We start from the raw sequence: 45,657 nt of genomic DNA on the forward strand, positions 1-45,657 counted from the left end.
CCGAGAACGGTCTTCAGCCGGAGAAAAATCTGTTCAGTCTCCCTGCGCAGACTTCTCTTGTCTCCTCTCTCATAAAACACCGCGTAAATCTGGCTGGAACAGGTCAGGCTGTTGGCAGAAAGTATCCCACACTGCGCCGGCATCCTGGTGACAAGTTCCCTTGTGTAGTCTCTCAGTCTCCTTTCCTCTTCCCACCAGCTCTTGCTGCCGCACACTATGACACAGATGTCGAGAACCGCAAGATAAAATGCCAGGTCTTTGCCGCCGGAAGTCAGTTGGGAATATAAAGGATACTTCTGTCTGATAAAAGGACCTGTTTTGGGTTCATGAACCAGCAGGTTCACCTCCCGGTCCAGTTCAAAACCATACTCTGCACCTTTGGCTCCCGTATCTTTATGGATCGTTTTCATTTCACTCCCTCCTTCCCGCTCTTACAGTCACTTTATTCTATATCTATTATACCATGGAATGCAGCAGAAAAAGTTCCAAAATCAAATTTTGAATAAATCATTGTTTTTATAAAATTCTGGTGTATAATGTAAGTAACCAATATTGGATGGGAGGTTTTTATATGACACCAAAAGAAAATTTCAGAAAATTTTTTCAGCACGAACGCGGTGAATGGTTTCCCAGTTTTTTTACAGACGCTAACCTGTCTGTCTTTATAACGGGAATGGATGAGCGTGCGCCCCATAACCAGTCCGGAAAAGATTTCTTCGGATGTACCTGGGTGTATGATCCTGTGGGAAATGCAGCCGTGCCTGACACCAGTGTTTTGCCGGTTCTGGATGATATCTGTGACTGGAGGGAAAAAGTAGTCTTCCCTGATTTGGACGCCGTAGACTGGGAGGCAAGCGCAAAGGCAGACAAGGTGGACCAGTATGACCCGGACAAATTCAATTATTCCATGCTTCTGGAAGGCCCCTTTGAACGTCTGCACACACTCATGGGCTTTGAAAACGCCCTCTGCGCCATGCTGACAGACCCGGAGGAGGTAAGCGCCTTTTTCGACCGGCTTACAGAGATGAAATGCAGAGAACTGGACATTCTGAAAAAGTACTACCTCACAGAAGCCGTATGCTTCCATGATGACTGGGGCACGCAGAAAAACATGTTCTTCTCCCCGGACATCTGGCGCAGCCTGATCAAACCGCAGATTAAAAAAATCGCAGCCCACTGTCACTCTCTCGGCATGTTCTTCGATATGCATTCCTGCGGCAAAATGGATCAGATCATAGCGGAGTTCCCGGAGATTGGCATAGATTCCTTCCAGGGACAGGGCATCAACGACATTGTGGGGGCAATGAAAAAGACAGGCAGAAGCCTGTCCTATAACATCACACCAAAGTATCAGGACCTGGAAGCCCAGGCGGCAGCAGGAAACCTGACAGAGGAGGAAGTCAGAAGCCATATCCGGGAAGAAGTTTTATCCTGTGCAAAGAACGGAATCTATACAACTGCCTTCGTCCCGGTAAAGACCTGGTGGTTCCCCATCGCCATGCAGGAGGCGAAAGCCTGCGAAAAGGAAATTTTCACTATGTAGTGGGAAGTTCCAGGCTCACGCACAGGGCATGATTGACTTTCTTCAGTATTTCCGCATCCAGATGGCATACCTTGTCTTTTAATCTTCGTTTATCAATTGTGCGAAGCTGCTCTAACAGGATCACGGAATCCTTCACGATCGCGTAGGAGGATGCGTCAATCTCTATATGGGTGGGCAGCTTCGCCTTGTTCATCTTCGATGTTATGGCCGCACAGATCACTGTGGGGCTGTGTTTATTTCCGATGTCATTCTGAATGATCAGCACCGGACGGATTCCGCCCTGCTCACTTCCGACCACCGGCCTTAAATCCGCGTAAAAAATATCACCTCGTTTGATAACCACACATTTCACACTCCGATTTTTTTCTGTTCAGATATAATTCTTCCCAATTCTCTCGTGTGTATTCCATGGTTTTTCTTGTTTTTTACTTTTCTGAAGCCAAAAGTCCTCCAAACAGCTGAAAAAACGGTGCGCAGGCACGTCCACACGGCCGGCTACTGCCCGGAAACGTACAGACGCGGCACACGTTTGTTGATGCAGCAGGCAAACTCATAATTGAAACGGCCGGATATCTCCCCCAGCTCCTCCATTGTGATGCACTCCTGCCCGTCTCTTCCGATCAAGGTCACTTCATCTAACTCTTCCGCTTCCGGAATATCTGTCACATCTGCCATGAACTGATCCATACAGACGCGTCCGATAATAGGCGCGCGCCTGCTTCGTATCAGCACGCTGCCCCTGCCCGACAGCCCTCTGCAGTACCCGTCCGCATACCCCACGGGAATCGTGGCCACCCTGGTCGGGCGTGTTGTGACAAAGGTACCGCCGTAACTGATCTCCACGCCGGGTTCCACTGTCTTTATGTATACAACTCTGCTTTTGAGAGCCATAACCGGTTTTAAAGGCACCGGCTCCTTTTCCACCTGGTCGGATGGATACAGGCCGTACAGAATAATGCCTGCCCTCACTGCATCCATGTTCGCCTCGGGAATACGGATGATACCTGCGCTGTTGGAACAGTGCTTCAGAGGCACATGCAGCCCCTTCTCCTCCAGTGCATGGACAAATTTCAGGTATCTCTCAAGCTGCACATACGCCGGTTCCCTGTCCGTCTCATCGGCTCTGGCAAAATGTGTGAACAGACCTTCTACTTCAAGGCCGGGCATCTCTGCAATCTTCAGAATCTCCGGTACATCATGCTGTAAGTCGCGATAGCCGATACGGGTCATGCCTGTATCCAGCTTAATATGTATCTTTACTGTTTTGTTCAGCCGCTTTGCCGTGTCCGATAAATCCTCAGCCATCTTACCGGTAAAAACGGTTGGACGGAAATCGTTCTTGATAATCGTCTCGTAATCTTCCAGGAAGGTATATCCAAGGATCAGAACAGGCTTTTTGATGCCGCCCTCCCGAAGAGCAAGTCCCTCTTCCACACAGGCCACTGCAAATCCCCAAATATAGGGCAGTGATTCTATGTGTTCGGCAATGGGAAGCGCTCCGTGTCCATAGCCGTCCGCTTTGAGTACGGCTATGATCTTCGTGTCCTCATGGATATTCTTCTTCATATTTTCCAGATTATAGGAAACCGCATCCAAATCTATGGAAACGTAAATCCTGTTTGGTGTCTTCATAAAACTGCTCCTCTTTTCTTCAAGATCTCCGCTGTCTGTGTAATGATATCCCCGGCAATCATGCTGTACTCACCTTTTTGGGCGGCGGCCATATCCCCTGCCATACCGTGGAAATAAACGCCGAGAGCTGCCGCCTCCCTGGCTGAAAGTCCCTGGGACAAAAATCCCATGAGGATGCCAAAGAGCACGTCCCCGCTTCCCGCTGTTGCCATACCGCTGTTGCCGGAGGTGTTGATAAATATCTCCTCGCCGCCGTCGGAAATGACGGTACGTGAATCTTTACACACGACTGTCAGGTGATATTTCCCGGCAAAACGTTTTGTCAGGTAAAGAGGCGCTTCCTTCCACTCCTCCACAGATACCCCGGAGATTCTGGAAAACTCACCCAGATGCGGTGTCACAAGGACCGGTGCCGGATACTGGGACAGCACTTCCATTCTGCCGGCCAGCAGATTCAGGCCGTCCGCGTCGATCAGCAGAGGTTTTCTGCCCTCCGCCAGTATGGTATACAAAATATCTTCCGCCTGCTGTCCTGTGCCGAGTCCCGGTCCTACCCCGATCACATCAGCCCATGCAAGCCCTTCCCGGATCTGTTCTTTTCGGATCTCTTCATCGTCATAAAAGCTGTACATGGCCTCCGGCAGCATTGTGGTCAGTGCCTGACGGTTCTCTTCCCTGGTATGTACCTTTATCATGCCTGCGCCGGCCCTAAGAGCCGCACAGGCGGAGAGATATGCCGCGCCGCTTATATCCCGGCTGCCGGCTGCCAGGAATATTTTCCCGAAAGTTCCTTTGTTCCCGTCCGGCTTTCTCGCCGGAATCCGGCACAGATCCTTCTCCTCACAGCTCTGTATGGACAGTTCAAAATCATTCTGAGGCAGCCTGTAGATTCCGATATCAGCCGTCCTTACCTTGCCCGCGCAGGATGCGCCCGGGTAGAATAAAAGACCTGCCTTCTCATAAGCAAAGGTGACTGTCACATCAGCCTTCACTGCGCAGCCCAGCACTTTCCCCGTATCAGCACTGATACCTGATGGAATGTCCACTGCCATGACCTTTGCCCCTGACCGGTTCAGAGCTTCGATGGTGTCCCTGTATTTTCCGCCCACTTCCCTGGACAGACCTACACCAAAGACAGCATCTACTATAGTAGTATATTCAGCAGGTACTGCATTCTTGACAAAGGATATATGATAATTTTCTGCAATTTTCACTTGCTTTCTCATTTCTTCTGTATAATGGTCCTTTTTTCCAAGTATACAGATATCTGCCGAGACACCTGTCATATGGAGCATACGGGCCACCGCTACGCCGTCCGCACCGTTATTTCCGGTACCGCAGAGCACCAGAACTCTTTTCAGAGGAAAATTTTCCTCCCGAAGTGCCTGACAGACACTCAGAGCTGCCCGCTCCATAAGTACCAGGGAGGGAACCCCGATCTCGTGGATCGTGTATTCATCCAATAGCTTCATCTGTCCGCCGGTTACGATTTGTTTCATATCATACACTCCTCTCTTATTCCGGTATGAATCAGGGAAGTCTGTCAAACCTTCCTGCAGAGCAAAAGGCCGCCGCAAAAATTCCGCAGCAGCCTTTTCTTACTTTTTATGTTCGGTCACATAACAATTCAGGTTATAAGACAATCGCATGAGGCTCTCAGAAAGGTGTACATTTTCCACGATGACATCCTCCGGGACCTCCAGATCCAGATGTGCGAAATTCCAGATGGCTTTGATTCCGTTTTCCACCAGCAGGTTGGCTGTCTCCTCCGCGTTATTCTTAGGCAGAGTCAGCGCTGCTATCTGAACATCATTATCCTTCAGATACTGGGGAAGTTCATCCATCATAAGAATTTCGTTCCCACGGATAGAGATACCTTTCAGAACCGGATTCACATCAAATATACCCACCACTTTAAATCCGCGCTTTTCAAACTGTACATAATTGGCCAGTGCCTGTCCCAGATTGCCGGCTCCGATGATGATCATGTTGTGGGTCCTGTCGAGCCCCAGGATCTTGGCGATCTCTGTATACAGGTACTGCACATTATAGCCGTATCCCTGCTGCCCGAATCCTCCGAAATTGTTCAGGTCCTGGCGAATCTGGGATGCGGTCACGCGCATCTTGCTGCTCAGCTCGTTTGAGGAAATACGTTCCACACCATCTTCCAAAAGTTCTCCTAAATATCTGTAATATCGGGGAAGTCTTCTGATGACTGCTTTTGATATGCATTTTTCGTCCACGACTTTACCCTCCTTATGTCTAAGTTTTCTGTTTCATATAGGAATATTATATATAATTGTTAAAATAAAGTCAAATACAATTCCAGTTATTGTTGTTTTTATCTGTTGTCAAATTCTGAATTTCCGATATAATAGGAAGGGTGAACCAAAAGATAAAGGAGATTCGTATAAAATGATACTGGCATGTCAAAACATTGAAAAATCGTTCGGAGGCATGAATCTGATCCATGATGCCTCCTTCCATATAGAAGAACGCGAAAAAGCCGCCCTGGTGGGCATCAACGGAGCAGGAAAATCCACACTGCTGCGCATCATCATGCAGGAGATTCCCGCGGACAGCGGAGAGGTAATCTTATCAAGGGGCAGGACCATCGGCTATCTGGCCCAGCATCAGGAGTTGGACAGCGCGCTCACCATCTATGACTCTCTGCTCCAGGTCAAACAGCATATTCTGGATATGGAGCTTCATATGCGCAGAACCGAAAAACAGATGAAGCACGCCCAAGGGGAGGAGCTGGACCGCCTGATGGAGACGTATTCCCGGCTGACCCATGAGTTTGAGATGGAGAACGGCTATGCGTATAAAAGTGAGCTTGTGGGCGTACTGAAGGGACTCGGCTTTCCGGAGAGTGACTTTGAAAAAGAAATCTCCACCCTGTCAGGAGGCCAGAAAACCCGTGTGGCCCTTGGCCGTCTGCTGCTGTCAAAACCGGATATCATCCTTCTGGATGAGCCTACCAACCATCTGGATATGGACTCCATCTCCTGGCTGGAGACGTACCTTTTGAATTATCCGGGAGCTGTCCTTATCGTATCCCACGACCGGTATTTTCTGGACAGGATCGTGACCAAGGTGATTGATATTGACAACGGAAAGGTAAGCTCCTTCAGCGGAAACTATTCCGCCTACAGTGAGAAAAAGGCCCAGCTTCGCAGAGATGCCTACCAGGCCTACCTCAATCAGCAGCAGGAGATCAAACACCAGGAGGAAGTCATTGCCAAATTAAAGCAGTTCAACCGGGAAAAGTCCATTAAGCGGGCTGAGAGCCGGGAAAAGATGCTGGATAAGATTGAAGTCATAGAAAAACCGACTGAGGTAAACGCGTCCATGCGTATTTACCTGAAGCCCCGCATAGAGAGCGGCATGGATGTGCTGACCGTGGAACATCTCTCTAAATCCTTTCCCTCCCTCCCGCTGTTTTCTGATCTGAACTTTTCCATCAAACGCGGGGAGCGTGTGGCCATCATCGGGAATAACGGAACCGGAAAAACGACGATACTCAAAATACTGAACGAGCTGGTCCCGGCCGACGCCGGCGTCTTCCATCTGGGAAGTAAAGTACACATCGGCTACTATGACCAGGAGCACCACGTGCTGCATATGGAAAAAACCATCTTCGAGGAGATTTCGGATGATTTTCCCAAGCTCACCAACACGGAGATCCGCAATCTGCTGGCTGCCTTTCTCTTTACCGGGGATGATGTCTTTAAAAAGATCGCATCCTTAAGCGGCGGGGAACGGGGCCGCGTATCCCTGGCAAAGCTCATGCTCTCAGAAGCCAATTTCCTGATCCTGGATGAGCCTACCAACCATCTTGACATTATGTCAAAGGAGATCCTGGAGGAGGCCCTGCGCAATTATACGGGTACGGTGCTGTATGTATCCCATGACCGTTACTTTATCAACCGTACCGCCACCAGGATCCTGGAGCTGACCAACCAGAGTATGGTAAACTATATCGGCAACTATGATTATTACATGGAGAAGAGGGAGGAGCTCACCCGCATCTATGCGCCGGGCCTTGAGGAGGAACAGGCTGCGGAATCCGTATCCGCCACGAAACTGGACTGGAAACAGCGCAAAGAAGAACAGGCACGCCAGAGAAAGCGTGAAAATGATCTGAAGAAGACAGAGGCAGAGATTGAACGCCTGGAAACCAGGGACAAAGAGATCGACAGTGAGATGGAAAAGCCTGAAGTTGCCGTCAATGTGGCTGAATGCGTCCGGCTTGCCAATGAAAAAGCTGAGATTGCAGAAAAGCTGGAAGAACTGTATGAAAAATGGGAAGAGCTGGCATAATGCCTGCTCCTCCCGTTTTTTATATCCGGCTGCTATCCTTCGGCCGTCTGCGATTCCATCTCTTACAAAGGCAGATCCCGTTTGCTGAACCGTATGATCCCTATTCCCATAAGCAGGATTCCTGCCAGATACAAAATGCCGCACATGATCCACGCCTTCCCGTCACCTGCAGCCAGCCCGTCAATATCAAAGAGGGTTATGGGGGTGGCGTATTTTACTTTCTCGAATTTATCCCCCACCTGTGATATCATCTGCACGAGAATGGAATATACCACCACGGTTGTGCTGACCGCGGAGGAAGTCTTTGTCTCATTGCTGCAGCAGGATGCACAGAAACATGTCCCGCCGAAAAATACAAGGATACCCAATAATCCCACATTGATCCGAAGGAAAGCACCTGTCTCCATCTCTCCCGGAAAAAGCGCCTCACTGAAAGCAAGAATCAGGCAGGTCACATATACCACCATGACAACCAGGCAGGTCAGCATGAAGACACACTGAGTCAGCATGATCTTCCATCGTTTCTGTGGTACCGCCAGCAGGTAGGCCATGGAACCGTTATCTACATATCTGGATACCAGTCTGTTGGATAGGATAATGATAAATACCCCGGGGAAGGCCACATACAGCATTCCGTATAAATATCCGGATACAAATTCCAGCAGCGTCTGGCCCACGTCAGCCATGCCGAATGCCGCAAACAGATCCGGCATACTGTCAGCCATCATTTTCAGGCTGTCTCCCATCTCGGGGTTAAACATCATGGTGATCATACTTCCGTATACACTGAGCACTACAAGAAAAATGACGAGCAGCAGCCAGTTGGATTTGATCTCTTTTTTAAACAGTGTAGCATTCATGATTTTGCTGCCCCCTCTCCGTAGAAATGCATGAAGAACTCTTCCAGGCTCTGTGTGCGCACGTCGAAATCCGTGACCGTATAGGCGCCTGCTTTTTTGATAAAGGCATCCAGGTTTTTTCCAACCTTGGCCGTTACCGTTTTACTGCCGGGCTGATAGACTGCCTCCGGGAATGCGGCAGCGAATGCCTCTGCCATATCCGCCTCCCGGAAGGTGATATCAATCACCTTCTGCCGCCCCTCTTTCAGTTTCTCCATCTCCTCCACTGCAACCAGCCGTCCGTCTCGGATAATGGCAGCGCGGTCACAGGTGCGCTCAATTTCCTCAAACATATGAGAAGACATCAAAATGGTCTTTCCCTTTTTCTTCTCGGAAAGGATCAGCTCCACAAAACGGTTCTGCATCAGAGGGTCTAGTCCGCTGGTGGGTTCATCCAGGATCAGGATGCTGGCCAGCGGGTTCATAAAGGCACAGACGATTCCTATCTTCTGCTTCATGCCCTTTGACATTTTCTTCAGTTTGCCGGACGCGTTCAAGTCAAACATCTTCATCAGTTCCTGTGCCCGGCCCATATCTCTCATATTTTTCATTTTAGCCACAAAGCGGATAAACTCCATCCCTGTCATCGAATCAATAAAAGCGATCTCTCCCGGCAGATACCCAAGAGATGTCTGGATCTTATCCGACTCTTTGAAGCAGTCCATATCCAGAATGGACAGTCTGCCCTTATCCGGTTTGATGAATCCCATCAACTGCCGGATCGTGGTTGTCTTACCGGCACCGTTTGGCCCTAAAAACCCCAGTACCTCTCCCTGTTTTACAGAAAAACTAACATCAAAAACGCCGCGGTTCTGCCCATAGTCTTTCGTAATATGACTGATTTCAATCACGTTCATTTTTTTGCCTCCTTCCAACCATTTCGGTTAGATACTCTTCTTTGTATGCGATCCGCTTCAGCATTTCTGACCATTTTCTGAATTGACGCATCAATTCATCCGCATCCACCGTATCGGTATAAAACATTCTCTGGTGCAGATATCCGTCAGTGAGCCAGAGAAGCATGTTCAGTATTTCTTTGGGATCTATGTCCTCCCTGAATTTAGTCATATCTACATTCTTGAAATAATCCACGAACATGGTATCCATCTGGTTTTTCATAAAAGAGTTCATATCTTCCGATACGTCCTCCCTGGATGTAAAAAATGCCCGGACACTGAACTCCATAAGAAAGGGAAAACTGGAGAGGATACGGGCTTTTTTGTCTGCTGCATAGGCCAGCAGCTCAAAATAATCCGTTATTTCAAAAAAGTGCCGGTCTAAAAGGCGCGGTCCTACCTTCTCCATGACATACTCAAATATGTACATATACAGCTCTTTCTTATTTTTAAAATAGTAAAACAGCAGCCCTTTTGAGATGCCTGCCTTTGCAGCGATCAGGTCTGTGGATGCCCGTTTGTATTCATTGGTGCCAAACACTTCCAGTGCTGCATTGACAACCGCGTTCTTCTTCTCTTCTGAGAGACTGCTAAGTCTGTCCTCCATCCTGTGCCTCCTTTAATGCTTTACCGATTCGGTTAATACCCATTATAAGAAATTGACTAAATTTTTCAACCCCTGCCCGAGACTTTTTTTCACAAATAATAAGTCCATGTAAGCAGGGACTTGTTTCTCTCTCTTACATGGACTTTTAAATCAGCAGACGCTTATTTTTTACGCGTATAAAACATCCAGATTCTTCCTTACAGCCAGTATAAACTCACGGCTGTTCAATACAGAAGGATTCTTAATTGACGTGATGAGTGCAAGGTCTTTTGTCATCTCTCCCTTTTCGATAGTAGTGAGCGTGGCCTGTTCCAGCCGGTCGGCAAACAGGCAGAGGTCTGTATTTCCATCCAGCTCCCCGCGTTTTCTCAAAGCTCCGGACCAGGCAAAGATGGTAGCCACGGAGTTGGTGGAAGTCTCTTCCCCTTTTAAATGTTTGTAATAGTGGCGCTGTACGGTTCCGTGTGCAGCTTCATACTCAAAATATCCGTGAGGGGATACCAGCACGGATGTCATCATAGCCAGAGAGCCGAAAGCGGAGGATACCATATCACTCATAACATCCCCGTCATAGTTCTTGCAGGCCCAGATAAAGCCGCCTTCGGCTTTCATCACACGTGCCACCGCGTCGTCGATCAGTGTATAGAAATATGTAATACCGGCCTTTTCAAAGGCATCCTTATATTCTTTCTCATAGATGTCCTGGAAAATATCCTTGAAGGTATGGTCATACTTTTTGGAAATGGTGTCCTTGGTGGAGAACCACAGATCCTGTTTTGTGGAGAGCGCGTATTCAAAGCAGCTTCTGGCAAAGCTCTCAATGGAATCATTTAAGTTGTGCATTCCCTGTGCCACCCCGGCACCTGTGAAGTTATGCACCAGTTCTCTTGTCTCTGTTCCGTCAGCCGCGGTATATACAAGCTCCACCCTGCCCGGTCCGGGAATGACCATCTCTGTGTTTTTATAGACATCCCCGTAGGCATGTCTTGCCAGAGTGATGGGTTTCTTCCAGTTCTTTACACAGGGCTCGATTCCTTTTACCACAATAGGCGCCCTGAAAACCGTACCGTCCAGCATGGAACGAATGGTGCCGTTGGGACTTTTATACATTTCCTTTAAGTGATACTCGTCCATTCTGGCCGCGTTCGGGGTGATGGTGGCACATTTTACCGCTACTTTGTATTTCTTTGTGGCATTGGCCGCATCCACTGTCACCTGGTCGCCGGTCTCATTTCTGTACTCCAGTCCCAGATCATAATACTCTGTGTTCAGTTCCACATATGGCGCAAGCAGATCCTCTTTGATCATTTTCCAGAGGATCCTTGTCATCTCATCCCCATCCATTTCCACCAGAGGTGTTGTCATTTTAATTTTTTCCATTGTTGTCGTTCTCCTTTCCGTATTCTTCCCGCAGAATTTCTTCCAGATTAAAATGTTTCAGATTCTCAACTGTATTAAATATGTGTCTTGCAGCTACCTGTTCCGCCAGATCCGCGTTTTTGCTCTTTATGGCTTCCAGAATCTCTGTGTGCTCACTGCCTGATTTATTCAGACGCATGCGGTTCATAATGGATACCTGCCGCACACGCTGTACATATTGATGAAAATCAGACAGTGTGTGGGAAAGCATCCGGCTGCCGGACGCCTCATAGAGCAGCTTATGGAACTTGCCGTCCATTTCGCAGACCTGCTCATAGTGTTCTTTCTTTGCATGATAGTCTGACAGGACAATGGCCTCCTCCATGGCTTCCAGCTGTTCCGGTGTTATATTCTCCACGGCCATCCGGGCACAGAGCCCTTCCAGCCGGGAGCGGATCAAATAAATATCAGTCACGTCCCTTGCGGATATCCCGTTGACAAAGGCTCCTTTGTTTGGCACCAGGCGTACCAGGCCCTCCAGTTCCAGCTGCCGGATGGCTTCCCGGACCGGAGTTCTGCTGACTCCCAGCTCTTTCCCTATGGTACATTCCACCAATTCGTCTCCCTGCTGGTAACGGCCTTTCAGAATATCTGAACGGATCTTGTCAAACACCTGGCCCCTCAGGGACTTTTCTCTACCTGCCATTTTGCTTCCTTCCTCACATGTCATTGCCTTATAAGGTTATATTTAATCTTGCGCAGCTCTCCTCGATCACGGATATCAGCTCCTCATCCGTCAGGACAGTCACGCGTCCCTCCTCGTACTGGGCATCCACCCATGCCTTTACCATCTGCACCAGTTCGCTGTTCTTCTGCACCTGTTTCTCACCGGACAGGCGGTAATGATTGTTGATCCAGTGAGCAATGCCGGCAAGGCCCGAGGTGTTGGAAACAGCCACCTGCGGCGGACGGCCCAGGAATTTATCCGTATCAAAGATATTGTAGATCTCTTCATTCTTCAGAAGACCGTCTGCATGGATACCGGCTCTCGTCACATTGAATGCACTTCCCACAAACGGTGTTGTGGAGGGCACCTTGTATCCGATCTCTTTTTCGTAGTACTCCGCAAGCTCTGTGATGACCCTTGTATCCATGCCGTCCAGGGAGCCTTTGATCTGCGCGTACTCGAATACCATAGCTTCAAGGGGTGTATTGCCGGTTCTCTCACCAATGCCGAACAGGGAGCAGTTTACACCGCTTGCGCCGTAAAGCCACGCCGTCGTGGAATTGCTCACAGCCTTGTAGAAATCGTTGTGGCCATGGAATTCAATCAGCTCGGAAGGGATTCCGGCATGTGTCAGAATACCGTAAATAATGCCCGGAATGGAGCGTGGGATCACAGCACCCGGATAGTTCACGCCATATCCCATGGTGTCACAGCAGCGCACCTTAATGGGAATGGAGTACTCCTCCATCAGTTTATTCAGTTCCAGACAGAAGGGGATCACATAGCCGTAGATATCCGCTCTTGTTATATCCTCCAGATGGCATCTGGGGCTGATTCCCGTCTCCAGGCATTCACGGATCACACTCAGGTAATGCTCCATGGCCTGCTTTCTGGTCATTTTCATTTTATAGAAAATATGGTAGTCGGAACAGCTCACCAGGATACCGGTCTCCTTCAGACCAATGTCCTTTACCAGTTCAAAATCCTTCTTGCTGGCACGGATCCAGCTCGTAACTTCCGGGAATTTATATCCCCGCTCCAGACATTTATATACGGCGTCTCTGTCCTTTTTACTGTAAAGGAAAAATTCGCTCTGGCGTATCCTGCCGTTTGGTCCGCCCAGTTTGTGTAAATAATCAAAGATAGTTACAATCTGCTCTGTGCTGTAAGGAGCTCTTGACTGCTGCCCGTCGCGGAACGTGGTGTCAGTGATCCAGATGTCATCCGGCATATGGTGGGGCACGATCCTGTCGTTAAACGCAATCTTGGGTACCTCTGTGTAGGGGAAAAGATTGTGAAATACATTCGGTGTCTGCACATCCACCAGGGGATACATATGCTCTTCCAGTTCCAGTAAATTTGTATGGTAATTCATTCTGACAGCTCTGTTTATCATATTCGTCACTCCTCATCTTAACTTCCGGTATGACCCGGCATCACATTTTCAATATGCTATCACTTTATCTTAATGAATTTCTTGTATTATTGTATACAATGATACATTGTTTGTCAACTATAATTTTCAAATCTTTTCATCATATAAAAAATGCTCTAACTGAAAAAGCCCCCAACCCTGCAGGTTGTGGGGATAGCCCAGATCTTTAGCTGTCTCCATCAGTCTTTTCTTGACTTCCAGATTGGACAGTGCGGGATTTTTTTCAAGAAGCAGCGCAATGCCGCCTGAGACCATAGGGGTTGACATGGATGTGCCGCTTTTCACTGCATAAGGCATGCTGCCGCTTCGGTTGGCACAGGAGACAATGGCGTTGCCGGGTGCCACAATATCCGGCTTGATAATGCAGTCGCAGGTGGGGCCTCTCCCTGAAATACCCTGATGGCGTACCAGCATATCGGCAGAACCAACGGTGATGACTTTCCGGCTGCTGCCGGGAGCTGTGATGCTGCCCTGCCCCGGTCCCATGTTGCCGGCGGCGGCTACAACAATAAATCCGTCATCCCAGGCGGATTCCACCGCATAGATCAGATCCCGGTGCGATTCCTTCTGGGTAGTGCCCACGGAGATATTGATGATCCTGATGTTGTATTTGATCCGGTTGGCCTTGATCCAGTCCAGTGCTTCGATTACCTGCTCCTTGTTGCCATTGCCGCTTTCATCCAGCACCTTCACTGCAATGATATCGCAGCCCGGCGCTACGCCTTTGTATTTTCCGTTCAGGGCAGCTCCGCTGCCGGCCAGGATTCCGGCCACATGCGTGCCGTGTCCATTGTCATCATAAGGAAGGGTTCTTCCGTGTACCATATCAAGAAAAGCACGGATTCGGCAGTCAAAATCTATATGAGGATAAATTCCGGTGTCCAGGATGGCGACACCTATATTTTTTCCGGTAAGCCATTTCTGCATCATTTCCCAAAGCTCCGTATATGAGTTCTTCTTTATGGTATTCAGAAAACAGCTTTACTGCCAATATTTCAGAGGGCTTCCTCATAGACTTATTAAAAACAGACAGTATGGAAATTTTATATGCCTACAATCAAAGAAATGATCTTGTCTGAGGATTATGCCGACTATATCCTCCCCATATATCCGCAGTTTCTGGAAGACTACCGGGAATTTGGGGCCCAGCTTTTCAACAACTATTATGGAATGATACACGGGCGCCTCCCTTCCTCTGATATCAGGGATTATTTTGCCAATGGTCTCTTCTATAATACCATTCCCAATCTCTACTCCCTTCTGGACACGGTCAGTCTGGAGGTTTCGGGAATCACTGCAGTCCAGAACCAGCCGGCGCTGAATCTGAAGGGGCGCGGTATCCTGATCGGCTTCATTGATACGGGGATTGATTACACACATCCCGCATTCAGACGGTCAGACGGGGGCAGCCGCATCTACGGGCTGTGGGACCAGACGATTCAGAGCGGCACGCCGCCCTTTGACATGCAGTACGGGACAGGATACACCCATGAGGACCTGGAGAATGCACTGGCGTCAGAAAATCCCCTGGAGCTTATCCCCTCACAGGATACCATCGGTCACGGGACTTTTCTGGCAGGCGCCGCCGCGGGAAGCAGCCTGCCGGACAATGACTTCATAGGAGCTGCCCCTTCCAGTATGCTGGCAGTCGTAAAACTGAAAGAAGCGAAAAATTACTTAAAAGAGCTTTTCTACCACACAAGCAGCAATCCTGTTTATCAGGAATCCGATATCATGATGGGAATCCGCTATCTTCTGCTCCTCTCCAATGAGCTGCAGGCTCCCCTGGTCATCTGTATTGGCCTTGGCTCCAACCAGGGGGCGCATTCAGGACAATCTGCCCTTGCATCGTCCCTGACTGTATCTGCCAATTACTGGGGAGTCTATTCCGTAGCCGCAGCCGGAAATGAAGCGGGCAAGGCCCATCATTTCTTTGCAGAAGCACCTGCGCCAAACACCAGCACAGCAGTAGAGATCCTGGTGCCGGAAAATACAAGGGGATTTACCGCGGAATTATGGGGCGCGCCCCCTGAAATCTATTCGGTTGGTTTTGAATCCCCTTTGGGCGAGGTCATACAGCGGCTGCCCACCCGGATCAATTATTCGGATACCATACAGTTTGTATTGGAAGATACAGAGATTTTTATTGCCTCGGAACTGATTCAGACCATATCCGGTGACCAGCTCATTTTCTTCCGCTTTTCCAATCCCACACCGGGCGCATGGAAGATCAATGTGTATTCCAGCAGCAACAATGCGGGGAACTTCCATATCTGGCTTCCGGTCGACGGGTTTATGGCGCCTGATGTAACTTTTCTGAGACCGGACCCCAACACCACCATCACTGCGCCCTCGGCGGCGGAGGTGTCCCTGACCACTTCTACTTTCAACGCATACAATAACAGCCTGTTCGTCAACTCCAGCAGGGGATTTACACGTACAGGTCTCATAAAGCCGGATATCGCAGCACCGGGAGTCAATGTGTTCGGCCCGGCGCCCGGAGGACGTTTCACAACCATGACCGGCTCCTCTGTGGCGGCGGCCATCACTGCCGGAGCCTGTGCTCTTGTGATCGAGTGGGGGGCAAAAAGAAATCCGCCCAAGATATTTAACAATGCAGAGCTGAAAGCCCTGTTTATCCGCGGCGCCAGAAGGACCCAGGTACAGCTTTACCCCAACCGTGAATGGGGATATGGGGCGTTGGATGTGTACCGGATCTTCTCTGTTTTCACGAATATTTAAAAATCTTTTCCGCAAACCTGCACCAATTCCTCCCCGGCACATATCATGTAAGTGTAATCAAAATTCTTTGGAGGATACAAAATGAGTGATTTAGCTGCTACAAACTGTGGTTGCGGATGCGATGATAACTGTGGAGGAGGATGTGGAGTTTCCCGTGGATTCGGCGGCGACTGCAGCTGTATCATCTGGATTCTTCTTCTGCTTTGCTGCTGTGGAAACGGAAACAGCGGCGGCGGATGTGGAAATGATTGCGGATGCGGCGGCTTCGGCGGCGACTGCAGCTGTATTATCATTATCCTGCTGCTCCTGTGCGGATGCGGCGGACACGGTTTCTGCTAATCAATAACAAAGCAAAAACAGATGAGAGGCTTTGGTAAAAGTTTGACTTTTCTCTGTTCCGCGGATATTGTCCTGTGACTGCAGGGCAGTCCCGGAACAGCAGTCTCATCAAAAAGAGCCGGGGTGATGAGCCCCGGCTTTTTACTTTGTCATGTTTCTTTTGCCCTGTTCTTTTCAAAATCAAGTCTTCTCTTTTCATCTGCTTCCATGGCTCTCTTTGCCGCCAGTTGTTTTTTCCTGATGCAGTCCATATCTATTTCATAAATGGTGTTGTCTTCCTCCACCAGTCTGATTTCATGCTGTTCCATGTGTATACACCCCTTTCCCTATTATACTATGGCAGAACTGTTTTTTCGTCATATCCTGTATAGAGGAAACATAAGGTTTAGAAAGCGGAAGTTTTGGAAGGAGCTAGAATGGAAGAACATAATATTCTGGACGAAATGATAGCGGAGGATCAGGTGGAAATTCTGAAAGCGGCCATGCCTTATCTTCCGGCCCAGGGCCAAAGGCTCATATCAGTATATGCCAAATTTCTGGAGTTATCCAATACCATACGTCTCTTCTCACAGCCGCAGGCGGATATGCAGATGCATGCCCAGGAGCAGTTTACGGCAGACCCTCTTGAAATGCTCACAGCCTGCAGCAAGGTATGCCGCGGACCTGCGAAGGAAAGAATTGACTCGCTCATCAATACCATGGCCATGGTGCAGCTTTTTGAGCTGTCCCAGGATGTGCCGAAACAGTAAAAACGGAGGTAAATATGAATAATCAGAATTACAGGCAGAATCTCAGAAATCCTGCCGGAAAGCCGTCGGCAGACGAGTCGCCGCAGACACAGGCGGAAAGCCGGAAACAAGAACAGCCATCAAACTCCCGTCAGAACGGCCCGGGCCAGGGAGGATACCGTCCGGGCGGCCTCAGATTCCCCATCGGAAATCAGCAGCCCTATCACGCAGGACCACAGCCAGGCTCCCAGCAGGGTGGGCAGCCCTCACAAAATGGTCCTCAGCAGAGTGGGCAGGCCTCGCAAAATGGCCCTCAGCAGGCCGGCCAGACCCCACAAAATGCATTTCAGCAGGGTAACCAGACCTTCCAAAATGATTCCCGGCAGAACAACCAGTCGTTCCAGAATGGCTCCCGCCAGAACACCCCGCCCTTCCGGAACGGTTCCCAGCAAGGTTCCCGACCTTTCCAGAATGGTTCTCAGCAGGGCAATCCGGCATTTCAGAACGGTTCCCAGCAGGGCAATCCCACTTTCCAGAACGGTTCCCAGCAGGGCAATCCCACTTTCCAGAATACATCTCAGCAGGGTAATCCAGACTTCCAGAACGGTTCCCAGCAGGGCAATCCCGCTTTCCAGAACGGTCCTCAGCAGAACAATCCTGCTTTCCAGAACGGCTCTCAGCCCTTCCAGGGAAATGCACAGGGCGGAGCGCAGGGGGGCGGGCCAGGGGTTAATTCCCAGGCATATCAGTCTGACCCCCGCGGTAATACCCAGCAGTACCAGTCCGGGCCGCAGCAGACTTACGGACAGTACCAGCAGAATACGCAGCAGCAGGGAAATCCTCAGCAACAGGGGAATTTTCAGCAGCAGGGGAATTTTCAGGACAACTGGATGAACAACCCCAATCTGAAAGGCATGGACCCTGAGAAGCTGAAAATGCTCAATAACATAGCAAATCAGGGAAGCCAGAAGGGAATGAACGAACTGCTGCCCTTTCTCATGTCAGCAGTCTCTCAGAACAAAAGTCAATCCGGGGGACTTGATTTTTCGCGTCAGGAGATGGACACCATAATCGAGGTATTGAAAATGGGAAAACCGCCGGAAGAGGTAGCCCGCATCAACCGTATGATGCAGATCATCAAAATGATGCATTAGATGCATTAGACTATAACAGCCGCCCGGTATCAGGTACCGGGCGGCTGTCTGTATGGAGATCATTTACTGCTTTCATCATTACGGCGCTCAAAATTTTCCAGAATACATTCTCTTAGAAGGATCAGGGCATAAGTTGCTGCCTGTTCCCTGATTTTGCTGCGGTCTCCCCCGAAGTGGAATTCCTGCACCACTGTCTTTCCTTTTAAGCAGCACCCGATAAACACGGTTCCCACCGGCGCCTCCTCGGTACCGCCGTCCGGTCCTGCGAATCCGGTGATGGAGACTGCTGCATCGGAACCGGTCACAAAGCATCCGCCTTTTGCCATTTCCTTTGCACACTTCTCGCTGACGGCACCGTATTCTTTTAAGGTACTTTTCTTAACCATAACGTATTTTCTCTTGGCACGGTTGGTATATGTGACGAATCCCTGTTTTAACACATCGGAAGCACCCGGAACATCTACGATCCTGGCAGACAGCGCACCGCCTGTACAGGACTCCACCGTGGTCAGGGAGATATCCTGGTTTCTGAGCAGATCCACAACTGCGCTTTCCAGGGATTTATCCTCATCCGTGGTATAGATATTGGCACCAAAACGCACCTTCAGCTCACGGACGACAGGCTTGATCAGCTTCCTGGCAGCCTTTTCATTTTCAGCCTTTGCCGTCACACGCAGGTGCACTTCCCCTGTCTTGGCATATGTGGCAATGGTGGGATTAGATTGTTTTTCGATGAGATCTTCAATATCTGTCTCCACCTGGCTCTCACCTAAGCCGCACACCTTTACCATCTCAGAGGCAATGACCTCCGGCTGTTTTTTCCTGAGATAGGGGTATATTTTTTCTTCAAACATGGGAATCAGCTCGTTTGGCGGGCCGGGCAGCAGAATCAGCACTGTTCCCTTTTCCTCCATTATGATTCCCGGGGCAGTTCCGTTTTCATTGTCCACAGCAGCGGCACCTTCCGGCAGAAGCGCCTGTTTCCAGTTATTCTCTGTGATCCTGGTACCCGGATGGCTCTTTACATAGTTATCCATATAAGCCTGGATACGCTCTCTGGAATGCTTATCCTCTTTCAGCTTTTTTCCCATAACCTTAGCAGCCACTTCTTTTGTCAGGTCATCCTTCGTGGGGCCAAGGCCTCCGCAGAGGATCACCACGTCAGACCGGTCCGTCGCTGTCCGGATAGTCTCCTCCAGACGTTTGTCATTGTCCCCCACAATACTCTGATGATACATGGAAAGCCCAAGAGCGGCGCATTTTCTCGCCAGGTAGGCCCCATTCGTATTCACAATATTGCCCAGAAGCAACTCTGTTCCCACACATATCAATTCCGCTGTCATAAGTTTCTCTCCTTCCCAGGCAGCATAGCCATATTTTCTTCCTTTAATCCTGCATGCTTAAAACACTTTTATTCTTCAAGATGTAATCCACAAGAGAGATCAGGGTAAGTGCAACGGCAATCACCACGAAAATCTGGATCAGGATCTGGAATGCCTGATTCTGAATATCCATGATCATAAGAATGATCATGATCATCTGTGATACGGTCTTGAATTTGCCCCAGTAGCTGGCAGCGATCACGATGCCGTTGTCCGCAGCTACCAGACGGAAACCGCTGATGATAAATTCACGGGCTATGATCACAATGGTGATCCAGGCCGGCAGCTCACCCATACCGGTAAAGCAGATCAGCGCGGAGCAGACCAGAAGCTTGTCCGCCAGCGGGTCCATGAATTTGCCGAAGTTGGTCACCAGATTATCTCTCCTGGCCAGATAGCCGTCCAGGGTATCTGTCAGGCTGGCAGCGATAAAGATGGCCAGCGCGATCCACTTTCCGGCACTTCCCGCAATATCATACATTAAAAAAGCCACAAAGAACGGAATCATAACGACTCTTGCGATCGTCAGTTTATTCGGTGTATTCATCTTTTAACTCTCCTATCAAATCATATTCCAGAGCGCCGGTCACATGCACCTTGCACAAATCTCCTGAGATAAGCTCCGTATCCGTATTGACGAAAATATATCCGTCCACACCCGGTGCATCTCCGTATGTGCGGCCCACATAGGCATTTTCATCTGCCACTTTCCCTTCGATCATAACCTCAACTTCAGAGTGGATCTTCTCCTGTCCCTTGTCCAAGGAGATCTCCTGCTGAAGCTCCATAAGCTCTGCCTGACGGTCCTTCTTGACTTCCTCATCGATCTGGTCCGGCATAATGGCCGCAGGGGTATCCTCCTCAGGCGAATAGGTAAAGACGCCAAGCCTGTCAAACTCCATCTCATCAATAAAGTCCATCAGCTCCTCATGCTCCTCTTGTGTCTCCCCCGGAAATCCGGTGATCAGAGTTGTCCGAAGCACAATATCGGGAATCTCTCTTCTGAGAGCTGTGATGATGTCCACAAGTTCCTGCCTGGTGGTACGTCTGCCCATGCGCTTCAGGATTCTGTCATTGCAGTGCTGTATGGGCAGGTCCAGATAATGACAGATCTTCGGTTCCTCCTTCATCACCCGGATCAGCTCCGGATAAATCTCCTCGGGATAACAGTAGAGCACGCGGATCCATGCAATGCCGGGGATGCGGCACAGCTTCTTTAAAAGCTTATGCAGGGTTTTCTCCCCGTACAGGTCACAGCCGTATATAGTGGTCTCCTGCGCTACTATGATCAGTTCCTTCACGCCCTGCTCTGCCATGTATTCTGCCTGCTTTATGAGCTTTTCCATGGGAACACTGCGGTATCTGCCTCTGAGCTTCGGGATAATACAGTAGGTGCAGTGCTTGTCACATCCCTCTGCGATCTTCAGGTATTCATAATAGCCGCCGGTGGTGATCATCCTCTTTGTCTCCACATCCGGCAGATAGGAGGTATCCTTGAACTCCAGATACCGCTCCCCTTCAAATGCCTTGTCAAGGGCCTCTATGATATCGTCAAAGCTGGTTGTCCCCAGGACAGCATCTACTTCCGGGATCTCCTCTATAATTTCCTCCTTGTACCGCTGCGCCAGACAACCGGTCACCAGCAGGACCTTGAGGGAACCTGTCTCCTTATACTTTGCCATTTCCAGAATATTGGAAATGCTCTCCTCCTTGGCATCATGGATGAAGGCACAGGTGTTGACAACAGCCACATCAGCCTCTGTCTCATCGTTTACGATGGTATACCCATGCTCCACAAGCATGCCCAGCATCTCCTCAGAATCCGCCAGGTTCTTGTCACATCCAAGAGATATAAATAAAACTTTCCTCATGCATACTCCTTGTCAGTAATGGTAGAAAGGACTGCCCGCATCTGGCGGCAGTCCCTGTAAATTTAGTTCTCTGTTGTCTCCTCTTCCTCCTGGAAATCATCCGGCAGGATTTTTACCTTGCCCTGATAAATCTCTTCCACTGCTGTGGACAGAGGTTTTTTGCCTGATGAGTGAACCATGGCCTCACGGCCTGCAATAAGCTGTCTGGCTCTCTTGCTGGTAGCCAGTACAACAGAGTAACGGCTGGTGACTAACGGTTCGTCCTCGATATTGCCCTCCTCGTTGATTGCGTCCATTAATTCTGTGTAAGACGGATGTATCATATCTCATTCTCCTTTCGCAAATACTGCTACTTCACTGGTTATTTTTTCTATAAAAGGCGCACTGTTTTTCACAGTGTTGTGCTGGCTTTGAATAATGCTGTGCATCCTGTCAACGCATTCTTCCAGATCGTCATTGATGAGCACATAATCATAAAGCGGCATTCCCTTGGCTTCCTCGGATGCCCTGCGAAGCCTGGATTCTATGACCTCAGGTGTTTCGGTCCCCCTGTCTGTCAGCCGCCGCTTCAGCTCCATGGCAGAAGGCGGTGTGACAAACATCAGCAGGGTATCCGGCATCTTTTCTTTCACCTTGAGTGCTCCCTGTATCTCAATTTCCAGGATCACATCCCTGCCTGCGGCAAGCTGCTTTTCCACGTATGCCTTTGGTGTACCGTAATAGTTTTCCACATACTGGGCATATTCAATCAATGCATCCTGGGAAATCAGCTCCTCAAACTCTTCTTTTGAATGGAAGAAATATTCTCTTCCATGCTCCTCGCCCTCCCGCGGTGCCCTGGTGGTCGCGGAAATAGAAAGGGAGTACGTATCATACTTCTCCAGAAGCCGTTTCATAAGCGTCCCTTTACCCGCGCCGGAAAATCCGGAGACCACGGTTAAAATTCCTCTGTTATCCATCCTGTTCCCCTTTTAGATCATTTTCGTAAAACGTGCCGAAACGTTTTGCAATGGTTTCCGGCTGCAGGGCTGAGAGGATCAGCATCTCACTGTTGGTGATGATCACTGCCTTTGTCTTGCGGCCCTGCGTGGCGTCAATGGATTTGCCGGACTCTTTTGCTGACTGCACCATGCGCTTGATGGGCGCCGCGTCCGGGCTTACAACTGCCACCACTTTGTCTGTGTTCACTACATTGCCGAAACCGATATTGATTAATTTAGACATATTCCTCCTGCCTTTATTCAATATTCTGAATCTGTTCCCGGATCTTCTCTATCTCTGTTTTTAAGTCAATGGCAAGATTGGAAGTCTCCAGGTCATTGGCCTTGGATAAAATGGTATTTGCCTCACGGTTCATCTCCTGGGCAATAAAGTCAAGCTTCCTGCCGATGCCGTCCTCCTGCTCCAGTACATCCTTCATATGGGAGATATGGCTCTTTAAGCGAACGGTTTCCTCGTCCGTGCAGATCTTATCCGCAAAGAGGATCACTTCCGCCGCAATGCGGCTCTCCTCTATCTGGGTATCCTGCAGAAGTTCTGCCACCTTATTCTCCAGCTTTTCTCTGTATTCACGGAGAATCTCAGGAGAACGCGCCTCCACCTGCTCTACCTTGCTGTACATGCCGTCCAGCTTTTCCAGAATGTCATTCTTCAGATGTCCGCCCTCTTTGATCCTGGTATCCACAAACCGGCGGGCAGCCTCCCGCAGAACTTCCTCCAGGGAACTCCACAGTTCTTTTTCATCCACCGTCTGTTCTTCCATGGTGAACACCTCCGGGCAGCTTAGAAGCCTGGACGTTCTTATGTCATTTTCCAGATGAAATTCTTCACTCATCTGCTGTAAGTATTCTAAATATTGTCCTGCAATTTCCCTGTTGTATTTTACGGAAACACGGGACTGGGTGTAGTCCTCATAGGCGATGAAGAGGTCCACCTTGCCGCGCTGGAGATATTCTTTCAATACGGCACGTATGGAAGCCTCGAAACTGCTCAGCTTCTTGGGCATGCGTATATTGATATCCAGATAGCGGTGATTTACGGATTTCATTTCAACCGTAACTTTTCTTTCTTCGTCAATCACCTCGGCTCTTCCAAAGCCTGTCATGCTCTTGATCATGTCATTCTCTTTTCTGCTGTTCTTATTTGCACATAGCATAAATCTGTTACTGTCCGCAAAGCTGTATATGGCTGCTTTTTGGATAGTGACATAAACATACATGGTTATTATAAAGCAATCACAATTTCCAGTCAAATCTTTTTTTCATTTGCTTTGTGTTTCCATTTCGTATATAATCGTGATAGCGGAATCGGAAGGAGAATTTATATGGCTTTTGACGGAATTACCATTGCAAATATAGTAAAAGAATTAAATGAAACGATTGTGGGCGGCAAAATAAACAAGATTGCCCAGCCCGAGGCGGATGAGCTTATCCTCACCATAAAAAATAACAGGACACAGTACCGGCTGCTCATATCAGCCAGCGCCTCCCTGCCTCTGATCTATTTTACGGACAAGAACAAAGTAAGCCCTCTCACAGCGCCGAATTTCTGTATGCTGCTGCGCAAGCATGTGGGAAGCGGCAAGATCACGGCAGTGACCCAGCCGGGGCTGGAGCGTGTCATTGAGATCCGAATAGAACATTTAAATGAACTTGGAGATCTGTGCTTTAAAACCCTGGTGGTGGAGATCATGGGCAAGCACAGCAATATTATTTTCCTCAATGAGGAGCGCATGATCCTGGACAGCATCAAGCATGTATCCCTGAATATGAGCTCTGTCAGGGAGGTTCTTCCGGGAAGAGATTATTTTATTCCGCAGACTCAGGACAAGAAGAATCCCCTTGCTGTCACAGAGGAAGAATTTTATGCGGCGGTGTACGGAAAGCCTTCCAATATAGCCAAGGCCATCTATACCTCTCTTACAGGGTTAAGCCCCGCAGCCGCGGAGGAGATCTGCGCCAGAGCAGGCATACACGGAAGTGACCCTGCAGACGGGCTTTCCGGGCAGGAGAAGGAACGGGTCTTCCAGGCGTTTTCACGCTTTATGGAGGATGTAAAAGTGGGGCGCTTTACTCCCAATATTGTGTACAGCCCCTCCGGGGAACCGGTGGAATTCGGAGCTGTTCCCCTCACCCAGTATACGGATTATACAGTCAGGGAATACGATTCCATCTCCCAGGTCCTGGAGCAGTATTATGCCCAGAAAAATATCATTACCCGTATGCGTCAGAAATCCGCGGACCTGCGGAAAATTGTCCAGACCGCCCTGGACCGCAACTGGAAAAAATTCGACCTGCAGACAAAACAGATGCAGGACACGAAAAAAATGGACAAATACAAAGTCTATGGGGAGCTGATCAACACATACGGCTATAACCTGGAGGAGGGCTGTAAATCCTTCCGGGCACTGAATTATTATACCAATGAGGAGATCACCATTCCCCTTGACCCCACCATGACCCCTCAGGAAAACTCCAAGAAATACTTTGACAGGTACAATAAGCTGAAACGTACCGCACAGGCTCTGGAGGAACAGTTAGCGGACACAGAAAGTGAGATCCGCCACCTGGAATCCATTCAGGCTGCCCTGGACATTGCCCAGCAGGAAAGCGACCTGTCCCAGATTAAGGAGGAACTGACGGAATACGGGTATATCAAGAAGCACTATACCGGCGGCAAAAAGAAAATGCAGGCCAAATCAAAACCCCTGCATTATATATCCAGCGACGGCTATCACATTTATGTGGGAAAAAATAATTACCAGAACGAAGAACTCACCTTTAAATTCGCCACAGGAGGTGACTGGTGGTTCCATGCCAAGAAAATGGCAGGCTCCCATGTGGTGGTAAAGTCCAACAATGAAGAGCTGCCTGACCGTACCTTTGAGGAGGCAGGCCGTCTGGCCGGGTATTATTCCAGCGGACGCACTGCCCCCAAAGTGGAGATTGACTATATCCAGAAAAAACACGTGAAAAAGCCAAACGGCTCCAAGCCCGGCTTTGTGGTGTATTATACCAACTACTCCCTGATCATAGAACCGGATATCACAGGCATCCGGCTGGTGGAAGACTAAAAAGGGCTGAAGGAAGGGTCTGACGGGTAATCACAGACAGAAACAAGAGATTCCGGGTCAGAGGGTGTCCCTTCGGTAAATGACATCCCCGTCCTTTATCGTTGCCAGCACTCGGATATCCCGGATCTGCATTTTGTCCTTTTCCAGCGGATTTTCAGACAGGATCACAAAATCCGCTCTCTTGCCCGGGGCGATGCTGCCTCTCTCCCGCTCTTCAAAATACTGGTATGCCGTGTTCACGGTGACTGCTTTCAGCGCATCTGTCACAGAGATGCGCTCTTTGCTGCCCAGTACTTTTCCGTTCTTTGTGCATCGGTTTACAGCGCACCATACGGTCTCCAGCATATCCGGTTCAATGACAGGGGCGTCCTGGTGGAAGGTATAGGCAATGCCCTCTTTTTCGGCGGAAGCTGCCGGACTTATATGGGAAGCCCGCTCCATGCCCAAATTATCTGCGTGGATATCTCCCCAGTGGTACACATGTCCGGCAAAGAAGGAGGGGATCATTCCCATGGCCTTCACATTTGGTATCTGGTCAAGTCCGAGAAGCTGCGCGTGTATCATAACCGGACGAATATCCGCGGGAAGCGTCTTTCCTTCCGCGGCGGCAGCTTTCTCGAAAACACGGATATACTGTCCGCAGGCAGCGTCCCCATTGCAATGGGCCAGGATCTGCATGTGTTCCTCCAGAGCACGGCGCACAAAGGCGCAGACCTCCTCATCTGTGTGTACCGGATATCCCCGGTATCCCTCTTTTTCCGGTCCTGACGTATAGGGCATTCTAAGCCAGGCTGTTCTGCCCTGAGGCGAGCCGTCCAAAAAGATTTTATATCCCCCTATTTTAAAATGCCGGAGGAATCCCTCTCTGTGTTTCCCCATAGCTTCCAGAAATTTTCCGGCACCTTTCATGTCCAGATACCCCACCACGTCCAGCTTCAGGATTCCTGACTCCACGATTTTCTGATAGAGAGGAAGCATCTCATCCACCACCAGTCCCTCCTGGATCAGGGTGATCCCATGGGAGGCGTATCTCTTTTGTGCCTTTTCCACAGCATCCATAAATTCTTCCGGTGAGGGAAGCGGAATCTTTTTCTGAAACTCCACAAAGGCGTTCTCCTCCATATATCCTGTGGGGATATGGTCCTGCACAGCAATCTTTCCTCCCGGTATTTCCTGTACCGCCCCATTTCCATCCATGGAAATGCCGAGACGCAGAAGTGCTTCTGTGTTAAAGACACCCATATGGCCGGACTGGTGGGTGATCACCAGGGGATTGTCCGGGGCTGCCTCATCCAGAAGGTGTCTGTCAGGATGGAATCTCTCCTCCAGAAAATTGTGGTCATATCCCTTTCCTGTCAGCCATTTCCCCTTCTCCACATGCCTGACAGCGATATATTCCCGCACCCGTTCCGCAATTTCCCGGAAACTTTTGGTACCATCCAGGGAAATCTGCAGTTCCCCGTTGGCGCAGGCCATAAAATGGCTGTGAGCATCCAGAAAGGCGGGCATCATGGTCCGCCCCTCCAGATCCACCCGTTCTGTGTCCGCACCGGCACAAGCCTCCACAGCCGCTTTTCTTCCCACTGCCGCTATCCTGCCGTCCTTTACAAGTACCGCCTCCGCGTACATCTGTTTTTCCATTGTCAGGATGATTCCGTTCGCATATAGTTTCTGTCCCATTTTCATACCTCCGGGTTTATAGATTATCTTCTTCTACTTCTTCCATTATCTGCGAAAAATGTTTCGCCGCTTCTTCTATTTTACCCCGGTCTCTGGTATTTAACACCATTTCAAATTTCTGCAGCTCATATTCCATCCGCCGCCGGTTCTCACCCACAGTTTCCTCATAAAGGCGCTCCCCTTTCAGAAGCAGCAGACGGTTCTCCTCCTGCTCTCTCGGATGGATCTTCAGGTAGGAGAGTTCCTTCATACGGGCTTCGATCTCATTGTCCGTCATTTCATTTTCACGGCCCTTAATGATCCGGCGCTGCTTCTGTCCGCTGGATGTGACGCATACCTCCACCTCCAAAATCGAGTTGATGTCATAGGTGTAGGTCACATCCACACTCTCCTCCCCGGCCTTGTTCTTCGGCACCTCAATATCCAGTTCTCCTAAAAGGAGATTGTTTTCCGCATATCGGCTCTCACCCTGCAGAACACAGATACGGACACGTTCCTGATCATCGTGCATGGTATAAAAACGCTCCGTACGGCTGGCCGGGATCACTGTATTCCGCTCTATGATCGGACAGAAATGCCCCTCATCTATCCTGCCGTCCTCCAGCCGCACAGACACCTCTGTTCCAAGCGTAAAGGCACACACATCGGTTAAAATCACTTCCCGGACTGCCTCCTGCCGTTCCTTCATGGCTCCCTGGATGGCAGCTCCCAGAGCCACCGCCTCGTCAGGATTCATGGCTGTATCAGGGAATTTTTTGAACATGCGGATAATAAAATCCCTCACAACAGGAAGTCTGGTGGCCCCGCCTACCAGCACGATCTCATCAATATCCGACAGCTTTACATGGGCATCTGACAGGCTTCTCTGTACCGGCTTCCTGATCTTTGCAAGAAGCGGTTCGCACATCTTTTCGTATTCCTTCAGGGTAATCGCAAGAGGCCTTTCCTCCCCGTCTATTCTGCAGTTCATGGTTCCTGACGCTGCCCGGCTGTAGGACAGCTTACAGGCCTCTGCCTGCTTGCGGATCTGTCCCAGGGTCTTCTGTGTCAGCGCTGTAAGCTTCAGCCCCATCTTATCCATATAATGCTGCACCAGCAGCTCTGTGAAATCCTCACCGCCCAGATAGTTGTCTCCTGCCACTGCCCGGACCTCCAAAATATTCTCGAACAGCTCCAGGATGGATACGTCAAAGGTTCCGCCGCCAAGATCGAATACCAGAAATTTTGTGTTTTTCTGTTTCTCGTACAGTCCGTAGGCAATGGCTGCGGCTGTTGGCTCGCTGATGATCCGTTCTACTTTCAGACCTGCCAGCTCCCCGGCTCTCTTCGTGGCCTTCCGGCGTTTGTCATCAAAATACGCGGGTACACTGATGACCGCCTCCTCCACGGTTTCCTGAAGGAACGCCTCCGCGTCCTCCTTCAGGGAACGCAGAACAAAGGAAGACAGATCCTGGGCCGTAAAGTCTCTTGCTCCCAGCCGGTACTTCCTGTCACTTCCCATATCGCGCTTAAAGACAGAGGCAGTCATCTGCGGATATAAAAAACCACGTTCCTTTGCTGTCTCTCCCACAAATACCTGGTCATTTTCATCCACACTCACCACGGACGGCGTTAAATGCCTGCCCAGACGGTTGGGGATAATTCTCGGCCCGTCTTCCGTAAAATATGCTGCCAGACTGTTTGTTGTACCCAAATCTATTCCAATTATCAATTCTTCTGTTCCTTTCTGTCACTACATCCTTCTGCACCCGTAATCTGCCTGTATGTTGAGAAAACCGCTTTCTTTGAGTCTTGCGTAGTAGTCAAAGGCCTGCTGCCTCTCCCCCGTAAATTCACAGATCAGGGCCATGAGATGAAGGGCTTCCGCACACATTCCTCCCTGCTGCCCGCAGCAGACATCTTCACATTTTGGGGCATCCGCCATAAGCTCTGCCTGTTTGAAAGCCTCTTCCGTCCTGCCGGTAAAGAGGCAGAGAAGCCCCAGCTCGTACAGACGCTTTCTCCGGTATTTCCATTTGATCAGGGACGCCTCCCCAAACGTTGACTGCCAGACAGCCAAAAGCGCCTCTGCTGTCTTACCCGCCTTTGCCGGCTTCTTGGTTCTCATATAAATCTCAGCCGCCAGAAAACCTGCTTGGAAATATTCCGAAGAGCCGGCTTTTGCCTCCTTCAGAACACTTTTTGCCAGCTTCAGCGCCTCCCGGTTCTTTTCCAGAAGATAGCAGGCGTTGTATGCGGCCAAAAGCTTTGCCCTGCACGAATACGTTTTCTCCTTCTGGATATCCCGAAGACAGATACGCACCTTGCCGCCCTCCCCCAGTCTATAATAAACCTGGGCCTTTCGGTACAGCACCTCCTGTTCCCTGTCATAGGCCTGCCCGATCCAGTAAAAGGCTGCGTTTAAGTTCCCGAGCCTTATATATACCTCGATGAGGGATTCTTTCGGAGAGCGTCCATTGGGAAACTGTTTCTGGTGTTTCAGATAATATGCCTCCGCCTCAGCAAGACATCCGGTTTCCATACAGCAGTCCCCCAGATTGCCGTACACACGGACCATGTCCTCCTCTTTCAGCAGCGCTTCCGCCTTTTTCCCGGCCTCAACCGCCCTGTCATATTCCCCCATCATTCTGAGGCAGACACAGATATTGTTGTATGCATACACATTCTCAGGCTCCAGGCGCAGTGCCTCCTCAAAATCATGCACTGCCCTGCAGTAATAGGCGCAGGCCATGTGAAGCAGTCCCCGCTCCACATAGTAATATGCCTCAGGCTGCAGCTGGATCTGCCTGTCCGCATAGATAAGCGCTTTCCCGTAAAAGGCCGGGTCTTCCTTCTCCTCCAGAAGGTCCCTGTAGATTTCCGCCAGCTTGCAGTTCGCCCGCCCGTTTTCCGGGTCAATCTCCAGGGTCTTTTTCAGATAGGCAGCCGCCTGCTCCATTTGTCCAAGACGATGGAAACACTCCCCGATACGGAACATGACCATATCCCCCTCGGGAAACGCCGTCTCGCAGGACATAAGAACCTCCAGTGCCTCCTGATATTTTTCCAGTTCATATAAAAAATTCCCTTTCATCCATTTAAAAAAAGGCCGGTTATCCTCTGCCAAAGCTCTGTTGATATACGCAAGCGCTGCTTTTCCGTCGCCCATATTATTCTGCAGACGGGCAGATTCCGCGTAAATCTCCGCCCGGATTTTACCATTTTCCGGATTGCCTTCCAATTGGGCAAGAAGAGAAGCTGCGTCATCCAAAACCTGTTCCGCGTCGGCTCTTGTCTCTGCCAGCCGGCTGCATGCGCGCAGGCGGAAAAGGGAGAGCTTTGGTGTGGAAATCTCTGCACTTTCTGCTTGTTTCATGATATCCAGCACATCCTCATACTGCCCTGTACTGTCAAAGACCTCTGCGGTCATCTCGTATAAGGGCGGATAAGCTGCAAATATTTTCCTGGCTTCATAAAAATCATGAATGACTCCCTGCCCGTCTTTTAAGGCCAGCAGCGCCTCCATCCGGTTCACATACCCCCAGAAATTTTCCGGTTCCAGCTCCAGAAGCCTGTCGCAGGCCTCCCGGGCCTCACGGCTTAACTTCATCCGGTTCAAAAGAAGTGCTTTCTGCAGGTAGGTATCCGCGTTCTGATCATAAAAGGCAATGGAGGTCTCCAAAAGCTTCAGCGCATGTTCATCCTGCTGCCCGGTCTGCATCCAGGCCCGGCCCATAATGTAGTAAGCCGCTGCGATCCGCTCCGGTACCCGCAGCTTCTCCTCCTCGGAAAGGGACGGCTCCTCCCTGCGGATGCTCTGTATCCAGGCATTTCCCTCCTCCTCAGACTTTTCCGGCATGCCTGCCGCAAAATAAAGCCGTTCCAGCACACTGTGGTAGCCGGTTTCATTCTTCATATCCGGCGTCACACCGGTAAGGCAGGCGATTCCCGCCTCATTCTCCTCATTTTGGAGATAACACCAGGCTAGCTCAATGTAATCCTCTGTTCCTGCTGCCTGCCGGCTGATCATTTCTTTGTACTCTGCGATCAGACGGGTGTTTATCTCTTTTAAACACTCCAGCATCTCCGGGTCCCGGGAGTTGACGCGGCTGGCACTGCTGATACATTCCTTTGCCTTTTTGTACCGGCCTTTTCCCGCATAATATTTCCCCAGGCGAAGATTGGTCACAAAGTGCTCCGGGAAACGGCTGCGTATCTTTTCATAGGCCGCAGCCGCCCGGTCCAAATCTCCATATTCCCACTGAATTCCCCCTCCGAGAATCAGGATCCTAATCTCATCCGGGTACTTTTCCAGAAGATGGGACGCCGTCTCATAAGCCTTTTCCTTTTCCCCTTTCAGCATCATGATCCTGGCCTTCTCCATCTCAGCCAGGGGATGACAGATCTCCAGTGCCTCCATGCTCTTTAACAGCTCTTCGGCGCGCTCTGTATTTCCCTCCTCCACGGCCTCATAGAGCTGAAAATAAGTGGCTGTCCAGGTATCATAATCCCCGTCATCCCTGCCCTCAAAATATTCATAGGGAAAATGTATCTCCCCGTGTATCTGGCTTAACATATACCGGACAAATTCCGCGGGCAGATGCTCCTCAAACTCTGCCTGTTCCTCCTCGATAAGAAAATGCCGGTCCAGTATCCTCCAGATATCCGGCAGAAGCCTGAAATGTACAGCCAAAAACCCGAAGAGTTTTTCCCTGACCTCCTCCGCGTCTGCCAGGCTCTGGCACACATCTGCCCGAAGCAGTTCTTTCCAGCATTCCGGGTCCATCCTCCGGGAAAAGGAGTGATAGACTGCCTCCACCTGCTCCATCCAGAGATCTGTCTCTGTCTGTGCCTCCTGCTTCTGCGTATCCTCTTTCTCAGTGCGGGAATACTGTGCTGCCGTCTCATATGCCCGGCGCAGCCTCTTAAAGCCCTCAGGATTGTCTTCCGGGTTGTTGTCCGCCAGAAGTCTCCGGTAAGCCTGCCTGATACACGCTTCGTCCTTTGATGGCTCTGTTCCCAATATGTGAAATGCTTCTTTATAATCCATATGCTCCTCCTGCCGCCCCTCACGCTTCCTCTTCTGTCCGTTCCTGCTTCATCTGCATCTTGCAGATGTACATTTTTTTATCCGCGCAGATGAACGCCTTGTCAATCCCTTCCTCTCCGCTTTTTACATATCCGTAAGCAGCGGAAAAGGTAAATGCGTACTCTTTGTCAGCTTCCTTTACATCACTTAAAAAATGCCGGATGCGCTGCCTGAATATCTCATCCTTCTCCCCTTCCGCCAGAACACAGAACTCATCCCCGCCGATTCGATATGTGTGGAGCGGCTGTCCGAAATGCCGGTCCAAAAGCTGCGCAATGCGGATAATAGCCACATCACCTGCCTTGTGTCCATATGTATCATTGATCTCCTTCAGGCCGTTCAGATCCACGATCATCACGATCGGTCTCTTGTCTGCATCCCCTGTCCTGTATTTTTCCATCTGATTCTCAAAAGCGGTTCTGTTTGGCAGATTCGTAAGGATATCCAGGTAAGCGATCTTTTTCAGCGTCTTGTTCTCAATGATTTGCGTCTGTTCCTCTGAGGACTGTTTGACTACAGAGTATCCCAGGGAACAGACAAAGCAGATCAATCCCGCCTGTGTAAATCCCACATTGCTCTGCATGGTCTTCTCAAAATAAAACCGGTAAATATCCACAGCTCCGAATCCTGCAAACGCAAAGCAAGCTACAAAGACCGACAGGTCTTCGATCTTCTCCCCCCTTGCCTTTTTTCGGATACAAATACCTGCCATTCCCAGTACGATCAGCAGGAAATTTATGTGATTCACAGACACCATCCTGGTGTAATCTGTCACGTCCGCAAACTGCAGAAACTGCATGACAAAATAACAGACAACACAAAACCAGTAGAGTCCCCTCATAAACAGGCTCTTTAAAAAGCTGTCAAAGGTCAGAAGAAAACTGATGGTGAGAATGGGCATCAGTCCGAACAGCAGATAAAGAATGTTCATACTCATCAATATGTTCCCGGTGAAAAGCTGCCCCACGCCTGACTTCAGCAGAATCCATGTACTGGTCACAATGGCGAAGATTCCCAGATACCGGATTCTGCCCACAGTATGGGACTCCCTGAAGAAGAAGCTGCTCATGATCAAAAGCACGCCCATAATGAACAAAAACAGATCCACCAGAAGAGAGACGACCTTCTGCTTTGCCACCATGAAGACAAGGGACGTTTTTGTCCCCAGATATACGATCTCCTGGTTGCCGGAATAGGAGTCATACACACCCCTGGTCTCAATCCGCAGTTCCTTTCCTTCCCAGTCCTCCGGAAGGCGGGTATACTGCCAGGCACTGCCCACAGAGGAGTGTACCGGGGTGCTCTGTCCATATCCGAAGGTATAGAGCAGTTCCCCGTCCAAATATATTTTGATCCGCTGATGAGAGGAGTGGAACATGATCATATTGCAGTAGGAGTCCTGTGCTTCCAGAATCCTTGTATAGGTGACGGGCTCCTCTGCTTCTGCGCTGCTGTCCAGGGGAAGGGCTACCTGCAAGGTCTTTCCGCCGTACTGCATGGTCCAGCCCTCCGCCAGGGCGTATACATTTTCATTGTCAAAGCCAATGGTATTGGACGCAGTCTCTTTATTCATCCAGATAAGAAGCACAATGACCATTGCCAGTATCAGATAAAGAGCAAATACCCGAAGTCTTTCTTTACTTTTTTCCTTCCGTTCTTCTGCCGGTCTTTCCGTATTCTGCCGATTCCTCATAGGCTGCTCCCTCCACTGCCGCTTGCGCAGTTTCTTTTCTCATGCCGCCCAGGCTTTTTATCATTATATCATAAGAAAAAACATAAAAAAACACCAACAGAGCCTGTTTTTTCTCTGTTGGTGCATCATAGGTTACGGTTCACACGGAGCCTCCCGTCATGGATAGAAGACCATACCCTCCAACGTCTTCTCCACATCAATGACGGAGAATAATTTTTGGTCGTACCGGTAAAGCCCTTTTTCTTTCCATCGGTCAGAAGCTGCCACACCCAGGGGGTTGGTTATCTTGTCCGCAGCGGTATAGGAGATGATATACGGCTCTTTGGAAAGACGGATACCCAGAAAATATTTCTGGTGCTTTACGATCACAACGATCACCCGGCTCTCTTCTTCGCTGTCTGTCTCCGGAAGACTCTCCTCCCCTTCTATCCTTATGACAGGTATCATGGCACCTTTGTAGCTGCACACCCCGTCAAAATCCGGGGGCATGCAGGGAATCTTTGATATTTTAAAATCATAGCTGATCTCCACCACACAGGAAAAGTCCACCGCATAATTCTTCCTGCTGCCGGGAAAACAAAGAATTTCATTGATCTCATTCTCGCTCATGGACTGCCTCCTTTGTGAATTTTTCAATCAGGATTTCAATATCAAGAGCAGCACAGATCTTGCCGTTTCCCATGATACTGCATCCGCTGATGCCCGTATGTCTTCGGAAGCCGGGGCCGAACAGGGCGGGAAGCTGCTTTACCACGATCCGCTTCTGTTCATACATGGAGTCAATGATGATGACTCCCTCCCGCTTGGCGCTCTTGACATACACCAGGAGGGCTGTGTCGGGATACTCTCCCTCTATCTGGTAAGCCTCTCTTAAATCCACCAGGGGGAGCATCCGGTTATCATACAGAATATACTTCCTGTCGTTCCTCAGGTGTATATAATCTCTGTTCTCCTCATAGCTCAAAAAGCGCTGCACATATCTGGAGGGAACGGAAAAACGGCATTTTCCCACCCGGAACCTGGTACACTCAATGGTGGCAAGAGACAGGGGAAGCGTGATGGTAAAGGTACTGCCTTTTCCCGCCTCACTCTGGATATACAGATGGCCTCCCGCCTCCTCCAGTATATTCTTCACCACATCAAGGCCCACACCACGTCCGGAATACTCCGTAACCTCCTCGTTGGTGGTAAAACCGGGCGTCAAAATAAGCTCCAGGATCTCCTGGGGATCATACTCCTCCTCCGGTTTTGTGATGAGATGTTTTTCTCTGGCTTTCTCCAGTATCTTTTCCAGGTCTATGCCCCTGCCGTCATCCGCGACAGAGATCATCAGCTCGCCTATGGTATTTTCCGCATTAAAGGTAATGCTTCCTTTTGGGTTCTTGCCTGCCGCTGTCCGCTCTTTCGGATGTTCCAGGCCGTGATCCACCGCGTTTCTGATAATATGGAGCAGGGATTCCGAGACATAGTCCACTACACTTTTATCTGCTTCAATGTCTCCGCAGTTCACGATCAGTTCCGCTTCTTTTCCCTGATCCCTGCAGATATCCCTTAATATCCTCTTCAGCTTGGGAATGACCTTTGACACGGGAACCATGCGCATCTCCATGACCGTGCGCTCCATCTCCTCGATCAGGCGGTTGACCTGATAGGCAGTCCCCTCCCTGACATCATCCATTCCGTGGCTTTTTAACTCTTCGTCCAGTGTCAGCATCAGGATCAAAAGTTCTCCCGACAGGTTTTGAAGCCGGTCCAGCCGGTCTGTACGGACATTGAGAAACTCAACTTCCTTTGTCTCGGCAAGGCTGTCTGCCTTCGGGGGTTTTTTGATCACCTTCGGCTCCGGCTTCTTTACCTCATCCCTTAGGACTTCATAATCCTTTACAAAAAGTCCGCGTTTGACCGCTTCCAGAACTTCCTCTTTTTTGTCGCTCTCAAACCGGATGAAAACTCCGTTTTTATTGATATATTCCGCTCCCTGCTGGGACTTTTCCAGGTCCTGGGGATAACTCTCCACACTGCTGCAGAGATTTCCGATCTGCCTCACGATCATAAACGCGCGGATATTCTCCATGCGGCAGCCCTCTTCAAAACGGATCCGTATGACGACACCGCTTTTCTTTAAGAATATCTCAGGGATTCCCACCTGCACAGGCTCTGCTCTTTTCTCTGCTTTTGCCTCTGCCTCCCCCTTTGTTTGTTCCGGGACGGCAGGCAGCTCAGCCTCAGGCTTTTCCTCCTGGCTCTTCAGGTACTCCGCTATCTTATTCTCTACCTCATTAGTATCCTTTGGGGCATAACTCTCCTCCGGCATCTGCTTTAACTCGCTCTCCACAAAATCAGATACCTTGAACAAAAGGTCAAACAAATCCGGTTTTATACGGCTGATCTCCCCCTTCTGTTCCCTGTAGTAGGAAAAAAGGTCTTCCAGTTTATGCGCCATGCCTGACAGGGCGTGAAGTCCCATCATGGCAGAGGAGCTTTTAATGGTGTGCATGATCCTGAAAACCGTATTGATATCCTTCTCTGAAAACGTCTTATTCTTGTCCGCCTCCAGCAAAACTCCGTTTAACTGTTCCATAAGCTGGCGTGTCTCTAAAAGGTACACTTCCAGCATTTCTTCCGCATCCGCATCGAAATATCCCATATCTGATCACCGCTCACCGTATGTCCTTGTACCAGACACTGCGGTTCTTTCCGTTTCGTTTGCCGTAATAAAGTGCCTTATCCGCACAGTTGACGCTGTCCTCTATCCTGTCAGGTTCCTGGTAGGTGTGAAGTCCCAAAGTCAGCGTGCAGGAGAATTCCCCGTCCGGATGATAGATCCGGAATGCCTCCACTTCCTTTCGGATACGCTCACTGATCTCAAAAGCCTCCTCCTCCGTGACAGCGAAAAGTACAATAAGAAACTCCTCCCCGCCCCACCGGATGACCCTGTGTTCCCTGCACTGCTCCTCTAAAATGTTGGCAATGCACACAAGTGCCGCGTCCCCGGCATCGTGGCCATATGTATCATTGATCCGCTTAAAGTCATCAATGTCCGCCATAATGAGAACTTCTGTGGCTTTCTCCGCATTGTGGTCCTTCATGTCCTCCATGAGGTTGCCGACTACATACCTTCTGTTATACAGACCGGTAAGACCGTCCCGGAAGGCCATAAAGTTCAGTTTTTCCATATTGGTAAGCAGCTCTTTATTCTGTCTGTTCAGTATATCCTTCTGCTTTTTCATTTCCAGATGAGCGTGGACCCTGGACCGCAGCTCCGCAGTGGCGAATGGCTTCTTGATATAGTCGCAGGCGCCCATGGAAAAGCCCTTCACCACATCCTCGTCTTTATCCTTTGAGGTGAGAAAAAGAACCGCTGCTTCCTCCTGCCCCACTTCCTTTAATTTTCCGATCAGTTCGTATCCCTCAATATCAGGGAGCACCACATCTAAAAGGATCAGATCCGGCTGATACTGCATCGCCATATCCACAGCCTCCTGCCCATTGTGTGCCTCGCAGAGAAAAACAGGCTCATCCTTCAGTGCTGTCTGAATTTGTTTACATACCATCAGGCTGTCATCCACAGCCAGAACGATATTCTTACCATTAAAATCCATATCTGCCTCCCATAGCTTTTATCATATCATAATATTACTGTTTTTCTTCTAACCGTTTTCACCTGGACAATGCCGTCATCCGCACAAAACTCTAAGGTTCTTCCGTAATTGGCACCTGTGTCCTCCGCCAGGATACGGATACCTGCCGCGTGCAGCGCCTGCCTGACAGCGGCGGCGTTCTTCTCCCCGATATCCCAGGCGGAGCGGCCGGTACTGAACATTTTAGCCCCGCCGGCGATCTTCGCTGTCAGCCTCCGCTTATCGGCACCGTGTCTCTGCATTTCCATAACCAGTGCAGATATCCCGCTTCCGGCAAACTTATAGGGATTACTTTTTACGGTAGCGCTGTTCTCGTCCGGCAGCACGATATGGGCCATTCCGGCTATTTTTATTCTGCTGTCGTACAGGCAGATGCCCACACAGGACCCCAGTGCATAGGTGACCAGCGTCTGCCCTCTGAAGGCGATTCTGCCCTCGGCAATACCTACTGTAATTTTATCCATTTCATAACTCCTCAAGTTTCCGAAGCAGAACATGCAGAGATTCCATTTCCGGAAGGAACAGAATACGCCCTGAAAAAGTATCGGTATCCATACAGAACAAATTGTCTATCATTAAAAGTTCATCGCTTGTTCTTAAAAAACGTGACGTGGCGGCTGTGAGTATGGCGCCGCCCATATCTATGCTTATCTGGGGAACCGATACATCTATCTCTACATTCATGAGCTGTGACAGGGCTCTGATATAAGAGCCGCACATGATATTCCCCAGTTCCAGGAGCAGGGACTCCTCCATCTCCGTCAGGTTCATAAAGTCAGATACCGTGTCTCCCAGCACAAGGCGTATCACCTGACCGGTAAAGGTCTTATCCAGAAGGAAGAGAAACATACCGTTCACTTCCCCGAAGACCTCCACCATGATCCCGGCAAGCGGTACTTCCGCTTCCGTAATAATTTCCGTTATCTGTTGGAAATGCAGTATACGCAGATTGGGCGTATCAATCTCCAACGGACAGTTCAGAAGCTGTGAAAGGGCACTGACCGCGTTTCCGGTTCCGATGTTCCCCAGCTCCTTTATAAAATCCTCAGACAGTTCCTCCAATTCCACTTCACAATCCATTCTGTTCCCCTTTATCCATCATATCTCAAATTGTTCCACCAGTTCCTTCAGCATCTGAGCCTGGGCAGACAGCTCCTCACTGGCAGCCGCACTCTCCTCAGAGGAGGCGGAATTGCCCTGCACAATATCAGAGATCAGATCCATACTTCTGCGCACCTGCATGATCGCCTCCGCCTGCTGTACGGATAGCTCAGAGATTTCATCCATCATCCGGTTCACTTCCTGTGCCTTCTCAACCGATGTCTTCAAAGACTCCGCTGTTGAGTGAACCGTATTCATTCCCACATTGACCGCCTCTGTATTCTTCTCCACCAGACCGGCTGTAAGCTTGGATGCCTCCGCTGTCTTGGATGCCAGACGGCGCACCTCACCGGCAACCACGGAAAATCCTCTTCCGGCCTCTCCTGCTCTTGCGGCCTCCACAGACGCATTCAGAGCCAGGATATTGGTCTGGAAGGCAATATCCTCAATCTCCTTAACAATTCCGGTGATCTCCCGGGAATTGTTCTTGATCTCTTTTATGGCATCCAGCAGACTTCGCATCTGCTGGTCATTGCTCTCCAGACTGCATCCCACATTATCTGCCAGTCTGCTTGATTTGACCGCCTTGTCCGCGTTGCCGTTGATGCTCTCTGTGATCTCATTGATGCTGACAGCCAGTTCTTCAATGGAGCTGGCCTGCTGGGATGTTCCCTGCGCCAGGGCCTGGGCAGCATTGGATACCTGCTCCGCGCCTCCGGCCACCTGTTCCGCACTGCCGCTGATCTGCTGTATGGCATTGCGCAGAAGACCTCCAATCTCATCCAGAGCGTCCCCCAGAGCTACAAAGTCACCTTTGAACTTTATCTTGGTCCGGTAGTTCAGTTTTCCGTTGCCAAGGGCAGTCATACCTGTCTTAATTTCCGATACATAGATATTGAGGGCCTTCGTGGTCTCCCTGATATTTTCTGCCAGCTGTCCCAGCTCGTTATCGGAGGTATAGGACAAATCTGCCTTGAGCTTCCCGTCTGCCACAGCCTGCGCTGCCTTTTTTATCTCATTGACCGGTCCTAAAATGCTTCTCGTTATGGTAAGCCACAGAACGCAGGTGATCAGAATACAGATAAGTGCCAGTCCCAGGATCATAAACCTGACATTGGTGTTGGAGGTAAGGGAAGTGTTCAGTGTATCTTCCGCATCGTTCACACACTCACCTGTCAATTTGTTGAGCGTATCGTTTACCTTGTCCATCTTCGGCATATACTCACTTACATACAGAGCAAGCGCCTGCTCAGACTTTCCTTGTTCCAGTAGAGTTATGATCTGGTCTCTCGGAATGCCCAGCTCCCTGAACTGTTCGCCCAGTGTTCTGACCTGGGCTGTATCACTGCCGTATCCTGTCTGGAGAAACTCCAGGTCCTTTGCTTCCTCCTGGATCGCCGCTTTCGTCTCAGCCATAAGGGCATCTTCATCCACAATATCTTCCGTTGCTGCCATGATGGTCAGATTCTTTCCTACCAGATGAAGGTTGGATGCCATATTCATGGACGCCTCCACTTTGGCAAAAGGCTGGTTATACAGATCATCCATCTTCTCTGACATATTCTGTATGGTGTGCACAGACACCAAAACTGTCAGGATATATAATACAAGGATAGAGGCAAAGGCAGCGATCAGCTTTGTTCCTATCTTCAGATTCGAGAAATACTTTTTCATTGCGCCCTGTCCTTTCATTTCTCTATTGGAAAACAGCTGTCCACAATCCTTAAAAATTCATCCTTCCTGAACGGCTTCACAATAAAGTCTCTTGCCCCCATCACCACAGCCTTCTGGATCACAGCTTCCTGGCCCATGGCAGAACACATGACAACAGATGCATCGGCATCCTGTGTCAGTATCTCTTCCAGAACCTCCAGACCGGATTTTCCGGGCATGGTGATATCCAAAAGTACAAGGTCCGGGTTGTATTCGCCGAACAGTGCAAGTGCTTCCTCGCCGTCCCTGGCTTCCTCCACGTTGGTATATCCCCCTTCGGCCAAAATTTTCCGGATGGATTTCCTCATAAACATTGCGTCATCCACGATCAAGATTTTCTTTTCCATAAACTCACCTTTGCTTCTCTTTATATTTTTTATATACAGCAGGAAATACCGGCTCCAGCTGGATTTCTCCGCGATTTAAAAGTTCCGCGTGCCCGATCACCAGATATCCCTCCGGTTTCAGACCGGCCTCCAGTTTTTTCACCAGTGTCTCTTTGGCTTTCTTGTCAAAATATATCATGACATTCCTGCAGAAGATCAGATCAAACTGTTCTGTCCCGATACCGGGGGAGAGCAGATTCTGGTTCTGAAAACGGATGTTCTGTTTCAGCCGTTCATCCACACAGTAAGATTTTGTGCCTTCTGCCCGGAAATATTTATTCTTCCACTCAGCCGGCAGTGCCTCTGCTTCCTTTGCCGTATAAATTCCCTTCCGTGCCTTATCCAGCACCTGGTTGGAAATATCCGTTGCCAGGATTCTGTAATTCATCAGGTTCCCTGTCCGTTCCCTGTAATCCTGCAGGATCATGGCAATGGTATAGCACTCTTCTCCTGTGGAGCATCCTGCGCACCAGACGTTTAAAAACCCTCTGCTGTGGTTTTTGGAAAGCTCCGGCAGGATATGGTCACGCAGAATGTTAAAATGGGCCTGCTCTCTCATAAAATATGTATAGTTGGTAGTCAGACGGCTTACCATATTGGAGGAAATCGTCCCGGATGTATCTTTTTTCAAAAGCTCCATATATCTGCCGAAGGTTTCCACACCCTGCTTTTCCAGTTCTTTTGACATACGGCATTCGATCAATGTCTTTTTCTTTTCCAGATTAATACCGTAATTCTGACGCATATATTCCACTATTTCCGCAAATTCTTCTTCTTTCAGCCTAATCACTTTTTCTCTCCCATATTCCGGGTATCACTTCTGTCAATTCTTCCCGGTCAATCTCCCCTTCTCCTGCCACCTGCTCCGCGGCGATCCCCACAGCCATATCACTCTGTGTCTTCATAAGGACTCCGCATTTTGCATCTCTTTCACTTCCCAGACGGTAGTATACGGCAAGGCGGCCTTTATAGACAGAAACACCCAGTATTTCCTCGGCAGCGCCTGGGATCTTCCATATTTTCGGATTCATAAACAGGGTTTCTGTCTTTTCTTTCTCTATATACAGAACCCTGTCCCTGGTTTTCACCTCTATAATTTCCATTGTCTCTCCTTCAGGATCTCCGGCTTCAGCACATAGGCCAGCACCTCACCCTCCTGCTCTTCCGGAAGCAGAACGGCTGCCTCCAGATACCGGTTGGTCTCATTTAATGCAGGTTCTCTCAGAGAGATGAATGCTCTTCTGTCCAGGGTCCGCATTCCCAGCACTCTGTCCGCCAGAAATCCTGCCTTCTCCTCATCTGCAAGGATCAGGTATTCCTGCTGCGTTCCCACACGGCCGGGACTGGTGAGCCCGCCAAAGTCGATCAGGACGGTTCTTCCCTTTTTTTTCGTTCTCTCACTGATTCTGTCCACCCAGGACAGGGGTATGAGATAATGCACTTCATCTGCCTGAAATTCCAGATATTCCAGCTGCTGGTCTCCCATTACGATTCCGCCTTTCCAAATGAATTTCTACTACTTCTATAATACTTTATTGTCGCAAAAAACACAATATAAATATAAAAACAGCGCAGGCTCAGATTTTTTTCTTACCGCCCGCGCTATTATCTGTCAAATCTGTCACAGTCACGTTTCAGTGTAAGCCCCTTTTCATGGACACTGAAACATAAAAGGGGGACGGACCGAAATCACTTCCGGCCGTCCCAAATTACAAAACGTCTTATTTCTGCACAATGTTGATTATTTTTTTCGGAACATAGATCTCTTTTACAATAGTTCCCGTCAGCTTATCGGCAACAGCCTCTTTTCCGGCAGCGATGGCCTCCTCCTTAGATGCCTCCGCGCTGATGCTGATAACAGCTCTTGTCTTGCCGTTGATCTGTACCGGCACTTCGATCTCGTCGTCCTTCATAGCCTCCTCATCTGCCTTAGGCCACTCTGCGTGGAATACAGAATCTTCATGTCCGTATGCCTCCCAGATTTCCTCTGTCAGATGGGGTGCGAAAGGAGCCAGAAGCTTTGCAAAGGTCTCAATAGTCTCTCTGTCAATGCCGCCTGTCTTCTTGGCAAGCTCAATGAGTTTATTGTTGTATTCCATAAAACCGGAGATTACTGTGTTCAGGCTGAAGCTCTCCAGACGCTGTGTGATCTCAAAGACAAGTTTGTGGCGCAGCTTCACCATATCTTTTGTCTCGGATACGCCTGCTTCCAGACTGTCCATAGCCAGCTTCCAGAAACGGTTCAGGAAACGGTACACGCCGTCGATTCCTCTGTCATCCCACTCCGCATCCAGTTCCGGCGGACCTACGAACAGCTCGTAGAGGCGCAGGGAATCACAGCCGTAGTCTCTTACCAGGTCATCCGGGGAAACCACATTGCCTTTGGATTTACTCATCTTAATGCCGTTCTTACCCGTGATCATACCCTGATTGAACAGTTTCTGGAACGGTTCGTCAAAGTCAATAGCTCCGATATCATACAGGAACTTGGTATAGAAACGGGAATACAGAAGGTGAAGAACCGCATGCTCCACTCCGCCGATATACATATCTACCGGCAGGTATTTGTCTGCTTTTTCTTTTGAAACCAGTGCCTCGTCATTTTTGTTGTCCACATAGCGCAGGAAGTACCAGGAGGAACCTGCCCACTGTGGCATGGTGTTGGTCTCGCGTTTTGCGGCAGCTCCGCAGACAGGACAGGTGGTGTTCACCCACTCATCAATGGCTGCAAGCGGTGACTCGCCGGTGCCTGTAGGCTCATAGGATTCCACCTCAGGCAGGGTCAGCGGAAGCTGGTCTTCCGGTACCGGAACATTTCCGCAGTGCGGGCAGTGAATGATCGGAATCGGCTCACCCCAATAGCGCTGGCGGGAGAATACCCAGTCACGCAGCTTATAGTTTACGGTTTTCTTGCCAATGCCCATTTTTTCTATCATGACAGGCGCTTCTTTTTTAAGGACAGAAGACTCCATGCCGTTCCACTCGCCGGAATTGATCATGGTGCCGCTGGCCTCTGTGTAGGCCTCTGTCATATTTTCAATTTCTTTTCCGTCCTTGGCGATAACCTGGATGATCGGAATATTGAATTTTGTGGCAAACTCAAAGTCACGGTCATCATGGGCGGGTACACACATGATGGCACCTGTTCCGTAATCAGCCAGTACGTAGTCAGACAGCCAGATGGGAACCTTTGCGCCGTTTAACGGATTGACTGCATAAGTTCCTGTGAACACACCTGTCTTCTCCTTGTCCTGGAGACGGTCCACGTTGGATTTCATGGAAGCATCGTAGATATATTTCTCCACAGCCTCTTTTGTCTCCGGTGTTGCCAGGGAAGCAGCCAGCTTGTGCTCCGGTGCCAGAACCATGAAGGTTGCGCCGTGAAGGGTATCCGGTCTTGTGGTGTAGACAGTGATCTTTTCGTCTCTTCCGTCCACCGGGAAATCCACCTCGGCTCCGTAGGATTTTCCGATCCAGTCAGACTGCATCTTTTTCACCTTTTCCGGCCAGTCCAGTTTATCCAGGTCGCTTAACAGACGGTCCGCATATTTTGTGATGCGGAGCATCCACTGGCGCAGGTTCTTCTTGGTCACAGTGGAACCACAGCGCTCGCAGCAGCCGTTCACAACCTCCTCATTGGCAAGGCCTGTCTTACAGGACGGACACCAGTTGATGGGGAACTCCTTCTCGTATGCCAGACCCTCTTTGAACATTTTCACAAAGATCCACTGCGTCCATTTGTAGAAGCCCGGATCTGTGGTGTTGACTTCTCTGTCCCAGTCATAGATGGCTGCAATATCGTTGATCTGTTTTTTAATGTTTGCCACATTCTGTGCTGTAGATTTTGCCGGGTGAACTCCCATCTTGATGGCATAGTTCTCAGCCGGAAGGCCGAAAGCGTCCCATCCCATGGGATGAATCAGATAATAGCCCTGCATCATCTTATAGCGGCTCCACACATCAGAGATCACATATCCTCTCCAATGTCCTACGTGAAGACCGTTTCCAGACGGATACGGGAACATGTCCAGACAGTAGTATTTTGGCTTCTGGCCGTCATCTACGTTCACTGGTTTTTCTTCCCAGTTTTTTCTCCATTTCTGTTCAATCGCCTTATGATTATAAGGTACTGCCATAATTTCATTCCTCCTGGTTTTCATTTTCATGCCCGCCCGGGCATCTTAAAGCTTTATGCCAAAGCATAGAAAAAGCCCTTTAGTCACTATACTTTAGAGACGAAAGGGCTTATTTTTCCGTGGTACCACTCTAATTCATCCGCAATGCCGGATGCACTCATTTTGATTCTGTAACGGGAACTCCCGCCCGCACTTACCTGCATGACGACTTTCAGCACGGGAACTCCGAGGCCAGTTCAAAAGCTTCTCTATACTGCCTCACACCAGCCGGCAGCTCTCTGGGATAAAGGACACTCTCTACTACTCCTCATCAAAGTCTCTCTCATATTGGCTATTTGTCATAGACTATCTGTTATTCTACCGATATCGCCAGATTTTGTCAAGACTCTATGCTGTTTCTTCCCAAAAAAAGTTACTGTTCAGAGGTTAGCTGGACATGAGAAAACCGATGGTGTAGACTGATAACAGTCAAAGCCATCGGTTTTCTTATCCAAATATTCTGGATACTCTGTCAAATATATTCGCTGGTT

Annotated in this window: 43 protein-coding genes and 1 other annotated feature (1 of these 44 cut by a window edge); of the genes, 7 read left to right on the forward strand and 36 right to left on the reverse strand. The window is 49.6% G+C overall.

The window, feature by feature from the left end; all coding sequences use genetic code 11:
- Positions 1 to 410 carry the start of a helix-turn-helix transcriptional regulator gene (locus MUB35_RS23720; RefSeq protein ID WP_033140307.1) on the reverse strand. Its footprint begins 808 nt before the window's first position, so the window shows 410 of its 1,218 coding nt (coding positions 1-410); it begins with the start codon at positions 408 to 410; its stop codon lies off the left edge, out of view.
- A 161-nt stretch (positions 411 to 571) separates the two neighbouring features.
- Between MUB35_RS23720 and MUB35_RS23725 the strand changes: the two genes are divergently transcribed.
- Positions 572 to 1,543, forward strand: a complete 972-nt coding sequence (locus tag MUB35_RS23725) for a uroporphyrinogen decarboxylase family protein (RefSeq protein WP_158587324.1) — start codon at positions 572 to 574, stop codon at positions 1,541 to 1,543.
- Here MUB35_RS23725 and MUB35_RS23730 read toward each other — a convergent pair.
- From MUB35_RS23730 to MUB35_RS23745, 4 genes are all read right to left on the reverse strand, one after another.
- Positions 1,536 to 1,886, reverse strand: a complete 351-nt coding sequence (locus MUB35_RS23730; RefSeq protein ID WP_018594007.1) for a type II toxin-antitoxin system PemK/MazF family toxin — start codon at positions 1,884 to 1,886, stop codon at positions 1,536 to 1,538. The genes MUB35_RS23725 and MUB35_RS23730 overlap by 8 nt on opposite strands.
- 152 nt (positions 1,887 to 2,038) lie before the next feature.
- Positions 2,039 to 3,175, reverse strand: coding sequence for an alanine racemase (gene alr, locus MUB35_RS23735; protein ID WP_244806952.1), 1,137 nt, complete (start codon positions 3,173 to 3,175; stop codon positions 2,039 to 2,041).
- Entirely contained in the window at positions 3,172 to 4,674 is a 1,503-nt protein-coding gene (locus tag MUB35_RS23740; protein ID WP_033140310.1) for a bifunctional ADP-dependent NAD(P)H-hydrate dehydratase/NAD(P)H-hydrate epimerase, read from the reverse strand. The genes alr and MUB35_RS23740 overlap by 4 nt, the downstream gene beginning before the upstream one ends.
- Positions 4,675 to 4,773: 99 nt before the next feature.
- Positions 4,774 to 5,418 carry a redox-sensing transcriptional repressor Rex gene (locus MUB35_RS23745; RefSeq protein ID WP_033140311.1) on the reverse strand — a complete coding sequence of 215 codons (645 nt, stop codon included), beginning with the start codon at positions 5,416 to 5,418 and terminating at the stop codon, positions 4,774 to 4,776.
- 172 nt (positions 5,419 to 5,590) lie between these two features.
- On the opposite strand from MUB35_RS23745, the gene MUB35_RS23750 reads away from it, so the two are divergent.
- Positions 5,591 to 7,498, forward strand: coding sequence for an ABC-F family ATP-binding cassette domain-containing protein (locus MUB35_RS23750; protein ID WP_118594089.1), 1,908 nt, complete (start codon positions 5,591 to 5,593; stop codon positions 7,496 to 7,498).
- A gap of 62 nt (positions 7,499 to 7,560) precedes the next feature.
- Here MUB35_RS23750 and MUB35_RS23755 read toward each other — a convergent pair whose 3' ends face one another.
- From MUB35_RS23755 to MUB35_RS23785, 7 genes are all read right to left on the reverse strand, one after another.
- Positions 7,561 to 8,358, reverse strand: coding sequence for an ABC transporter permease subunit (locus MUB35_RS23755; RefSeq protein WP_244806953.1), 798 nt, complete (start codon positions 8,356 to 8,358; stop codon positions 7,561 to 7,563).
- Complete coding sequence (locus MUB35_RS23760) at positions 8,355 to 9,254, reverse strand: ABC transporter ATP-binding protein (protein WP_033140314.1); 900 nt, start codon at positions 9,252 to 9,254, stop codon at positions 8,355 to 8,357. Before MUB35_RS23760 ends, MUB35_RS23755 begins: the two co-directional genes overlap by 4 nt.
- The gene (locus tag MUB35_RS23765) at positions 9,241 to 9,900 is read right to left on the reverse strand and encodes a TetR/AcrR family transcriptional regulator (RefSeq protein WP_052099203.1); all 660 of its coding nucleotides are present in this window, start codon (positions 9,898 to 9,900) and stop codon (positions 9,241 to 9,243) included. Before MUB35_RS23765 ends, MUB35_RS23760 begins: the two co-directional genes overlap by 14 nt.
- A 168-nt stretch (positions 9,901 to 10,068) precedes the next feature.
- Positions 10,069 to 11,280, reverse strand: coding sequence for an NADP-dependent isocitrate dehydrogenase (locus tag MUB35_RS23770; protein WP_033140315.1), 1,212 nt, complete (start codon positions 11,278 to 11,280; stop codon positions 10,069 to 10,071).
- The gene (locus MUB35_RS23775; protein ID WP_033140576.1) at positions 11,267 to 11,965 is read right to left on the reverse strand and encodes a GntR family transcriptional regulator; all 699 of its coding nucleotides are present in this window, start codon (positions 11,963 to 11,965) and stop codon (positions 11,267 to 11,269) included. Before MUB35_RS23775 ends, MUB35_RS23770 begins: the two co-directional genes overlap by 14 nt.
- 28 nt (positions 11,966 to 11,993) lie before the next feature.
- Positions 11,994 to 13,382 carry a 2-isopropylmalate synthase gene (locus MUB35_RS23780; protein WP_033140316.1) on the reverse strand — a complete coding sequence of 463 codons (1,389 nt, stop codon included), beginning with the start codon at positions 13,380 to 13,382 and terminating at the stop codon, positions 11,994 to 11,996.
- A 126-nt stretch (positions 13,383 to 13,508) separates the two neighbouring features.
- Complete coding sequence (locus MUB35_RS23785; protein WP_033140317.1) at positions 13,509 to 14,351, reverse strand: S8 family peptidase; 843 nt, start codon at positions 14,349 to 14,351, stop codon at positions 13,509 to 13,511.
- A 117-nt stretch (positions 14,352 to 14,468) separates the two neighbouring features.
- On the opposite strand from MUB35_RS23785, the gene MUB35_RS23790 reads away from it, so the two are divergent.
- Together MUB35_RS23790 and MUB35_RS23795 are read left to right on the forward strand one after the other, a co-directional pair.
- Positions 14,469 to 16,163, forward strand: a complete 1,695-nt coding sequence (locus tag MUB35_RS23790; protein WP_033140318.1) for a S8 family peptidase — start codon at positions 14,469 to 14,471, stop codon at positions 16,161 to 16,163.
- An 81-nt stretch (positions 16,164 to 16,244) separates the two neighbouring features.
- A complete protein-coding gene (locus MUB35_RS23795) occupies positions 16,245 to 16,502 on the forward strand; it encodes a hypothetical protein (RefSeq protein WP_033140319.1) in 258 nt (85 codons plus the stop codon).
- Positions 16,503 to 16,651: 149 nt separating this feature from the next.
- Here the strand turns inward: MUB35_RS23795 and MUB35_RS23800 are convergent, their stop codons facing one another.
- Positions 16,652 to 16,810: a hypothetical protein gene (locus MUB35_RS23800; RefSeq protein WP_156120822.1), complete on the reverse strand. Its 159-nt coding sequence runs from the start codon at positions 16,808 to 16,810 to the stop codon at positions 16,652 to 16,654.
- 108 nt (positions 16,811 to 16,918) lie between these two features.
- On the opposite strand from MUB35_RS23800, the gene MUB35_RS23805 reads away from it, so the two are divergent.
- Positions 16,919 to 17,251 carry a hypothetical protein gene (locus MUB35_RS23805; protein ID WP_033140320.1) on the forward strand — a complete coding sequence of 111 codons (333 nt, stop codon included), beginning with the start codon at positions 16,919 to 16,921 and terminating at the stop codon, positions 17,249 to 17,251.
- A gap of 245 nt (positions 17,252 to 17,496) precedes the next feature.
- Here MUB35_RS23805 and MUB35_RS23810 read toward each other — a convergent pair whose 3' ends face one another.
- Entirely contained in the window at positions 17,497 to 18,078 is a 582-nt protein-coding gene (locus MUB35_RS23810) for a hypothetical protein (RefSeq protein ID WP_227210180.1), read from the reverse strand.
- Positions 18,079 to 18,120: 42 nt separating this feature from the next.
- Here MUB35_RS23810 and MUB35_RS23815 point away from each other — a divergent pair, with 42 nt between their 5' ends.
- On the forward strand, positions 18,121 to 18,384 hold the full coding sequence (locus tag MUB35_RS23815) for a hypothetical protein (protein WP_033140577.1): 264 nt from the start codon (positions 18,121 to 18,123) through the stop codon (positions 18,382 to 18,384).
- 59 nt (positions 18,385 to 18,443) lie between these two features.
- On the opposite strand, the gene MUB35_RS23820 is transcribed toward MUB35_RS23815, so the two are convergent.
- The 7 genes from MUB35_RS23820 to MUB35_RS23850 form a co-directional block, all read right to left on the reverse strand.
- The gene (locus tag MUB35_RS23820; RefSeq protein ID WP_227210179.1) at positions 18,444 to 19,727 is read right to left on the reverse strand and encodes a competence/damage-inducible protein A; all 1,284 of its coding nucleotides are present in this window, start codon (positions 19,725 to 19,727) and stop codon (positions 18,444 to 18,446) included.
- A 43-nt stretch (positions 19,728 to 19,770) separates the two neighbouring features.
- Positions 19,771 to 20,313, reverse strand: a complete 543-nt coding sequence (gene pgsA / locus MUB35_RS23825) for a CDP-diacylglycerol--glycerol-3-phosphate 3-phosphatidyltransferase (protein WP_148391468.1) — start codon at positions 20,311 to 20,313, stop codon at positions 19,771 to 19,773.
- On the reverse strand, positions 20,297 to 21,637 hold the full coding sequence (gene rimO, locus MUB35_RS23830) for a 30S ribosomal protein S12 methylthiotransferase RimO (protein WP_033140323.1): 1,341 nt from the start codon (positions 21,635 to 21,637) through the stop codon (positions 20,297 to 20,299). Before rimO ends, pgsA begins: the two co-directional genes overlap by 17 nt.
- Before the next feature lie 62 nt (positions 21,638 to 21,699).
- Positions 21,700 to 21,960, reverse strand: coding sequence for a DNA-directed RNA polymerase subunit omega (gene rpoZ / locus MUB35_RS23835; RefSeq protein ID WP_033140324.1), 261 nt, complete (start codon positions 21,958 to 21,960; stop codon positions 21,700 to 21,702).
- 3 nt (positions 21,961 to 21,963) lie between these two features.
- Positions 21,964 to 22,596, reverse strand: coding sequence for a guanylate kinase (gene gmk / locus MUB35_RS23840; RefSeq protein WP_033140325.1), 633 nt, complete (start codon positions 22,594 to 22,596; stop codon positions 21,964 to 21,966).
- Positions 22,589 to 22,861 (reverse strand): DUF370 domain-containing protein, encoded by a 273-nt coding sequence (locus MUB35_RS23845; protein ID WP_033140326.1) that lies wholly within the window; start codon positions 22,859 to 22,861, stop codon positions 22,589 to 22,591. The genes gmk and MUB35_RS23845 overlap by 8 nt, the downstream gene beginning before the upstream one ends.
- 13 nt (positions 22,862 to 22,874) lie before the next feature.
- Complete coding sequence (locus tag MUB35_RS23850) at positions 22,875 to 23,753, reverse strand: YicC/YloC family endoribonuclease (RefSeq protein WP_033140578.1); 879 nt, start codon at positions 23,751 to 23,753, stop codon at positions 22,875 to 22,877.
- A gap of 207 nt (positions 23,754 to 23,960) precedes the next feature.
- On the opposite strand from MUB35_RS23850, the gene MUB35_RS23855 reads away from it, so the two are divergent.
- Positions 23,961 to 25,709 carry an Rqc2 family fibronectin-binding protein gene (locus MUB35_RS23855; protein WP_227210178.1) on the forward strand — a complete coding sequence of 583 codons (1,749 nt, stop codon included), beginning with the start codon at positions 23,961 to 23,963 and terminating at the stop codon, positions 25,707 to 25,709.
- Positions 25,710 to 25,766: 57 nt separating this feature from the next.
- Here MUB35_RS23855 and MUB35_RS23860 read toward each other — a convergent pair whose 3' ends face one another.
- From MUB35_RS23860 to leuS, 15 genes are all read right to left on the reverse strand, one after another.
- The gene (locus MUB35_RS23860) at positions 25,767 to 27,389 is read right to left on the reverse strand and encodes an amidohydrolase (protein ID WP_227210177.1); all 1,623 of its coding nucleotides are present in this window, start codon (positions 27,387 to 27,389) and stop codon (positions 25,767 to 25,769) included.
- A 16-nt stretch (positions 27,390 to 27,405) separates the two neighbouring features.
- Positions 27,406 to 29,100 (reverse strand): molecular chaperone HscC, encoded by a 1,695-nt coding sequence (locus MUB35_RS23865; protein WP_033140329.1) that lies wholly within the window; start codon positions 29,098 to 29,100, stop codon positions 27,406 to 27,408.
- Between the two features lie 21 nt (positions 29,101 to 29,121).
- Positions 29,122 to 32,418 carry a J domain-containing protein gene (locus tag MUB35_RS23870; RefSeq protein ID WP_103730951.1) on the reverse strand — a complete coding sequence of 1,099 codons (3,297 nt, stop codon included), beginning with the start codon at positions 32,416 to 32,418 and terminating at the stop codon, positions 29,122 to 29,124.
- Between the two features lie 19 nt (positions 32,419 to 32,437).
- Positions 32,438 to 34,150 carry a GGDEF domain-containing protein gene (locus tag MUB35_RS23875; RefSeq protein WP_033140331.1) on the reverse strand — a complete coding sequence of 571 codons (1,713 nt, stop codon included), beginning with the start codon at positions 34,148 to 34,150 and terminating at the stop codon, positions 32,438 to 32,440.
- Positions 34,151 to 34,306: 156 nt separating this feature from the next.
- Positions 34,307 to 34,759 carry a chemotaxis protein CheW gene (locus MUB35_RS23880; protein WP_103730952.1) on the reverse strand — a complete coding sequence of 151 codons (453 nt, stop codon included), beginning with the start codon at positions 34,757 to 34,759 and terminating at the stop codon, positions 34,307 to 34,309.
- Positions 34,746 to 36,797, reverse strand: a complete 2,052-nt coding sequence (locus MUB35_RS23885) for a chemotaxis protein CheA (protein ID WP_244806954.1) — start codon at positions 36,795 to 36,797, stop codon at positions 34,746 to 34,748. Before MUB35_RS23885 ends, MUB35_RS23880 begins: the two co-directional genes overlap by 14 nt.
- A 13-nt stretch (positions 36,798 to 36,810) precedes the next feature.
- Positions 36,811 to 37,752, reverse strand: a complete 942-nt coding sequence (locus MUB35_RS23890; RefSeq protein ID WP_244806955.1) for a GGDEF domain-containing response regulator — start codon at positions 37,750 to 37,752, stop codon at positions 36,811 to 36,813.
- A gap of 26 nt (positions 37,753 to 37,778) precedes the next feature.
- On the reverse strand, positions 37,779 to 38,255 hold the full coding sequence (locus tag MUB35_RS23895; protein WP_054351218.1) for a chemotaxis protein CheD: 477 nt from the start codon (positions 38,253 to 38,255) through the stop codon (positions 37,779 to 37,781).
- Between the two features lies 1 nt (position 38,256).
- Complete coding sequence (locus MUB35_RS23900) at positions 38,257 to 38,871, reverse strand: chemotaxis protein CheC (protein WP_244806956.1); 615 nt, start codon at positions 38,869 to 38,871, stop codon at positions 38,257 to 38,259.
- Between the two features lie 18 nt (positions 38,872 to 38,889).
- On the reverse strand, positions 38,890 to 40,566 hold the full coding sequence (locus MUB35_RS23905) for a methyl-accepting chemotaxis protein (protein ID WP_033140579.1): 1,677 nt from the start codon (positions 40,564 to 40,566) through the stop codon (positions 38,890 to 38,892).
- Between the two features lie 14 nt (positions 40,567 to 40,580).
- Positions 40,581 to 40,952 (reverse strand): response regulator, encoded by a 372-nt coding sequence (locus MUB35_RS23910; RefSeq protein ID WP_033140337.1) that lies wholly within the window; start codon positions 40,950 to 40,952, stop codon positions 40,581 to 40,583.
- 4 nt (positions 40,953 to 40,956) lie between these two features.
- Positions 40,957 to 41,781, reverse strand: coding sequence for a CheR family methyltransferase (locus MUB35_RS23915; protein WP_244806957.1), 825 nt, complete (start codon positions 41,779 to 41,781; stop codon positions 40,957 to 40,959).
- Complete coding sequence (locus MUB35_RS23920) at positions 41,774 to 42,094, reverse strand: hypothetical protein (protein ID WP_148391475.1); 321 nt, start codon at positions 42,092 to 42,094, stop codon at positions 41,774 to 41,776. The genes MUB35_RS23915 and MUB35_RS23920 overlap by 8 nt, the downstream gene beginning before the upstream one ends.
- A complete protein-coding gene (locus MUB35_RS23925; protein ID WP_244806958.1) occupies positions 42,082 to 42,477 on the reverse strand; it encodes a chemotaxis protein CheW in 396 nt (131 codons plus the stop codon). The genes MUB35_RS23920 and MUB35_RS23925 overlap by 13 nt, the downstream gene beginning before the upstream one ends.
- 235 nt (positions 42,478 to 42,712) lie before the next feature.
- Complete coding sequence (gene leuS, locus MUB35_RS23930; RefSeq protein ID WP_244806959.1) at positions 42,713 to 45,127, reverse strand: leucine--tRNA ligase; 2,415 nt, start codon at positions 45,125 to 45,127, stop codon at positions 42,713 to 42,715.
- A 92-nt stretch (positions 45,128 to 45,219) separates the two neighbouring features.
- Positions 45,220 to 45,450: a binding site (T-box leader), on the reverse strand.
- Between the last annotated feature and the right edge of the window lie 207 nt (positions 45,451 to 45,657).

The organism is Blautia sp. NSJ-175 (assembly GCF_022867815.1).
Taxonomy (GTDB): domain Bacteria; phylum Bacillota; class Clostridia; order Lachnospirales; family Lachnospiraceae; genus Blautia; species Blautia celeris.

Coding starts and splice junctions, on each gene's coding strand:
- MUB35_RS23725 (WP_158587324.1), top strand. CDS start 572: ATGACACCAAAAGAAAATTTCAGAAAATTTTTTCAGCACGAACGCGGT.
- alr (WP_244806952.1), bottom strand. CDS start 3,175: ATGAAGACACCAAACAGGATTTACGTTTCCATAGATTTGGATGCGGTT.
- MUB35_RS23740 (WP_033140310.1), bottom strand. CDS start 4,674: ATGAAACAAATCGTAACCGGCGGACAGATGAAGCTATTGGATGAATAC.
- MUB35_RS23750 (WP_118594089.1), top strand. CDS start 5,591: ATGATACTGGCATGTCAAAACATTGAAAAATCGTTCGGAGGCATGAAT.
- MUB35_RS23755 (WP_244806953.1), bottom strand. CDS start 8,358: ATGAATGCTACACTGTTTAAAAAAGAGATCAAATCCAACTGGCTGCTG.
- MUB35_RS23760 (WP_033140314.1), bottom strand. CDS start 9,254: ATGAACGTGATTGAAATCAGTCATATTACGAAAGACTATGGGCAGAAC.
- MUB35_RS23765 (WP_052099203.1), bottom strand. CDS start 9,900: ATGGAGGACAGACTTAGCAGTCTCTCAGAAGAGAAGAAGAACGCGGTT.
- MUB35_RS23770 (WP_033140315.1), bottom strand. CDS start 11,280: ATGGAAAAAATTAAAATGACAACACCTCTGGTGGAAATGGATGGGGAT.
- MUB35_RS23775 (WP_033140576.1), bottom strand. CDS start 11,965: ATGGCAGGTAGAGAAAAGTCCCTGAGGGGCCAGGTGTTTGACAAGATC.
- MUB35_RS23780 (WP_033140316.1), bottom strand. CDS start 13,382: ATGATAAACAGAGCTGTCAGAATGAATTACCATACAAATTTACTGGAA.
- MUB35_RS23785 (WP_033140317.1), bottom strand. CDS start 14,351: ATGATGCAGAAATGGCTTACCGGAAAAAATATAGGTGTCGCCATCCTG.
- MUB35_RS23790 (WP_033140318.1), top strand. CDS start 14,469: ATGCCTACAATCAAAGAAATGATCTTGTCTGAGGATTATGCCGACTAT.
- MUB35_RS23795 (WP_033140319.1), top strand. CDS start 16,245: ATGAGTGATTTAGCTGCTACAAACTGTGGTTGCGGATGCGATGATAAC.
- MUB35_RS23800 (WP_156120822.1), bottom strand. CDS start 16,810: ATGGAACAGCATGAAATCAGACTGGTGGAGGAAGACAACACCATTTAT.
- MUB35_RS23805 (WP_033140320.1), top strand. CDS start 16,919: ATGGAAGAACATAATATTCTGGACGAAATGATAGCGGAGGATCAGGTG.
- MUB35_RS23815 (WP_033140577.1), top strand. CDS start 18,121: ATGAACAACCCCAATCTGAAAGGCATGGACCCTGAGAAGCTGAAAATG.
- MUB35_RS23820 (WP_227210179.1), bottom strand. CDS start 19,727: ATGACAGCGGAATTGATATGTGTGGGAACAGAGTTGCTTCTGGGCAAT.
- pgsA (WP_148391468.1), bottom strand. CDS start 20,313: ATGAATACACCGAATAAACTGACGATCGCAAGAGTCGTTATGATTCCG.
- rimO (WP_033140323.1), bottom strand. CDS start 21,637: ATGAGGAAAGTTTTATTTATATCTCTTGGATGTGACAAGAACCTGGCG.
- rpoZ (WP_033140324.1), bottom strand. CDS start 21,960: ATGATACATCCGTCTTACACAGAATTAATGGACGCAATCAACGAGGAG.
- gmk (WP_033140325.1), bottom strand. CDS start 22,596: ATGGATAACAGAGGAATTTTAACCGTGGTCTCCGGATTTTCCGGCGCG.
- MUB35_RS23845 (WP_033140326.1), bottom strand. CDS start 22,861: ATGTCTAAATTAATCAATATCGGTTTCGGCAATGTAGTGAACACAGAC.
- MUB35_RS23850 (WP_033140578.1), bottom strand. CDS start 23,753: ATGATCAAGAGCATGACAGGCTTTGGAAGAGCCGAGGTGATTGACGAA.
- MUB35_RS23855 (WP_227210178.1), top strand. CDS start 23,961: ATGGCTTTTGACGGAATTACCATTGCAAATATAGTAAAAGAATTAAAT.
- MUB35_RS23860 (WP_227210177.1), bottom strand. CDS start 27,389: ATGGGACAGAAACTATATGCGAACGGAATCATCCTGACAATGGAAAAA.
- MUB35_RS23870 (WP_103730951.1), bottom strand. CDS start 32,418: ATGGATTATAAAGAAGCATTTCACATATTGGGAACAGAGCCATCAAAG.
- MUB35_RS23875 (WP_033140331.1), bottom strand. CDS start 34,150: ATGAGGAATCGGCAGAATACGGAAAGACCGGCAGAAGAACGGAAGGAA.
- MUB35_RS23880 (WP_103730952.1), bottom strand. CDS start 34,759: ATGAGCGAGAATGAGATCAATGAAATTCTTTGTTTTCCCGGCAGCAGG.
- MUB35_RS23885 (WP_244806954.1), bottom strand. CDS start 36,797: ATGGGATATTTCGATGCGGATGCGGAAGAAATGCTGGAAGTGTACCTT.
- MUB35_RS23890 (WP_244806955.1), bottom strand. CDS start 37,752: ATGGATTTTAATGGTAAGAATATCGTTCTGGCTGTGGATGACAGCCTG.
- MUB35_RS23895 (WP_054351218.1), bottom strand. CDS start 38,255: ATGGATAAAATTACAGTAGGTATTGCCGAGGGCAGAATCGCCTTCAGA.
- MUB35_RS23900 (WP_244806956.1), bottom strand. CDS start 38,871: ATGGATTGTGAAGTGGAATTGGAGGAACTGTCTGAGGATTTTATAAAG.
- MUB35_RS23905 (WP_033140579.1), bottom strand. CDS start 40,566: ATGAAAAAGTATTTCTCGAATCTGAAGATAGGAACAAAGCTGATCGCT.
- MUB35_RS23910 (WP_033140337.1), bottom strand. CDS start 40,952: ATGGAAAAGAAAATCTTGATCGTGGATGACGCAATGTTTATGAGGAAA.
- MUB35_RS23920 (WP_148391475.1), bottom strand. CDS start 42,094: ATGGAAATTATAGAGGTGAAAACCAGGGACAGGGTTCTGTATATAGAG.
- MUB35_RS23925 (WP_244806958.1), bottom strand. CDS start 42,477: ATGGGAGACCAGCAGCTGGAATATCTGGAATTTCAGGCAGATGAAGTG.
- leuS (WP_244806959.1), bottom strand. CDS start 45,127: ATGGCAGTACCTTATAATCATAAGGCGATTGAACAGAAATGGAGAAAA.